This is a genomic window from Sneathiella chinensis (genome assembly GCF_012720115.1).
Lineage (GTDB): Bacteria > Pseudomonadota > Alphaproteobacteria > Sneathiellales > Sneathiellaceae > Sneathiella > Sneathiella chinensis.
Map to the genome: position 1 here is coordinate 402,969 of NZ_VNWN01000002.1, position 57,671 is coordinate 460,639.

The following is a 57,671-nucleotide window of genomic DNA, read 5'->3' on the forward strand; positions in this document are numbered from 1 at the left end:
GCGGGGCCAGCGGCTCTTTCGAGAAGATTTCAGGCAGAATGACATGTTCTGCCGGGTCCGGCATGGTGATGCGGAAGGCGGCAAGCTGGCTGGCATCTGTTGTCAGCGCGTCGCAGCGACCGGAACGATAGGCGTTTACGGCCTCTTTCTTGCCTTCAAAGACAACCGGTTCGAATTCCAGGCTGTTGGCCCGGGCAAAGTCTTCAAGGTTCAGCTCAGTGGTGGTGCCGGCTGTTACGCAGACGGTGGCCCCGTTCAGGTCCATGGCGCTGGCCGCCCCGTTTTGCTTGCGGGTCATGAAACCCTGACCGTCAAAGAACACGACCGAGGTAAAGTCAACGCCTTCCTTGGTGTCGCGCTTCATGGTCCAGGTTGTTGTCCGGGAGGTCAGGTCCACCTGACCGGTCACAACCGCCAGTACTTTCTGTTTTGAGGCAAGGGGCACAAACTTGATTTTTGTCGGATCGTTGAAGATTGCCGCAGACAAGGCGCGGCACATATCCACGTCAAAGCCCTTCCAGTCCCCTTCCGCATTCGGGTTGGAGAAGCCGGGTACGCCTTCACTGACACCGCAATTGATGAAACCGCGTGCCTTCACATCATCCAGTGTTGCCGCCATTGCCTGACCGGCGAACAGGGCAAAACCAGCGGCCAGCAGACCAGTTATCTTTTTCATTGAAACCTCCATTAACGTTTCGTTTTACGCCCCCGGAATGGATGGCGGCCTTTCACCACATGCTCCTTGTTAATGGGGGATGTGGCCCAGATGCGCGTGTGTTGACCCTGTGTTGTTTTTGTTGGCAACGATGCGCATGATTGCATGTTCCACGGTATTGGCCGGGATATCTATTACCCGGAAGTCGCCCTTCTCTATCAAAGGTCATATGCCGAGCTTCCTGTATTGGACCAAAGTCGTGTGCGGTATGGAAAATTTCCCAAGGCTGTTGCGATTGCGCTAATGTCATTGCGGGTTATTCTGGAAAAACGGACAACTGCGATGCGCTTTCTTCGTATGATGATCATGGGATATATGCTGGTCTGGGCCGCGTCCGGCCCGGCTCTGGCAGAGGGGGAGGGCACCCTTCAGAAAGTGCGGGAGCGCGGCTATCTCCTGTGCGGTGTCGGCGATCATGATTTCGGATTTGCAGAGCGGGATACCAACGGAAAATGGCACGGGTTTGATGTTGATTTATGCCGCGCCATCGCAACAGCTACCCTTGGCGAGCCGGACAAGGTCCGCTTTATCCCCGTCGACAGTCAAAGCCGGTTGCCCGCGCTTCTGGCCGGGGAAATTGATGTACTGTTTCGCACGACCACCTGGACAATGCAGCGGGACAGCACCATCGCGATCGATTTCACCCGTGTGATGCTGTTCGAGGTGCAGGGGGTTATCGCCCGCGGGGAACTGGGCATCACCAGCCTTAAGGAGGTCCGGCAGGGAACCATTTGTGTCAATGCCGGCACCACCAGTCACCTGAACCTGCGGGAATATCTGGAGGTGCATAACCCCGGTCTGGATATTCTGGTACTGGAAACGCAGGAGGGGCGGTGGCAGGCCTTCTTTAACGGGCGATGCGATCTCATGTCGTCAGACCTGATGGACCTACAGGCGGGCAAGGTGATGCTGGCCCCGAGCTCCGAGGATATGACGCTGTTGACGGATATTATCTCGAAGGAGCCGCTGGCCCCGGCTGTGCGCAATGAGGATGCCGCGTGGTTTGACATCATCAAGTGGGTTCTGAACGGGGTTATCGCCCTTGAGGAGAACCGTATCTCCTCCACCAATATTGATGAGCGCCTGACAGGGTTGAGCGGCGAGGCAAAGCGGATGTTGGGGCCGGATGTGACCCTTGGGAAAACACTGGGGCTGGATGCGGGATGGCTGGAGCGTATTGCCCGCGATGTGGGAAATTATGGCGAGATTTTCGAGCGCAACCTTGGTCAGGCCTCCCCGTTCAAGATAGAGCGCAAGCATAACCGATTATGGACAGAGGGCGGGTTGATTTACGCCATGCCCCTTCGCTAAGCCCATGGATCGCTCCATGAAATCATTCCGGCCGGGCGTTTTTTTCAGGGTTTTTGCCGGTCTTGGCATCATCGGTATCCTGATCATCAGCGCCGGTGTTGTGTCGGTCAAATCTTTCAATGAGTTCAGCAGCGGCTTGCGCTCTTTTTCCACCCGCGACCTGCCGGTGGTGATTGACGGCTCGAAACTGAACCAGCTCAGCGCCAATCTTGCCTCCTTTGCGCCGGCCCTGATTGCGGCCGACAGCCCCGGCACCCGCAAATCCATCTTTCTTCGGATCAAGGATCAGGTTGCGTGGCTGGATGAAATTCTTCTCAATCTGGAGGAAACCGAGAATTCAAGCCGGGACCTGAGTGAGTTCAGAACCCTTAAAACCAATCTGGTCGACAATCTTCACCATATTTCCGATCTGGTAAAGGAACGGAACGTGATTTTGGAGCAGTCCGATACCCTGTTGAAGACGGTCCCGGATCTCAACTCGAAATCCTTCGTCATCAGCAACCGGTTCCTGCAGAACAATAACAGTCCCGATCTAATCTATGTCCTTCAGGAATGGCACCGTTTGAATACGGATGCGCTTCTGCTTGTGCCGCTGGCGGCGACGGTGGATCAGTTCACCGAACTGAACGATATCTCGGTAAGGTTTTCCGGCATTCTGGCGCAGATCGACGCCATGACGGCCCGTTTGCCGGACGCGGTCCAGCTTGAACTGGGCACGTTCAGAAAGGAACTGATCGCCCTCGGGCAGGAGGAAAACGGCATCATTCGTCTTCATGAAAAGGCGCTGGAGCTGAACGGGAAGGTGCAGGGGACCCTCAGCCAGAACAAGCTGATCGCCAACCGGTTCATTGCCTCTTCCTCCAGCCTGACCCGGAACATTCGCGATGAAATCCTGCATAAAAGCGATCTTCTGGATCAATCCACGCAGGAACGCAGCCTCTACTTCATCATCATCACCTTCCTCTGTATTTCGGGGGCAGTGCTGGTTTTCGTCTATATCAACAAATCCGTGATCCAGCGGCTGAGCGGCCTGCAGAAAAACATGCTGAATTATGCCGCCGGGAAAAGCGAAACCATTGCCACCGTGGGAAATGACGAAATCACCGACATGGCCAAGGCCTTCAAATATTTCGTCCAGACCATTCAGGAGCGTGAGGCCGCCCTGCAGGTGGCCAACAGGCAGGTGGCCGAGGTGCAGGCCCGGCTTGTGGATGCTATTCAGAACATATCAGAAGGGTTCGTCCTGTTTGACAGCAAGCACCAACTTGTTCTTTGCAATGACAATTATCGTCAGTTGTATGGATATCAGCCGGACGATGTTCAGCCGGGAACACCTTATGAAACCCTGCTCCGGGCGGATCTGTCGCGGGGGATTGCCGCCGATAATTCATCCTATCGCCGGGCCCGGCTGGCCCCGCTGGAAACCGCGCGGGCTGCGGTTGAGATACAGCTTGCCGATGGCCGCTGGCTGTCCATTCAGGATCGGGCTACGGCGGCGGGGGGGATCGTCGGCATTCATGCGGATATCACCGGCAAGAAGGAGGCCGAGGCAGCTCTTCGCGTGGCAAAGGACAGGGCCGAGCGGGCCGATCAGGCAAAATCCCGCTTTCTGGCCGCCGCCAGTCATGACCTGCGCCAACCGTTACATGCGGTGGGGTTGTTCGCGGCGGCGCTTTTGAACCGGACGCAGGATCCGCATATGCGCGATATAACCGGGAATATTGAACGCTCGCTCTTGCATATGAACGATCTTTTTGAATCCATCCTTGATTTCTCCCAGTTGGAAATCGGGGACCTGCAGCCTGATCTGTCCTCTATCTCCCTGAAATCCATGGTGGATAATGTGGCGCGTGACTTTACCCTTCAGGCAGAGGAAAAATCTCTGGGTTTTCGGCTTGTCATGCCGGATGTCCATGTGTTCAGTGACGCCCTGATGCTGGATCGCATCCTGCGGAATTTGGTGTCGAACGCCATTCGCTATACGGATCAGGGGCGCATTCTGATCGGCGGTCGCCGCCAGGGGCAGCAGATCCGCATCGAGGTCTGGGATACCGGATGCGGGATTGCCCCGGAACAGCAGGAAAAGATTTTCTCCGACTTTTACCGGGGCGGAGAGACGCGGGCCGAGGATAGGGGTCTCGGGCTTGGGCTCTCCATTGCGGCGCAGATGGCCGGGCTCCTGAAAACGCGGATCGAGATGCACTCCCGCCCCGGGCAGGGCTCCTGTTTCAGTGTGACCGTGCCGCTCAGCGATGCCGGTGCCAGCCTGCCGGGTCACACCCCGGAACTGGAGCCGCCGAAACTGGAGACCGGCACCGTCCTGTCGGGAGAGCGGGTGTTGGTGATTGATGATGATCCGCAAATCCTGAAGGCGACGGAAAAGCTCCTGCAGCGCTGGGGTTGTCAGGTGAGGACGGCGCAAAATCTGGCCGCAGCGGAAACCTGCCTTGCAGAGGGCGCAGGGCCGTTTCTGGCTATTCTCGCGGACTACCAGATCAGCCGCCACGAAACCGGTCTTGATTTTCTGGAGCGTCTACCGGAATACGGGGACAGGGGGGTGATTATCAGCGGGAATACGGACCCGGACATTGCCGCCCAGGTCAAGGCGGCGGGCTATCCCTTTTTCCAGAAACCGCTCAAGCCGGCCAAGCTGGCGGCCCTGCTTCGGCATTTGAAAAGAACGCAAGCGGCGACCGGAGCGGGCTAGGTATCCCATTTCAGGGCGATGGCCTTGGCCCGGCTGGTGACCGACAGGGATTTCAGGATGGCCGTAACATGGGCCTTCACGGTGCCCTCCGTGCAGCCGGCCTCGCGAGCGATTTCCTTGTTTGACAGCCCGGTTTGCATCAGGGCAAAGATTTCCTGCTGGCGGGCGGTCAGGTTGAACGGATGCGGGGCGGGTTTGTCCGGCTCCTGCGGGGTTTCTTCCGCGGGATCGGCAGACAGCAGCAGGGACGGGATATAAATCTCCCCTGCCAGAACAAGGCGAATGGCATTCAGCATGACTTCCTTGCGGGATGCCTTGGGAATATAGCCATCGGCGCCGCTATCAAGGGCCTGCTGCACCAGATTACGGTGGTTGTAGGCGGAAAGAATGGCAACTGCCACATCCGGCGCAGCCTGTTTCAACGCCTGCAGGGTTTCAATTCCTTTCATGCCGGGCATTTTCAGGTCCAGCAGAATGAGGTCCAGATCAATCCCCTGATCCAGCAACCGGTAAATGCCGTCCAGATCCTCAGCCTCAAAAATATCAAGCGCATCCCCAAGATCGGCCAACGCCGACTTGACCCCCTCGCGCACCATCTGGTGATCGTCTGCTATCAATATCCTTATCATGATCCGACCAACTTACCCTTTTTTCGGCCCCATGTAAGAAAATTCATGATCCTTTGGTGATCTTAATAGGGAGCAAAGGCAAGATGTTTGGCTCAATAAATCAGAAAGCTGGACATTTTCCGATAAAATGGTGGAGAAGAGGCATAGCACCGTTGCACAACAAGAAGGGAATGCTGATCTGATCCCCTCCGAGTGAGCTGAAGGGGGGAGCCATTTCGCGGTTTTCAGAAAGCCAGGTGTCCCGCGATGATTGAAGGGCAAGAACTGGTGGTTTACCTGTAGATGGCGTGCAGCTTTTCGACCATTTCGACCAGTCTTGGACCAATATCTGTGCGTAACTGCTCTTCGGTCAGGTGGGATGCAGGACCTGCACAGTTAAATGCCAGCGGAGGTGTCCCATCTTTTGGTGTAAAGGGAACGCCGATTGAGTTGATATCCGGTTTCCATTCGCCAATTGACAGGCAGTACCCATGTTCTTGATAACATTCGAATGACTTTTCGAAATTTTGGTAGAGCATATCCCAATTTTCTGCGTCTTGTTCTTTGATACTTTCCAGCAATGTGGTTCGTTCCTCAGCCGTGCGACCAGCCAGGAAACCCCGACCGATACCGCTGGTGATCAGATCAACATGCGCCCCTATGGGAATGGAAAGGGTGACCGGATTGCTGCCGGTGCATCGATCAATATAGATGATGGTAAGACCATCTTGCCCTCCTGCTGCAACGGGCATTCCACAATGAGTGGCGATTTCCTGCATCATGGGTTTTGCCATTTCGATGGCAGAGAGCCCGTGCAGGCAGGAGTAGCCAAGGGCGAGAACCGGTGGAGCCAAACGATATCGCGCGGTATCGGGATCAAACTCCATATAGCCAAGCTTCCATAATGTGTATGTAAGGCGAGAGACTGTTGAGTTGCTCAAGCCTGTTCGCTGGGCAAAATCTTTGTTCCCAAGGCCCTTATCTTCACGCTTGAAGCAGCGCAATAACTGAAGGCCACGAGCCAGTGCAGTGACAAAATCTCTGTCTTTCGCATTGGGGTCCTTTTGTTGATTCCTTGGTCGCATGAATTGGCTCTCTACAGATAATCGTAATTTTATGTTGCCTTGTTTAGTACCATTCTATATGAATTAAATCAAGATGCGGAATAAAAAACCGCTATGCGGAAAATAATAGCCGGGGGCCACTCATGAACCAAATGAAACTGAGCAAAATCGTTGCAGCTTTTACCGTATTGTTGGGCGCAACAACAGCGCATGCTGAAGATGTAAAATGGCGATTTGCGAGTGTGACACCGATCGAGTCCCCTGAAGGGCAAGTTTTCCAAAAGTTCGCTGAGCAGGTTGAAAAGTATTCTGGCGGGTCCTTGAAAATTACAATCTATCCCAATGAACAGCTTGGAAAAGTGGATGCGGTGCTTGAGCAGTTGCAACGGGGAACAGTGCATATGTTCGCCGAGGGATCGAGCTTCATGCGAAAATGGTCTCCCGACATCAGTTTTGTAGGTTCCAGTTTCCTGTTTGACGATCGTGAGCATTGGGTGCGTTTCATGAATTCGGGGATGGTGGCCAACTGGTATAGGGAAATTGAAAAGCAGCAAGGTATATCCGTCCTTGGCGATCCCACTGAAGTCGTGAGGGGACCCTATAGGGTCATGGTTTCCAATAAACCGCTGAATAATTTTGATGATGTCCAAGGGGTGAAACTTCGAATGCATCCGTCCAAGCTTGCTTTGGCGATGTGGTCGCATATGGGGGCCGATGTGCGCACCCTGGCTTGGACCGATGTGTATCAATCAATTTCCAAAGGTATTGTGGAGGCTGTGAATAGCCCGATTGCCTTGGTGGAAACCATGCGGTTTTATGAGGTTGCGCCTTACCTTATGAGGCATGACGAATTCTACCAATCCATTGCGTTCATGGTGAATAAAAAGGCGCTGGATGCCTTGACGGACGAGCAGCGAGAGGCGCTCCTGAAAGCTCATAAGGATGCCGGGAAGGTCAGTCACGAGATTATGAATGCGGTTGCGGCTGAATCTGTGGAGCGGATGCAGTCCAAGCATGATGTAAAAATGGTGTCGGTTGATCGGGCGCCGTTTGTCGAGGCGATGAAGTCTTTTTATGCGGAGCGGGACAAGGCAGGTGAGTTGCCGGAAGGGTTCCTCGCCGAGGTTGAGGCCACCCGAAACCAATAATTCTCTTTTAATCTTCAGCATCCCAATCCGCTGCCGGTTGGGATGCGCCTGATCTATCAAACTTGCTGTCGAGGAAGGGTGAAATGCTAGCTGTTGTGGCTTACGGCGTTGTTTTCTTGCGCCTATTTTCAGGGATTTTTAAGAGATGCGCGAACATCTGTCTGGTGTTGATGTTGCTTGGGACAGCCGCGACGATCATTCTTCGCCCATTGGGGATTTCATTCTATTGGATTTGGCCCTGGACGATCGTGTGCTTCGTATGGATGGTCTTTTTCGGAATGACGCCTGTCTACCATGAGAAGAAGGATATCACGGTAGAGGTCGTGGTGGACTGGCTCGGCGGTTGGGCACAGAAAGTCACCCGCTTTATTGCACCAATGGTCACTGCCGCGGTGGTTGGAACCATTCTTTGGCAGGCGCCGGAGGCATTATCTTCCCAGGTTGGGCCGTTTGAGGGAGCGGTCTTTCCGTGGGGCGGTGAGGTGGAGCGATTTTACCTGTCGTTACCTCTATTTGCCTCCTGCGTGTTGATCATGCTTGAATCCGGCCTCGATATCCTGAAAGCCATTGCCGGGGTGCCGGAGCCGCAAAAATCCCACCTTCTGGATGCGGAGGGTTAGGGGATGGGCTTTGTGCTGTTTCTGACATTTATCGGGCTGATCCTTATCCGGATCCCTGTTGCGATGGCCATCGGGGCCGCCATTATCCTGACATTTCTGGTAAGCCCCTTCAGCGATAGTCTGTACATCATTCCGCAGCAAATCCTTGAGGGGGTTGTCAAGCCATCCCTGATTGCGGTTCCCTTGTTTATTCTGGCTGGGAATCTGATGAATGCGGCAGGCATTACGGATCGTATCTTTAATTTCGCCGATGCACTTGTGGGACATCTAAAGGCCGGTCTGGCGCAGGTGAACGTGTTGTCGTCGATGATTTTTGCAGGGATTTCCGGCGCCGCCGTCGCAGATTGTGCTGGACTGGGAGCCGTTGAAGTCAAGGCGATGAAAGAGCGGGGATATACGCCCGAATTTTCAGCAGCCGTAACGGTGGCCTCTTCGATAGTCGGGCCTTTGATCCCGCCCTCCATTGGTTTGGTGATCTATGCGTTCCTTGCCCAGCAGTCCATTGAACGAATGTTTCTGGCAGGGCTGGTCCCGGGGCTGTTGGTTGGTCTGTTTCTCATGCTTTATAATCGGATTGCGGCGGTAAAGTATGATTTCCCCGTGCAGGAGCGGGCGCCTGTCAAACGGGTGGTTTCCACAGGCTTCGACGGTATATTCGCACTGGGTGCCCCGGTCATCATTGTGACGGCAATTCTGACAGGCTGGGTTACGGCGACAGAAGCGGGTGCGCTCGCTTGCCTCTATACGATGGTAATCGGTGTTTTCATCTATAAAAGCCTGAACATTCAAAAGTTCTGGTCCGCTGTGTCCGATACCATGATCACAACAGCCGTGATTATGCTCGTCATCAGCTTTTCCATTGCCATGGGGTGGCTGCTTGCAATCGAGCAGGTTCCGCAAACCCTTGCGACAACACTCTTTGCGATAACAGAAGACAAGCATGTCTTTCTGGCGCTGCTGATTGTCTTCCTCTTGCTGATCGGAATGGTCGTTGAAGGGGTCCCGGCGAAATTGTTGCTTGTCCCCATTCTGCTGCCGGTTGTGGATTCTTATGGAATTGACCGTGTGCAGTTTGGTGTCATCGTCCAACTTGCCCTTTTGATCGGTATTGCAACGCCTCCCATGGGGATTGGATTGTATATCATGGTGGAGGTGGGAAAAGTTCCTTTTGAGAAAGTCGCAATCGCGGTCCTTCCCTTTCTCGTTCCCCTCATTGCTGCCCTCATCCTCATCGCGTTTGTGCCGCAGGTTGTCCTTTGGTTGCCGAACCTCGCGCTCGGCCCGTAAGGCTTGGCGCCCTCATCCCAAGCTGCAGAAACTGAAAATAATAAAGGTGACGTCATGACAGCATCAAACCCACACGCCAATGACTTGAGAGCAAGTATTCTGGCCTCGGTAATGAGACTAATTACCCGGAATGGTTACTACAATATCACGGATGAGAGCGTGGCCCGTGAAGCGGGGTTGAGCGTTCAGGAACTGGGTAAATTCTATCCCTCCTTTGCGCAGTTGTTGGCTGCCTCTTTCGGATATCAACTGGATTTATGGGAGCAGGAGCGCAACGCGGAAATTCAGAAGCGAGACGGCAAAATCTCAGCCGAGGATTATGTGGAACTGCTTTGGAACGGCATGTTTCGCCAACCTGAATATGTGGCGTCTCTGGAGCTTCTCATGGGGGCGCGTGGCGATCTTGAACTCCGTGAGGCGATGGAGCAGCAAAAGGATCGCCTTCTCAAGTTTCGAAACGGTGTGCGCGAGTTCATTGGTCATTCCGACCAAACGGAAGAAGAGCGGTCTGCTCTTGTGTCCAAGGTTGTCGCGCTTCTGCGCGGGTTAAGCATTCAGAATATGGTTACCCCCGAGAAGCGGAGGTTTCATGACGATCTTGTGCGGGGGTTGTCCAATTCAGGGGGGATCTCACCTTTTTGAGGTCGCAAAAAACTTAAATTTTCAGGGAAATCAGGGAGATAGGAATGATGGGAAAATTACGGGAGAAAAGACCTGAAGGCGTAGCCGGGAGACGCCGGCTTTTGGCGGCAGGCGCGGCTGGGTTGATGTTCATATCAAGTGGAATTGCCAACGCAGGCAAATCAGATGATACGTTGAATATCGCTGTTGATGGGGAGATCGCAACGCTTGACTATTATATGTCCTCGGGCCGTTCTGCGATCATCATGTCGCATCATATTTTTGATACGCTGATTTATAAAGATACGCAAAGCGGAGAATTCGTTCCTGCCTTGGCAGAAAGTTTCGAATTCGAGAATGAAACAACCCTGAAATTTGTTATGCGGGACGGCGTCAAATTCCATGATGGGTCTGACCTGACCGCAGAAGATGTGGTTTATACAATCAATAAAGTCACGGACCCTGCCTATGGGGCTGTTTATCAGACCGCTATTAAATGGATTGAAAAGGCGGAGCAACGGGACGATCGCACCGTTATCATCAAATTGAAAAAAGCCTATCCCGCCGCCCTCGAATGGGTCGCAGGGTTTCTGCCGATATATCCCAGTGATTATTATGAAAAGGCGGGCAAAGAAGGAATGGCTTTGGCACCCGTCGGAAGCGGTCCTTACAAGGTTGAGGCTGTGGAGGCAGGTAACCGCTGGAAGCTAAAGCGGTTTGAGGAACACTATCAAGGCAGTCCAAAGCAGGCTTCTATCGGCTCTCTTGATATGCGCGTCTATCCGGAAGTGAATACCCAGCTAACGGGTTTGATGACAGGCAATATTGATTTTATGTGGAAATTCTCCTCTGACGTGGCAGAGCGTCTAGAGGCAACCGGTAAAGTCCGTTTGGGGAATGAACCCATCATGCGGATTGTCTTTCTGGCGCTGGACGCCACGGAAGAAGGGCCTGTAAAGAATGTGAAAGTGCGTCAGGCCATCAACCATGCGATCAACAGAGACGCTATTCGTGCCAGTTTGTTCGGCGGGGCAACGCAATTGATCCCGACCGCTTGTAATCCCGTCCAGTTTGGATGTTCTACGAATGTCAAAACTTATGAATATGACGTTGAAAAGGCAAAGTCCTTATTGGCGGACGCTGGTTACAAAAACGGGTTTGAGCTGGATCTGCTTCAGGTGAAATCGGGATCTGTTCCTCGTGCCTTTGCGGAAGCCATTATTTCAGATCTCGCGAAAGTGGGGGTGAAGGTCAATATTGAGGTCCAGCCGTGGGCTGCATCTCGGGACAAGTGGAGTGGCGGTGATGGGGACGCCTTGCTGATGAGCTGGGGATCCTGGGGCATTGCGGATACAGCCATGATTACCAGTTATTGGTTCGGGGGCGGAAAGATCAACCGGGCAGGGGACAGCGACGTTACGGAGCATCTGCTGCTTGCCGACAATTCTATCGACCGCAAGGAACGTCAGGCCAGCTATGAAATTGCCCTGCAACGGATTGCCGATCAGGCCTATTGGGTTCCTCTTTGGACCTATTCGGTGAATTACGCGACCAATCCGGATTTGAACCTCAAGGTTGATAGCGACGAAATTGTCCGTTTCTTCAACGCCAGTTGGAAATAACACTCACCTGGCGGTCTTGACCGGGTTCACGTTGGGACCGCCAGAATTTCTGGAATATTAAAATGCTTTTTTACACGGTCAAACGACTGGGAATGGCGCTGCTTGTTGCCTTTACAGTATCGTTTCTGACGTTTGCATTGCTGTATGTGGCCGGAGATCCCGCAACTGCGATTTTGGGGCCGAATGCAACGGATGTGGATATCGCTTATATTCGAAAGCACTATGGTTTTGATCAGCCATTGCTTGTTCAGTTTATCCAATGGTTGGGGCGGATTGTTCAGGGTGATCTGGGGTATAGTTATTTCTTTCAGGTGCCTGTAAGCGATATATTGCTGCAGCGGTTGCCGATCACTATTCAACTGGGTTTGCTGGCCTTTTCCCTGGCTCTCCTGATTGCGCTTCCGCTCGGGATTGCTGCCGCAGCGCGGCCAAACAGTCTGGTGGACCGGTTGGCTCTATTTCTTTCTGTGGCCGGGCAGGCGATCCCTTCCTTCTGGATGGGGTTGATGATGATTGTCATTTTCAGTGTCAATCTGGGGCTTTTGCCTTCGTCTGGAAATGATAGTTGGCGGCATTTTATTTTGCCCACTGTTGTCCTTGGATATTACGCAACGCCGGCGATTATGCGGTTGACCAGATCCAGCATGTTGGAGGTGCTTTCATCTGACTATGTGCGAACTGCCAAATCGAAAGGCCTGAGCCGGACAACGGTGCTTTACAAGCATGCGCTCAGGAATGCAGTCATACCCGTGGTCAGTCTTGCGGCTGCACAACTTGGCTTCATGCTGGCGGGTTCCGTCGTTATTGAAAGTGTTTTCTCGCTACAAGGTGCGGGCATGTTGGCATGGCAATCCATTTCAAGAGGGGACTTGCCGACAGTACAGGCCATTGTCCTGCTTTTCTCCATTGCGTATGTGGCTCTCACGTTGCTTGCCGATCTTTTTAACGCTTGGCTGGACCCGCAGGTAAGGATGGCGCAATGACCGATACAACAGATTTCAGAACCATTCCGGAATTGCCGGCACCCTCGCCCTCAGAAGTATTGCGTCAGCGAATTTTCCAGCATCGGGGCTTGATGATTGGAGGGGGAATTCTGGCGGTTATTGTGCTTGGTGCACTGTTTGCGCCGGTGTTGGCCCCTTATGACCCCTATTTGCAAGATCTTGCAAATAGGACTGTCCCCCCTGTCTGGATGGACGGCGGGAGTTGGGCTCATGTGCTGGGAACAGATCAATTGGGCAGGGATTATTTGACACGCCTGCTCTACGGTGCCCGCATTTCCCTTTTGATTGGTTTGGCTACTGCCGCCATTTCCGGGGTGATCGGCATCTCGCTTGGCTTGATCGCCGGTTATTTCGGTGGCCGTGTGGATAATGTCATCATGTTCCTGATTACAACCCGATTGGCCATGCCGGTCATTCTGGTTGCCCTGGCAGTGGTCGCGCTCATTGGCAGTTCCCTAACCACAGTTATTCTGGTTCTCGGGTTTCTTCTGTGGGAACGGTTCGCTTTGGTGATCAGAGCCTCGACCATGCGTTTGAGAACGCTTGAATATGTGGATGCGGCGAAGGCTCAAGGGGCGGGTTCCGTCTGGATCCTGATCAGGGAACTGATCCCCAATCTTGCAAACAGCATAATCGTGGTCGCCACGCTAGAGATGGCACATGCCATCATTCTGGAGGCCGCTCTATCCTTTCTGGGGTTGGGAATTCAGCCGCCACTGCCCTCTTGGGGGTTGATGGTTTCTGAAGGGCGTGAACTGCTGTTGTTTGTTCCGTGGCTTATTACAATTCCCGGTGTCTTTCTTTTTCTACTGGTTCTCTCGATCAATCTGGTTGGGGATGGACTGAGAGATGTGACAGCGCCCGATGGAAAGAACTGAGAGGGTGGTTATGACTTCACTTCTTTCGATACAAGGACTTCAGGTCGATATCGCGACACCGGGAGGCACTTTGCAAGCAGTCAAAAATCTCAATCTGGATGTTCAGAGGGGAGAGACACATTGCATTGTGGGCGAGTCTGGTTGCGGCAAATCAATAACGGCTTTGGCAATGATTGGGTTGTTGCCGGAAAAAGCCAGAATAACAGCTGGCAGCATCCTTTTTGAGCAACAGAACCTGGCCTGCTTGAATGAAGCAGGGCTTTCGAACCTGCGCGGAAATCGCATGGCGATGATTTTTCAGGAGCCGATGACCTGCCTAAATCCAACGCTGACAATCGGAACTCAGTTGACCGAAGGCTTTCTGCGGCATGGAAAAGGCAACAGAAAGGCCGCCTATGAACGCGCCATAATGCTGCTGGAGAAAGTTGGGATCAGTGCTGCGGACAAAAGGTTCCATCAATACCCCTACAGTCTTTCTGGTGGGTTGCGCCAACGGGTCATGATTGCCATGGCGTTGATGTGCGAACCGGACCTGATCATCGCGGATGAACCCACAACGGCACTGGATGTTACCGTTCAGGCGCAGATACTGGCAACTTTGTCCGAGCTTAAATCTGAAATGGGCTTGTCGTTGATTGTGATTACGCATGATTTGGGGGTGGTTGCGCGGATCGCAGACAATGTCACGGTTATGTATGCGGGAGAGGCCGTCGAAACAGGGACGGTCAGCCAGGTCTTTGGAAATCCGGGGCATCCTTACACGGTCGGCCTTCAGAAAAGCGTTGTTGGCTCCGCAGACAGAGATAGTCAGCGACTATCCGTCATTCCGGGCCGGGTTCCCTCACTGGTGGGTGGATTAACCGGGTGCCGTTTTCGCAATCGCTGCCCGCATGCGATCCCCAAATGTGCCGAAGCGGATATAGATATGTCGGAGCTAGAGGCGGACCATACATATCGCTGTTTGCGGAATGTGAGCGCCGGGCGGCCTGAAATGACGGGAGGGGTACTGTGAAACTCGCTTCAAAAGGAATGTCGGTTCTGGAGCTTCAGGATATTCAGAAATGCTATGACGTCCGTCTTGGCATGTTTGGCGGACGGGCGAAATTACAGGCGGTTCGCGATGTCTCCCTAAATCTCTGTAAAGGGGAAACGCTGGGTGTTGTGGGTGAGTCCGGTTGCGGAAAAAGTACGCTCGCCAAAATTCTGATGGGGCTCCTGAAACCAAGTCAGGGAAAGGTTTTAATTGATGGGCAGCCGCTTGAAGGTTTCAGCCCCAAAGACCTGTCGAGAAAAGTTCAGCCTGTCTTTCAAAACCCGTATTCCTCTTTAAACCCGCGCAAGAAAATATTCGACATCATATCCATGCCGCTGGAGTTACATGAGCTTGGCACCAAGGCGGATCGCCGGAAAACCGTGATGGATATGATCGAGAAGGTGGGGTTGCCCCCGTCTATCGCGGAGAGATTCCCAAGCCAGTTATCCGGCGGGCAGCGCCAGCGGATTGCAATTGCCAGAGCCTTGGTTGTCCGGCCTGAGGTGGTCATTCTCGATGAACCAACTTCTGCGCTGGATGTCTCTGTGCAAGCGCAGATCCTCAATCTCTTGAAGGATCTGCAACAGGAATACGGGCTGACATATCTGATGATTAGCCATGATCTGTCTGTCATTGAGTATCTCGCTGACAGGGTGGCGGTCATGTATCTCGGGGCGATCGTCGAGGTTGCCTCGGTTGATAAGGTTTTTAAGGCTCCCCAGCATCCTTACACACAGGCGCTCCTCGACTCGGTCTTGACGCCGGAGCCGGGTCTGGGATTACCACATGTCAATTTGACCGCAGGGTTTCCCAATCCCTTAAATCCTCCCAGTGGCTGTGCCTTTCATCCCAGATGCGTTTCCGCTCTCCCGGAATGCGCCCAACATCGGCCGCAACTGACAAGCACCTCCCTGGGGGATGTTGCCTGCCTTTTGAAAACAGACTTTCAACAGAAAATATGAAGAGGGGTTTATACGATGTCGCTGTCGAGTAAAGAGTTACATGAAGAGTCGATAATAGTGGACGCATGCTGTCCATTGCTTGTTATGAAGGATTATGTGGATTGGTATCGTGAGGGCGGGGTAACCGTTGCCTGCCCAACCGTTGGCGGTTTTCACAGGGCAATGGATACCTTCAAATTCATTGGCTCTTGGCTTCAGTTTATAAAAGAGCGTGATGATCTTGTTCTGATCCGCACCGCCGGTGATATCAAGAAAGCGAAAGCCGAGGGCAAGCTGGGCGTTCTGATGCATTTTCAAGGGACCGACCCCATTGAGGACTGTCTGGATCTTGTGAATGTTTTCAAATCCTTGGGGGTGAGCATTATGCAGCTTACCTACAATGTTAAAAACAGAATTGGGGATGGTATTCAGGAGCGGACCGATGCGGGCTTGAGCACATTTGGTGCAAATTTCATTCACCGGTGCAATCAGCAGGGCGTAATCGTGGATTGCTCCCATACGGGGTATCAAACCTCAATGGAAGCCATTGAAGTGTCAGAGCAGCCGGTTATTCTGTCCCATGCAAATCCTCGCGGTGTTTTTGACCGATCTCGCAATGTTCCGGACGATTTGATCCGGGCGATCGCGAAGAATGGCGGTGTCATCGGTGTTGTTGGATATCCGGGTTTTGTCGCGGACAGCCCCCGGCCGACACTCAATCAATTCATGGATCATATCGACTATCTGGTAAATATTGCCGGTATTGATCATGTGGGACTTGGCATCGACTATTACGCTGGCATGCATGGGGTGGCTGATTTAAAAATGGCCATGCAGGCTTATCAGGAGGCCAAAGCCTCTGGCCGATGGAGTGGAGACGCGTATCCGCCGCCGCCTTATTACTATCCTGAAGGAATTGAAACGCCGCAAACGTTGTCAAATCTTACTGCAGGATTGATGGAACGGGGATACTCGGAACAAGATACCCGGAAAATTCTGGGGTCCAACTGGACCCGCGTTTATGAGACCGTACTGGGCGAGTAAGGCCCAGAAGGTTGTCGAGTGGGCTGCAGGGCTCTTCCAAAAGCGCTGCAGCCCTAATAAATCATCGGCCTGAATATCCGGCACGACCGGTTCAACATTGTGCCCCATTGGATCCCGCTTTGATTATCCGCCGTTATTTGAAAAGGCGGAATTGATCCGACATGAAGAGGTCCTGACCCTGAATTTTGTCTGTTTAGACCGCTGCAGGACCTAAGTCTAATGCTCTATCGGGGGGCTTTTGACTTGAAATTGAAAACGATCAGAAGTTTGTGCAAGCGCAAATAACGCGATTTTGATCCCGCCTATAGTCCTTTTCAACAGCATTTGATTTCGCAAGATACTCTCATAAATGGCTTAGAGGGAGTGGCATTTCAAATGCAATTCGTTGTCAGGGGGCTATGGGATGGCGTTGTCTTCATATTATATCCGTCAGCTTGTGTCTTGTATCCCAATAATGTTGGCTTGCCTTCTGGTGGTTGCAGTCCCGGCAAAAGCCTCGGAAACCATACAGGATGTTCTTCAGAATACGCCGGTCACGAGTTTCTTTCCAGATGCGGATCGCTGGGAAGCCGTTGGGGGCGGACAACCGATCCATGCAGCGAAAGAGCAGGAGAAAACGGTCGGCTATGCGTTTTTGAACACTGATTTTGTTGGCGCTGTTGGGTATTCCGGAAAGCCGATCGTTGTGCTCGTCGCCCTTGATGCAAACGGTCAGATTGTGAATGCAAAGCTGGTCCATCACGCTGAACCTATTGTTCTTTCCGGTATTCCTGAGCAGAAGATTGTTGATTTTATCGAGGGGTACCGAGGGACAGATATTCTGAAAATGGCGCGGGAAAAAGGAGGGGAACCTCCCCCCGTTGATATTGTCTCTGGCGCCACCGTGACTGTTATGGTCATAGACGACAGCATCAAGCGGGCGTCCGTACGGGTCGCCAAGATCCTGGGTTTGGCCGGAATGACTGCCGATGATCCGACTGAACGGATCAAGCGGACCCTTATCCTGAAAGACGATGAGATTTATGATTGGGACACGCTTGTCGGGAACGGATCTGTCCGTAGGTTGCATCTGAGCCTTGGGGATATCAACAAGGGGTTTCGGGCGCATGGCAACGCGAAAGCCATTGCAAGGCCGGAAAAAGGAAAGCCTGAAGGAACCTATATTGATTTGTATGTGGCGTCTTTGGCCGTTCCTGAAATTGCGCGCAGTCTTCTCGGGAAATTTGAGTATCGAAACTATGAGAAGCGAATTCAGGAAGGACAAAACGCCTTTCTGATCATGGGGCGTGGACAATATTCCTTCCGCGGGTCGGGGTATGTGCGGGGCGGAATATTCGATCGGATCCAGATCGTTCAGGATGGAGAAACCATTCGGTTTATTGATCGCTTCTATAAAAATCTGGGCCGTATCGAGGCTGAAAACGCCCCTCGTTTTGATGAAGTCGGTCTTTTCTATACACCGCCTGATACTGTCTTCAATCCAGCAGACCCCTGGCAGTTGCAACTGTTGGTCCAGAGGGCCGTGGGTGCCCTGGAGAAAGTCTTCATTGCCTATGACATTTCCTATCAGTTGCCTGACGCCTATGTGAAGGTGACCGCGCCACAGGTTGCTGCCCAGCCTGTTGTTTCCACACGAACCGCCGAAGAGATCGCGGCCTCAAATGCACTTTGGCAGCGGATCTGGATGCAAAAGCTGCCCGAAATCGGAATTCTGATCGGGGCGATCACTCTCTTAACCCTTGTCTTCTTTGTTCAAAACCAGATCGTGCGTAGAACCATTCTGACAGACCGACTGAGAATTGCGTTTCTGCTTTTCACGCTGTTCTGGATCGGGTTCTACGCGCAAGCGCAACTGTCTGTCGTGAATGTTTTGGTCTTTGCCAATGCCTTGCTGACAGATTTCCAATGGCAGTTTTTCCTGATGGAGCCATTGATCTTTATTCTGTGGTGTTCCGTCGCTGTTTCCTTGCTGTTCTGGGGGCGGGGAGCCTTTTGTGGATGGTTATGCCCGTTCGGGGCCCTGCAGGAGTTGCTGAACAAGCTGGCGCGCCGTGTCGGAATTAAACAGGTGACCGTGCCCTGGTGGCTTCATGAGCGGCTCTGGCCAATCAAGTATATTATCTTTTTGGCTCTTCTTGGTGTTTCTGTCTATTCCCTGCATCTTGCAGAAACACTGTCAGAAATTGAACCATTCCGGACATCAATTGTTCTGAGATTTATGCGCGGCTGGCCTTATCTGTTGTTTGTTTTTTCCCTGTTGGCCGCAGGATTGTTCATTGAAAGATTTTACTGTCGTTACCTGTGCCCGTTGGGTGCCGCGCTCGCCATTCCCGGCAAGCTTGCCATGTTTAACTGGCTGAAACGGTACAACAATTGTGGCGATCCCTGCCAGAAATGTGCGCAGGACTGCATGGTTCAGGCAATCGATCCGCAGGGTAATATCAATCCCAATGAATGTCTCTACTGTTTGAACTGCCAGCAGCTTTACTACGACAAGGATGTTTGTCCGGTCGTGATTCATGCCCTTGCAAAAGCGCGCAAATCGGATCCCAAAGCCAATGCGACAGTAGCCGACGGGGATTCCCAGTATCGCAGACCTCGGCGCCTCAATCAGCCGAGACCTTTTGAGTGAAAATTCTGTGTCTTATTTTTATTAGGAGAAACGAAATGAAAGACGACACTGAGAAAATGGCAGATGTATCCCGGCGCTCTCTATTGAGTGGTTCTGCTGCAGTGGCAGGTCTGGGCGCGTTTGGGGGAGCAGCTTTGATGACGTCTCCGAAGCTTGCGCGCGCAGCTACGGGGAGTGCAGAAGTGGCTCCGGGTGATCTGGACGAATATTACGGTTTCTGGAGTGGGGGGCAATCTGGCGAAGTCCGGATCCTGGGGGTGCCGTCCATGCGAGAACTGATGCGGATCCCCGTGTTCAATCGCTGTAGTGCAACCGGGTGGGGACAGACCGACGAAAGTGTCAAAATCCTGACTGAGCATATGCTCCCCAAGGAAAAGGAGTTCTGGAAGGATAAAGGGGGGTTCCCGCTGAATGGTGATACCCATCATCCGCATATGTCCTTTACAAACGGGACCTATGATGGTCGGTATATCTGGGTCAATGACAAAGCCAATACCCGGGTTGCCCGGATCCGCTGTGATATCATGAAGGTGGACAAGATCATTTCCATCCCGAATGCTGCGGATATCCACGGGATGCGGCCCCAGAAATATCCAAAAACAAAATATATCTTCGCAAATGGTGAGCACCGGGTGCCGCTTCCCAATGACGGGTCTGTTCTGGATGACCCTTCAAAATATCATGCCGTATTTTCTGCGGTTGATGGGGAGAAAATGGAGGTGGCCTGGCAGGTCATTGTCAGTGGTAACCTCGATAATGTGGAAGCTGACTATCAGGGTAAATATGCCATCTCCAGTTGCTACAATTCCGAAGAAGGCGTGACCCTTGCCGAAATGACAGCCAATGAGCAGGACTGGGCCATCGTTTTTGATATCGAAGCGATTGAAGCCGGTGTTGCCGCCGGGGATTTCAAAACCTATGAGGGAGATGTTCCTGTTCTTGATGGACGGAAGGGTTCCAAATACACGCGCTATATCCCCATTTCCAACAGTCCCCACGGCGTGAACGCGTCACCGGACGGAAAATACATGATGATCAATGGAAAGCTGTCCCCAACGGTTTCCGTGATCGAGATGGCGAAGCTTCCGGATGTTTTCAAGGACAAGATCAAGCCCCGGGATGCTGTTGTTGCTGAACCGGAACTGGGTTTGGGGCCGCTCCACACGGCCTTTGATGGACGGGGGAATGCCTATACAACGTTGTTCCTGGATAGTCAGATTTGTAAGTGGGATATTGAGAAGGCCATACAGAAATTTGCCGGTCAGGATGTTGATCCCATTTTGGAGAAACTGGATGTTCAGTATCAGCCGGGACACAATCACACCTCCATGGGGGAAACCAGTGACGCGGATGGCAAGTGGCTGATTTCCCTGAATAAGTTTTCCAAGGATCGGTACATTAACGTTGGGCCACTGAAACCTGAAAATGATCAGCTGATTGATATTTCCGGTGACAAGATGAAGGTGGTTCACGATGGGCCGACTTTTGCGGAACCGCATGATTGTATCATTGTGCATCGCTCTATCGTAAATCCACGGCAGGTTTATGACCGGGAAGATCCCATGTTCGACGAGATCAAGGCTCGTGCGAAAGCGGATGGGGTTGAAGACCTTGAGTATGCGGACCAGGTCATTCGGGACGGCAATAAAGTCCGCGTTTACATGTTCTCGGCTGCCCCGACCTTCTCTCTTGAAAAGTTTACGGTCAAACAGGGGGACGAGGTCACGATTACCGTCACAAATATTGACGATGTGGATGACTTGACCCACGGTTTAACGATTTCAAACTATGGCGTTGCCATGGAAATCGGTCCGCAACAAACCGCCTCCGTCACCTTCAAGGCTGACTATCCGGGGGTTCACTGGTTCTATTGTCAATGGTTCTGTCATGCACTGCATATGGAAATGCGGGGCAGAATGCTGGTGGAGCCCAAGTAAGATGAAAAATCGTCCCGGATATATCTCAGGACGGTTCTGGAGGGCGGCAGCCGTTGCGGTTGCCGCGCTTCTCCTCTCGTTATCCATGGCTCATGCTGAAGATGTCCATGTTGACGGATCGCTGCAGGATGCCCTTGCAAAAGCCAGGGATGGCGACGCCCTGCATCTTCAGGACGGTGTTTATCAGGGGCCATTGACGATTACCAAATCCGTTCAAATCATTGGGGCTGGAGAAACAGTCATTCAAGGAAATGGTCACGGGTCGGTGATTACGGTGCAGGCCCCGGATGTGAAACTGTTTAATTTGACCATAACCGGCTCCGGATTATCTCTGGAAGCACAGGATAGTGGAATATTTCTCGATAAAACCGCCGAGAATGCACTGGTTGAGGGAAACAAGGTGCTCGACAACCTGATTGGTGTCTATGTTTCCGGAGCCAAAAACAGCGTTGTTCGCAAAAACCATATTCTGGGCCGTCAGGATCTCAGAATGAACGAGCGCGGGAATGGTGTGCAAATCTGGAATGCACCCGGAACGGTGATCGAGAACAATGTCATTGAATATGGTCGCGACGGGATTTTTGTGACCACCAGCAAGAAGAATGTTTTTAGAGACAACAGGATGGAAAACCTCAGGTTTGCCATCCACTATATGTACACAAACCGCAGTACAGTCTCTGGCAACCTCTCAATCGGGAACCACATTGGATATGCGTTGATGTCGTCAACTGACCTGATCGTCGAGAATAATATCTCGCGGGAAGATCGGGATCATGGCTTTCTATTGAATTACGCCAACCGCATGACCATGACCCGGAATGTGGTGAGTGGTGGGACCGATAAATGTATTTTTATCTATAACTCTCACCGCAATCATATCCGGCAAAACCTGCTGTCCGATTGCTTGATCGGCATTCATTTCACGGCCGGTTCTCAAAAGAACATGATTTCAGAAAATGCGTTTGTCAGCAATCAAACCCAGGTCAAGTATGTGGGAACCAGATGGCTGGAATGGTCCGTTGATGGTGTCGGCAATTACTGGTCTGACCATGTGGCTTTTGATCTGGACAAAAACGGGATAGCGGATGCTGTCTACCGGCCAAATGACCTGACGGATCAAATCATATGGAAGTACCCCACTGCTCGGCTTTTGATGAATAGCCCGGCTGTGCAGGTCCTTAAATATGCCCAAACCCAGTTCCCGGCATTGCATCCGGGAGGCGTGATTGACAGCGCCCCGCTGATGCAGGTGCCTGCAAGTTTGGAGCGGAGGTGACAAGGATGAAAATGTCTATCAAACCAGTAGTCTCTGCCCTTGGCGTTTCGAAGAATTTTGGTCAGGTCAAGGCGTTGCAAGACGTGTCGTTGACCTTGGGCAAGGGAGAGTGTCTGGCCCTGGTCGGTCACAATGGCGCTGGGAAAAGCACATTGATCAAGATCCTGCTGGGCTTGATACCTCCCACCCGAGGCATGGTGCATGTCATGGGGGCGGATGTCCAAAAGCGTGGTTTTAAAAAGTGCCGGCAGCATATTGGCTTTTTGCCGGAACAAATCCTCTTCCAGAAGAATATGACGGGACGAGAATTGCTGCTTTTTTACGCCAAGCTGAAGGGGGCCCCCGGTTCACAGGTGAATGACCTGTTTCGGAAATTTGAACTTGAAGCCGCCGCTGACTACCGGATTTCCACCTATTCAAAGGGGATGCGTCAGAAACTTGGATTGGCTCAAGCCTTGCTGGGGGAGCCGGAATTTCTCATTCTGGATGAACCCACGTCCGGGCTGGACCCCATGGCGCGGCAAAAAATCTACCATATTCTTGGTGAGGAAAAACAAAAAGGCACATCCATTCTGATTTCCTCTCATGTTCTTACTGAAATTGATGATCGGGTTGATCGTGCGGTCATCCTGAATTCGGGGCGTGTCGTTGGGGATGGTACCCTGACAGGCCTAACCCAACAGCTTGCGATCCAGTCCCGAATTGTTATCGAGGCGACACCTGCCGCCTGTGAACGCATTAAAACAGTTTTCGCCCACGAACTTGATATTCAACAAACAACACAAAGGCATGTGGTTATACATTGTGAACAAGCGCGCAAGGTTCCAATTTTAAACAGCATTTATGCTTTGGGAATCCAGTTTAGTGACATTCGGATAATTGATCCGACACTGGAGGAAATTTTCGGAGCCTACATGCATATGGATAGGGGAGGGGCCAATGGCTAATCTCTTGACCCTGGTGGCAAAGGAAATAAGAGACAGCTATCGCAACCGCTGGGTTGCGACGGCTATCCTCATCATGACTGCCTTGGCACTGGTGCTGAGTTTTATTGGGAGTGCGCCTGTCGGCAGCACCAGCATCAGTCCCTTGACGGTCACTGTCGTCAGCCTGTCCTCACTGAGCGTATTCTTCATTCCGCTGATTGCGCTGCTCTTGTCATACAACTCGATTGTTGGTGAGGAAGAGCGCGGAACACTGATGTTATTGCTTACCTATCCGGTCTCACGAATTTGGATTGCGCTTGGAAAGTTTATCGGTCAGTTGGCGGTTCTGTCTCTGGCGATCCTGATTGGATACGGGGTGGCTGCCCTCACAGTTGTCTGGGCGGGGGATCTTGCGTTTGGTCAGTATGACTGGGGTGTGTTTGGAAAACTTATCCTGTCCTCTGTGATGCTGGGTGCCGTTTTCCTCGGTATTGGAATCTTCATGAGTTCGGTGTTGAAGGAAAGTGCGACAGCGGCGGCGTGGGCTATTGGAATATGGCTGGTTTTTGTCGTTCTTTTTGATTTGGGACTGCTCGGCTTGCTGTCCTCTCCCGCAGCGAACTACCTGCCTGATATGGTTGTGAAATGGGTAATGATCGCGAACCCGGCAGATGCCTATCGGATGTTTAATCTGGCAACTTCAGAAGACACGGCGTTGCTTTCCGGCATGGCCGGATTGAGGGCTGATCAAACTGTTACGGCGGAAGTGATGTTAAGTGTGTTGATGGCTTGGATTGCTTTACCCGTCCTTGCGTTCTGTTGGTCTTTCCAAAGGAGGAAGGTATGAACAGGTTTCGTCTCTTGATGCTCTCCCTGCTTTTGAGTTTCAGCATTGGCGCCTGTCAAGAGGATCAGGGCGTTCTGCCAGAGCCTCTGGCGCTAACCAATGAAGTGGTCGGGACATATTGTGGCATGCTGCTTGCGGAGCATTCTGGCCCGAAAGCACAAGTATTTGAGAAACATAAGTCAAATCCGCAGTGGTTCAGTTCGGTTAAGGATGCAATCACCTACCTTACCCTGCCGGGCGAAGCCCAGGATGCCGTCATCACCTATGTTCATGACATGGCCCGGGCAGAAAGCTGGGAAAAACCGCAAAATGAGGGGATCTGGATTGATATCCGGCACGCCTATTTTGTGGTTGGAAGCCGCAAGCTCGGGGGGATGGGGATGCCTGAATTTGTTCCTTTCGGTCAGCAGGAAAAAGCAGAGATATTTGCCGATCAGTATGGGGGGCGTGTTGTTCGGTTATCGGAGATTACCAATGATGATCTGGACTTGGCGCATATGCCTCCTGTCACCTTAACGCACCAATAAGAGGAGCCTGTGGTATGCAGCCAAAGTTGAATAAAAAGGCGTCTCGAAGATCATTCCTGATTATGGCATCGGCCTCATGCGCGGCGGCGGCATTGCCATTCTCGGGTGCTATGGCGAAAGAGCCGATCCGCTGGACCGGGGCAGCCCTTGGCGCGGAGGGGATGATTGAACTGCATCATCCAGATCCTGTAAAAGCGCGATCTGTCCTCGCGCTATGTGAGCAGGAGATAGAACGGCTGGAAAATCTGTTTAGCCTCTATCGACCACATTCGTCTGTTTCCAAACTGAATGGATCGGGCGCCCTCGACAATCCTGACTTCCAGTTGCTGGAACTGTTGTCGTCTGCACAATCCTTTGCGGCGCAAACGGACGGTGTGTTTGATGTAACAGTTCAGCCGCTCTGGCAGTTTTATGCAGATTATTTTGCGCAATCCGGGAACGGGAAGAAGGAACCTTCCTGGGAAGAGATCCAGCCTGTTTTGAAAATGGTAGGATACAAGGATCTTCTCCTGTCCCCCAGCCGGATTGAATTCAGGAAACCCGGAATGGCGATCACCCTCAACGGAATTGCCCAAGGGTATATTACCGATCATATCAAATCAGTCCTACAATCCGCCGGTTTCAAGCATGTGTTGCTGTCCTTGGGGGAGGTCGCCGCAATTGGCCCAAAATCGGATGGGCACCCATGGCGGGTTGGTCTTGAGGCCGGAGAAGGGGACGGTGGAATTGCCACGTCGATTATTCCGCTCATGGATCAGGCCGTTGCAACCTCTGGCACCTATGCCAGTCCTTTTGCGGGCCAGAACAGTGCCAATCATTTGCTTAATCCAAAGACGGGTGGGTGGTCCACTGCGGAAGGTTCAATATCGGTCGTCTCCAAAAGCGCGATGATAGCCGATATGTATTCCACAGCCCTGTCACTCATGACCGGGAAAGAAAGAGCGCGCCTTCTTGCCGGGTCCGAGCAGGTTGATGCTGTTTACTTCTCATCTCAAGCCGAAGGCCCGAACTGGTTTGCATAGGGGCCTTTGAATGGTGCCCCTGCTTACCGGTTGTAAAGGTTGGTCAATTTCACCTTGTCTGTAATGATGACTTTCTTGCGGCTGCTTTTGACCAGACCTGATTGTTCCCAACTGCTCAACAGGCGCGAAACTGTGTGAAGGGTTGTGCCTGACATGTCAGAAACATCCTGACGTGTCAAAGGTATGTCTATCAGGATGCCCTCCTCTGTTTCCTTGCCAGCCTGTTCCAGTAACTTCAGAAGTGCGGCGGCGACACGGTGTTCAACCTGTTCAGTTGCAAGCTCAATAACGCGGTCCTGAACATCCATCAGCCGGTTGCCCAATGTTGCGCTTGCAGAATTTGCGAAGGAGGGAAACCGCTTCACCGTATCCGGCCAGAGAGACATGGGCCATGCAAGGGCGACACAATCGACAGCCGCAACTGCATTCGCGGGATAGGTATCGCGCCCAATGGCGGCGGCAATTCCGAACAACTCATGGCTGGCGATATATCTGACGATAATCTGTTCCCCTGACGGGCTGATCCGTACAACCCGGATGTAGCCATCCAACAGCAGGTAAAATGAACTGGCCGTTTCGCCTTCCGAGAAGAAATGGGTATTTTTCTCAACCCGTCTGGCAGAAGCTTGGCGAATAAAATCTTCCAATTCCACGCGGGAGAAATCAGCAAAATTGGGCAGGTGAGAAATTAGTGCCACATCTAACACAGCCGGATTTCCACTTTTTGTTTGTTACACAGCAACGTTCAGCCTCGCGAGTGATGGTATCTGAAGTTTCAGTCAAAACAAACGGAATGTGGAGAATTTGAAATGAAGGCCGTCGCTTACATCATCACACTGCTTTTATTGGGAATGACAATATCCGTAGTGCAAGCAGCCGAATATGAAGTGAAAATGCTGAACCGCGGTGAAAAAGGCGTCATGGTTTTTGAGCCGGACTTCGTAAAAGCTGAAGTTGGAGATGTTATTCGGTTTGTTCCAACTGACAAGGGACATAATGTGGAGTCCATCAAGGGGATGCTGCCCAAAGGCGCGGAGACGTTCAGGAGTGCTTTTAATGAAGAATACGCCCTTGAGCTTACGGAAGAGGGGTTTTACGGGATTAAATGCAGCCCCCACTATCCGATGGGAATGGTTGCGTTAATTTCTGTCGGGACCCCAAACAATACGGAACAGGCAAAAAAGGCAAAAAACCCTCCCAAAGCCAGAAAGCTGTTTGAAGAGCTGTTCAAAGGCGCTGAAGGTCAGAATTAATTCCTTGGTGTTTTTGGTGACGGCATAAAAATCAGGAGTGATCGACCATGCTTGGAAACCCCCGTAAAAAATATACCGGGCCCGCATTTTTGTCCTTTGGGTTTCGACCGTTCTTCATGATCGCCTCGGTGTATGCGGGGGTTTCCGTTCTGCTATGGCTCCCCCTTTTTATGGGGCATCTTGAAATCTCTTCCGTATTTGCGCCCGTTGATTGGCATATCCATGAAATGCTGTTCGGATTTGCAGCGGCCGCCGTTTGCGGGTTTCTTCTGACGGCGGTACCCAATTGGACAGGGCGAATGCCGGTACAGGGCAGGCCTTTGTTGCTAATGACCATCTTGTGGTTGGTCGGCAGGCTGGCGGTAACCTATTCCGCGCATATCGGCTGGATCGCGGCGGCGGTTCTGGACAGCCTGTTTTTACTTGTCTTGTCGCTGGTTATTGCAAGGGAAATTGTAAGAGGGAAGAATTGGCGCAACTTGAAGGTCTTGATCCCCCTTGGTGTTTTGCTCGGCGCAAACCTTCTCTTTCATCTGGAAGCGAATATCAGTGGTATGGCTGATTACAGTAAACGAATGGCGCTTGCGGCGATTATCGCTTTTATCCTGATTATTGGTGGCCGGATAATACCGAGTTTTACACGCAACTGGCTGGTCAAGTTCAACCCGGGTCGGTTGCCGGCTGCTTTTGGCTCTTTTGAAAAGATCAATCTGCTGGTTTCGATGGTGACGATGGTGGGGTGGATTGCGCTGCCAGAGCAAATGTTGGTGGGGTTCGGGTTTCTGATCGCGTCTGTGTTGTTGTTTGTGCAACTCGGGCGCTGGGCCGGCACCAGAACATTGGGGGAGCCACTGGTTTTGATCCTGCATGTCAGCTATCTATTCATCCCAATCGGATTTCTCTTGATCGGGCTCTCTATCCTGTTTCCCGATACCCTATTGCCCGTCGTTGGAATTCATGCCCTCGGTACCGGGGCGATAGGCGGGATGATCCTTGCTGTGATGATGCGGGCCAGCAAGGGCCATACTGGGAAGCCTTTGATCATGAGGAAAAGCGATAGTCTAATCTATACCGCCCTTCTCTTGTCCGTCGTCTTGAGGGTGCTATCAGCATTCTATCCGGACAGCGTATCCTGGCTGATAACCCTGTCAGGTGCTTTTTGGATCACCGCATTCCTTGGGTTCTCTGCTGCGTATGGAAGGTCCCTTCTGAAATCTGCGGCGTAACCTTATTCAATCTGGGCCAGATGCGATTGGCGGCGAGGATGGCATGGTGGTTTCCGATACGGCGGACGCCTTTTTCCTACGGAAAAATCGATCGGCCAAAGTGCGACCCTAGTGAAGGCTATGGGTGACGCGGGACCCCAATTTCTTTCCTTTGCCGTTGGGCAGGCTGGGAACAGCTCCCCGATCCCAGATTTGCCGTCTCTGCCAATCAGTTCCACAGACTTTACCTCTCAGAAGCAGACTACCACCCCTCACTCCAGCCAAGAGGTCTTGCCGCTGAAATGACCGTGTTCCAAACAGTAAAATCTGGAAGTTTCAAATGCTATCTAATGTAGGGGAAATGGCGCACCCGACACGATTCGAACGTGTGACCTCTGCCTTCGGAGGGCAGCGCTCTATCCAGCTGAGCTACGGGTGCTGAAGAGAGGGTCACCTATAACGTAACCGGGGCGGGAGTGCAATGGCAAAAACCGGGCGGGCGGGATTCTGTGCCATTTTTTGGGGCTCTTGGCCCCTCCGCTACCCACTACTCACTACCGACTACCCGCGGGCCATCCAGTCGGCCTTGTGGCGGTTCTGGGCGATTTGCTTCTTCTGGCGGATCACGGTGTCGAGGTGCAGGCGATGTTCTGCGGCGGAGTGCGTGCGCATGATCTCCTCTTTCCGGGTCCGTTTCAGGGCGCGTTTCTTTTGCAGGGCCACACGGGCCATATCATGGCTCAATCCCATTTCTGCCTCCATCTGTTTGAATGGGCCTTTTCTGTTATGTAGGGCAGGGCAGAAAAAAATGAACCGGTGAGGGGAACCGCAATCGTTTTGCGGCCTCACCGGTTCATGGGCATTCCGGGATGGGAGGGCAGGGCCGGCGGATCGGCCCGGCACCATCAGGTCGGCAGGATTAGTCCAGATCGACCTTTTTGCCGTTCTTGTAGACGGCCCGGTGGTTTTCGGATCTGGCGGCCATCATGATGTCTTCTTCGGGGTTGCCGTTGACGATCAGCAGGTCGGCCTTGCAATCCGCGACGATCCGGCCCCGATCAGACAGGGTCATCAGGTCATGGGCAACCGAGGTGGCGCTTGTCAGGGAGTCGATGGCGCTCATGCCGCATTCGACCATGTAGGCCAGCTCAAGGGCGTTTTCACCATGCAGGTTGAACGGGGTTCCCGCATCGGTGCCCATGGCGATCTTGCCGCCGGCCTTGTAGAACATGGTGAAGCTTTCCTGATGGCGATCATAGACGCGAAGCGCCTTTTCCACCACATAGTCGGCAATGCCCTTGTCCTTGTTGTTGATGATGTTCTTCACCGCGGCGAGGGTGGGGACGAGGTAGGTGCCCCGCTCCAGCATGGCGTCAAGGCATTCCTGATCCATGAAGATGCCGTGTTCGATGGAGGTGATGCCGGCCAGAACCGCGTTCATGATCCCTTCGGCGCCTTGCGCGTGGGAGGCGGATGTCCGGCGGAAGCGACGGGCCTCGCCAACGCCAGCGGCCATTTCCTCGGCGCTGTAATGGGCGTCTTCCGGGTCCACACCCTTGGTCATCACACCACCGGTGGCCATGATCTTGATCAGGTCACTGCCAGCGTGAACCTGTTCGCGAACGGCGCGGACAACATCGTCACACCCATCGGCCACACGGCCGTTTTCGTTGCCGTGACCGCCGGTCATGCAGATCATTTTACCGGAGGCCATGATGTTCGGGCCCATGAAGCGGCCGCTGTTGCAGGCGTCGCGGACGGGGAATTCCAGATAGTCGCGGCCGCCGCAATCGCGAACGGCAGTGATGCCGGACTTGAGGGCGGTTTGGGCGTTTTCGAGAACGCGGAGGGTGATCTCGCCGGGGTTGGCGCCCTGAATGGCGCCGCGCGGGTTGGCTTCACCCTTATAGACCAGATGCACGTGGCAGTCGGCAATGCCGGGCATGAGGGTGCCGCCGGATGTGTCAACCGTGTCGCCCTGATAGTCCGCGTATTTCTCAGCGGGAGCGACATCCTTGATGGTATCCCCTTCAACGAGGACGGCGTGGTTTTTCAGGACCGAGCCGAGCCCGTCAAAGACATGGCCGCCGGTAAAGAGTTTGGTCGTCATGATTAGGTCCTTGCCTCATACTCTGTGTTTTTTGTTTGGTTTCCATCAATATGGCACGAGAAAAGGGGGCGATGCCAACAAAAAAAGCCGGCCTTTGAACGGGCCGGCGGCGAGGGGATGACCGGGTTGGGCCGGTCTTTCGAGGATGCAAGCAGGGGCGGGGACTGTCAGCCCTTCGCTTTGCTGGAGGTCATTTGCAGGAAGGCGTCTTCCAGATCAGGCTCTTCCGTGGAAAGGTCGGCAATACCCAGCCCGCTTTCGGCAACCGCGGCAAGAATTTTGCTGATTTCAACCTCGCTTGGCTTGTAGCAGATAGACAGCTTGCGCCCATGGGAAAGGGTGGCATTGAATTTTTCAAGTTCGGCCGGAACGGCGTCGATCTCGCGGTCCAGTATCAGCGAGATGGTTTTGCTGTCCAGCTTGCCAAGCAAGGTTTCCGTAGGTTCGCAGGCAACGACCTCGCCGTGGTTGATGATGGCGATCTGATCGCAGAGTTCCTCGGCTTCCTCGAGATAGTGGGTGGTGAGAATGATGGTGGTGCCGCGGGCATTCAGCTCGCGAATATATTCCCAAAGCTGCTGACGAAGCTCGATATCCACACCGGCGGTTGGCTCGTCAAGGATCAGCACGTCGGGTTGGTGTACCATGGCCTTGGCCACCAGAAGCCGCCGCCGCATGCCACCGGACAGGGTCCGGGCATAGGAATCCGCCTTGTCCGTCAGGCCCATGGCTTCCAGAATTTCCGCCGTCCGCCGTTTTGCCTTGGGCACACCATACAACCCGGCCTGAAACTCCATCACTTCGCGGGCGGAGAAAAACGCGTCGAGGTTCAATTCCTGCGGAACCACCCCAAGGGACAGCCGGGCCTGACGCATCTGGGCCTGAATGTCATAGCCGCAGACGCGGGCGGTGCCGGATGTCTTGTTGACCAGTCCGGCCAGAATGTTGATCAGGGTCGATTTACCGGCGCCGTTTGGTCCCAGCAGGCCAAAGAACGACCCGCGCGGCACGTCCAGACTGATGCCTTTCAGCGCTTCCTTGTCCGGCACGGAGCCCTTTCCCTTGTAGATTTTGCGAAGATCGCGGACTTCAAGGGCGTTGGCGGGGGATGCGCTGGCAAGGGCGGAGGCATTCATGACGGGTTTTCTCTTCGTTCAAACTGTTTCGCAACGTGATTTCAGGGTTGCGAAAGCACGGGCAATCGATATCATCCGGTCCATGTCTGGACACCGCTAGAAGACTTAATGACTGCGGCGTTCCGATGCAAGCATTCTGAGAGATATTAGGAATTGGAACCGGCCATGGAAGCCCCTGAAAAAACCGAAGTTGAAACCCTGAAAGTAGCCTGTGACGGTGGAAAGGGCGCCCTGGGTCACCCGCGTGTGTATCTGAATCTGGGCGACAAGGGACAGGTTGAATGCCCCTATTGTGGCCATCTTTTTGTTCTGAAAGAAGGCGCCAAGATCTCTGACGCCCACTGATCTCGTCCGGCCCGGCGATGCCGGGTCCCCCGACTGAACATACAGGAACAGAACAAGGCAGCCCCATGCAGGAAGCAGACGTTACAGGCGATCCGAACCAGAAACACCGTGTGTATCTGGTGGACGGGTCCGGCTATATTTTTCGCGCCTATTTTGCGATGATCCGCGGGCGCGGGCCGTTGACCCGGTCTGACGGAACGCCAACCGGGGCGGTGCTCGGCTTCTCGAACATGTTGTTCAAGCTGATTCAGGATACCCAGCGCGACGGGCGGGTCAGCCATCTGGCCGTGATCTTTGATTCCAGCCGCAAAACCTTCCGCAGCGAAATCTATCCTGACTACAAGGCCAACCGGGATGCCCCGCCGGAGGATCTGGTGCCGCAGTTCCCGCTGGTCCGGGATGCAACGCGGGCCTTTAATGTTCCGGCAATCGAGAAACCGGGTTTCGAGGCGGATGACATCATCGCCACCTATGCCCGGCAGGCCCGCGAGCGGGACATGGAATGCGTGATTGTCTCGTCCGACAAGGACCTGATGCAGCTTGTCGGCGGACCGGTGAGCATGCTGGACCCCATGAAGAACAAGTCGATCGGCACGGATGAGGTGTTCGAGAAATTCGGCGTTGGCCCGGAACGGGTGGTGGATATTCAGTCCCTTGCGGGGGATAGCGTGGATAACGTCCCCGGTGTGCCCGGCATTGGCATCAAGACAGCGGCCCTGCTGATCAATGAATATGGGGATCTGGATACCCTGCTGGAGCGGGCCGGTGAAATCAAGCAGAAGGGACGCCGCGAAAAGCTGCTGGAACATGCGGACATGGCGCGGATCAGTCGGGAGCTTGTCCGGCTGAAGGACGACGTGGATCTGGAGCAGGACGTGCTGGACCTGAACATCCAGTACCCGGACGCGGATGCCCTGATGGCGTTCCTGCATGAAAACGAGTTTTCCCAGTTGGTCGGGCGGGTCTCCTCCTTTTTCGGGGATGAATTCAAGGCGGCCGGTCAGGCCCTGCCCCAGACCCCGGCAAAACGGGAGGAGGGCGGAGCCGCCCCTGCCGTGGCGGTTGCCCCGGATGTGCTCTCGGCGGAAAAGGATTACAGCACGGTCACCACGCTGGAGGCCTTGCAGGAATGGGTCGACAGGGCACGGTATGTGGGGCATGTGGCTGTGGATACGGAAACCACCAGCCTGAACGCCATGCAGGCCGATCTTGTGGGTATTTCCCTGTGTATCGATCCGGGCAAGGCTTGCTATATTCCGCTCGGGCATATCAAGCCTGCGGTTCAGGGCGGGTTCGATTTCGGGGCCGATGATGCGGCAGGCCTTGAGGACAAGGCGCCGGACCAGCTTCCCAAGGACAAGGTTCTTGAGGTCCTGAAACCCCTGCTGGCCGATCCCGGTGTCCTGAAGATCGGGCAGAATATCAAGTATGACCAGATCATCCTGCAAAATGAAGGGGTCGAGGTAACCCCCATCGACGACACCATGCTGTTGTCCTATGTGCAGGCTGGCGGGTTGCATGGTCATGGCATGGATGAACTGGCGAAACTTCATCTGGATATGACCACCATCCCCTACAAGGAGGTGACCGGCACCGGCAGGTCCCAGATCACCTTCGCCGAGGTTCCCATCGACAAGGCGACCGAATATGCGGCCGAGGATGCGGATATCACCCTGCGTTTGCACAAGGTTCTGAAACCGGGGTTGTACACCAAAGGCGTGGCCACCTTGTACGAGACGATCGAGCGGCCGCTGGTGCCCGTCATTGCCCAGATGGAGCGGGAAGGGATCAAGGTTGATGCGGCCTTCCTGAAAGAGCTGTCCGATGATTTCGGCGCCCGCATGGAGCAATATGTGAGCGAAATCCACGCGCTGGCCGGGGAGGAGTTCAACGTCGCGTCCCCCAAGCAGCTTGGGGAAATCCTGTTTGACAAGATGGAACTGAAGGGCGGCAAGAAAGGCAAGACCGGAGCCTATACCACCGATGTGACGGTTCTGGAGACGCTGGCAGGCGAAGGGGTCGAATTGGCGGCGCGGGTGCTGGAGTGGCGCCAGCTTGCCAAGCTGAAAAGCACCTATACGGATGCCCTGCAGGCGCAGGTCAATCCGCAGACAAACCGGATCCATACCTCGTTCAGTCTGGCAGCGGCGGCCACCGGGCGTCTGGCTTCCAGCGAGCCCAACCTGCAGAATATCCCGATCCGCACCGAAGAGGGGCGCAAGCTGCGCCATGCCTTCATTGCAAAACCGGGTCACAAGCTGATCAGCGCCGACTATTCCCAGATCGAACTGCGCCTGCTGGCCCATATCGCCGATATCGACAGTCTGAAACAGGCCTTTGATGAAGGGCTGGACATTCACGCCAAAACCGCGTCACAGGTCTTTGGCATTCCGCTGGAAGGCATGGACCCCATGATGCGTCGCTCTGCGAAGGCGATCAACTTCGGGATCATCTATGGCATCAGCGCCTTCGGTCTGGCCCGTCAGTTGGATGTGTCTCGCGGTCAGGCAAAGGACTATATTGACGCCTATTTCGAGCAGTATCCGGGCATTCGCAAATATATGGAGGCAACCAAGGTCTTCTGTCATGAGCATGGCTATGTCCAGACCCTGTTCGGGCGCCGCGTTCATTTGCCGGGCATCAACGACAAGAACGGTGCCCGTCGCAGTTTCTCGGAGCGGGCAGCCATCAACGCCCCCATTCAGGGATCGGCGGCGGATATTATCAAGCGAGCCATGATCCGGGTGCCGGATGCCTTGCAGGATGCCGGTCTGAACGGGCGGATGCTGTTGCAGGTGCATGACGAACTGATCTTCGAGGTGCCCGAAAGCGAGGCGGAGAAAACCGCCGCCGTGATCAAGACGGTGATGGAGAAAGCCGCCCTTCCGGCTGTCGAGATTTCGGTGCCCCTGATTGTGGATGCCGGGATCGGGGATAACTGGGGCGAGGCACACTAGACAATACCGGCTTTGGCGTATCTGCCGGCAATCCGGCAGGGAAATGTAGCGTAATGATTTCAGTCCTGTCCGTTGTCGGACCCATCTTCGCCCTTGTTGCCCTTGGCTATGTCAGTGTGCGATTGCGACTGTTCCCGGCGGAAGGTGTGTCGGGACTGATTTCCTTTGTGAACAATTTCGCGACGCCGTGTCTTCTGTTTCAGGCCATGCTGACGGTGGATTTTTCCACCGCCTTCAATCCGCGCTATCTACTGTCCTTCTATATCGGGGCGTTTGCCTGCTTCTTTGTGGGTTTCTTGATCGCGCGGTATGTCTTCAGGCGCCGGGCCGGGGAATCCGTGGCCGTGGCCTTTTCCGCCTATTTCACCAATACGATCCTGCTGGGCCTGCCGATCATTCAGCGGGCCTATGGGGACGAGGCGTTGCCATACCTCTTTGCCATCGTCGGGTTCCATGCCCCGATTTTGATGAGCTTTGGCATGCTGGTTATGGAATTTGCACGGCGCGATGGGGCCCCCATGAAGGCGGCCCTGATACAATCCCTGTCAAAGGTGGTGCGAAACCCGTTGCTAATCGGGATTACCCTTGGGATTACGGCCAATCTTTCCGGCATTGACCTGCCCGAAGTGGTGGATGTGGCCACCCAGATGATGGCGACGGCGGTTCTGCCAGCGGCCCTGTTCGGGCTGGGCGGTGCCTTGAACCAGTATAAATTGCGGGAAAGCTGGCAACAGGCGCTGGTCTCGTCCCTGCTGAAGCTGTGCCTGCATCCGGCCATTGCCCTTGTCCTGTGCCATTATGTCTTTGGCCTGCCGTGGGAGATGACGCGGGTCGCGGTCCTGACGGCGGCCATGCCGTCGGGCCTCAACGTCTATATCTTCGCCACCTTCTATAACCGCTCAACGGATATTGCGGCGAATACCATCCTGCAAAGCACGGTGCTTGGGGTGGTGACCATTTCAACATGGTTGCTGCTGCTGGAATATCTGGCGGCGCGGCTGTAACAAGCGGAACAGGGCCCCCTAGTCGTAGGAGACCTTGCGGCGGGTTTTCTTGAGGTCGCCGCGTTGCTGCTTCTTGTCGAGCCGTTTCATTTTTGAGGAATAGGTGGGCTTGGTCGGGCGGCGGTGCTTGGGCACGATGGTGGCCTCCCGGATCAGGTCAACAAGGCGGTCCTGTGCGGCCTTGCGGTTGCGGTCCTGACTTCGAAATTCATTGGCGGTTAGCACAATGACCCCGTCCTTGGTCATTTTCTGCCCGGCGATCCGGCGCAGACGGCTGAAAACATCCGCCGGGATGCCGGGGCTGTTCCGGGCATCGAAGCGGATCTGGACGGCGGTCTCGACCTTGTTCACATTCTGTCCGCCCGGCCCGGACGCGCGGATAAAACTTTCCTTTATCTCGTCTTCATCAATCTGGATTTTGGGCGTGACAGTGATCATGGCTTTAATGGCAAAGGCCCGGATTGACCGGGCCTTTCGTTGTTTTCCTGTTGTCGGTTACAGCATGGCCTGAACAACACGGTCCGGCGGGGTATGCCCGTCGATGAAGGTCTTGATATTGATCAGGACCTTTTCTCCCATGTCAATCCGCCCTTCAATGGTTGCTGAACCCATATGGGGCAGCAGGATCACATTGTCCAGTTCCAGAAGTTTCGGGTTTACGGCGGGTTCATGTTCGAACACGTCAAGGCCGGCCCCGGCCAGATCGCCGTTGCGCAGCATCCGGGTCAGGGCATTTTCGTCCACGACCTCGCCGCGGGAGGTGTTGACCACATAGGCGTGTTTCGGCATCAGTTTCAGGCGCCGGGAATTGAGCAGGTGGAACGTGCCGGGGGTATGCGGGCAGTTGATGGAGATGATATCCATCCGCGCCAGCATCTGGTCCAGGCTTTCCCAATAGGTGGCTTCCAGCTCGTCCTCAATGTAGTTCGGCAGCTTGTTGCGGTTGTGGTAGTGGATGGACAGACCAAAGGCCTTGGCACGGCGCGCCACGGCCTGACCGATCCGGCCCATGCCGATGATGCCAAGGCGCTTGCCCCAGATACGGTGGCCCAGCATGCCGGTCGGTGACCAGCCCTGCCAGTTTCCGGCCCGCATGACCCGTTCGCCTTCGGTCAGGCGGCGCGGGACAGCCATGATCAGCGCCATGGTCATATCGGCGGTATCCTCGGTCAGGACGCCGGGGGTGTTGGTGACGGTAATGCCCCGCCCGCGAGCGGTGGCAAGGTCGATATGATCCACACCGGTGCCGAAGCTGGCGATCAGTTTCAGGTTCGGGTTGGCCTGGCTGAGAACCCCAAGGTCAATCTTGTCGGTAACGGTCGGGACCAGTACATCGGCGGTTTGAACAGCCTCAATCAGCTCAATCTGCGACATGGGTTTGTCGTCATGATTAAGGCGGGTATCAAACAGCTCCATCATCCGGGTTTCGATGATATCGGGAAGTTTACGGGTAACAACGACAACCGGTTTTTTTTGTGACATTTGGCTCTCTCTTCCAACGGCCTTTTTTTATGGTGACCTCTTGCCGTTTTTTCTAGCAGATACAGACCGATCAGACAAATTCTGCCTTGCCGGTCGACCCTGTTTTTTTGATTTCTTGACCCTGCAGCGGCTAACACGGCATAAAGGTCCCGGTATCATATCACCATAAAGAAGGCCGTTTCGTGAAAAGTTTTTTGACCCGGAATCTGTTTTTAGTCCTGTGCGTGCTGCTTGTGTCTGTTCCTGCCTTCCGGGCCATTGCGGAAACCGGCCTGCCGGTGCCGCGCTTTGTCTCTCTCGGCTCCAGCGAGGTGAACGTGCGGGTCGGTCCCGGCAAGCGCTATCCCATTTCCTGGGTTTTTGTGCGGAGCGGCTGGCCGGTCGAGATTATTGCCGAATATGAACACTGGCGGCAAATCCGGGATATCGAGGGCGAGACAGGCTGGGTGCACCGGAACCTGTTGTCCGGCCGCCGGACCATTCTGGTGACGGAAGACCCGCGCCCTCTTTATGAAGACCCGAAAGAGGATAGCGAGGTTCTGCTATTGGCTGAACCGGGGGTTCAGGGCAAGCTGCTGCAGTGTGACGGGGAATGGTGTCAGGTGGAGATCGCCGGAAACGAGGGATGGCTCCGGGCAAACCAGTTCTATGGTGTGTATGCCAACGAGAAAATCCGCTGAGCCTGACCCGGCAAGGGGCGCGGGCGGTTCGTCGATCAACCGAAAGCCTTTAATCGAAATCTTCCGCCAAAGCCTCCCGTGTTGCGGCGCCCAGCATGGCCATATGCCCATAATTTGCATGTTCAATCCCCAGAATAATGGGGGAACTGCTGATTTTGAAATCCCGCTTCTGGGCCTCGCTCAAGGGAAAATGCAGAAAATGGATGGACGAGGTCTTGCCGTCCGGGGTGGTGCGTTCCACTTCCTGTTCTGCGGTGGCGTAAATCTTTTCGTCATTGATCTGAAGATAGACGGCTTCCTCGATATGCCCCAACTGGCGGAGGGTATAGTCCCGCCGGACCGGGTCATCAATTTCCAGCATCAGGGTGGCCACCAGTTCCGATCCGTTGGGGATCAGCGGGTTATAGGCGGTCAGTTCATCGGTAATCTGTTCCTCGCCGCCGCCCTCGATATAGAGCATTTCGTGAATTTGCGCCCACATGGTGGCGTAATTCTCGAAATAGAAGGTGGCAAAGGGCCCGACGGACACCCGGCGGGGCTTTTTCAGGGCGACCAGTTGTGTCTTGTGTTCTTTGCGGATACGGGCGTAATCCTCGACAGGCATGATGTCGTCCCGGGTGATCTCTTTTTTGAGGGCAGTCATCATCACTTCCTTTTAATCGGTCAGGCCATAGGCGGCGGCGACAAGTTCAATGGGATGAAGGGCCTTGCGACTTTCGGCCCCGTCACTGTCCAGTTTTTCCATCCCCTGCAGCAGATGTTCGGCGGCCAGCGGGCATTCCGATGCGAAATAGGCAGCGCCGGATTTCAGGCTGGTGCGGGCGGCCGGGGTGCCCACCTTGATGGCCGTCTCGAAATTATCCTTCATGATCCCCCATGACCCGCCATGGCCGGAACAGCGCTCGACGACTGCGACGCGGGTTTCCGGGATCAGGCGGAGAAGTTCCGCCCCCTTGGCCCCCATATTCTGGGCGCGGGCGTGGCAGGCCAGATGCATGGAAACCGCCCCGTCCAAAGGCTGCATACCACCGGCCAGGCCTTCTTTCTTGGCGATATCCACCAGATATTCGGCAACGTCATAGGTGGCCTTGGACAGTTTTTCGACCGCCGGATTGCCGGGGACAATCAGCGGCCATTCAAATTTCAGCATCAGCGCGCAGGACGAGACAAGCGCGATAATGTCATATCCCTTGTCGATCCACCCGGCCAGTTCCGCCGAGACCTTGTCCGCGTTGTCGGCAACCGCCTTCAGGTCGCCCTGTTCCAGCAGGGGCATACCGCAACAGCCGGGATAGACAACCTCGGTCTCGACCCCGTTTCGGGCTAGAACCTTGCGGGTGGCCTCGCCAATGCCCGGATTGTTGTAATTGCCAAAACAGGTGGCATAGATCACCGCCTTGCGGCCATGGGCCGGGGCATCGGGGTTCACGGTCAGGACATTGTCCCGGGCCCGATCCAGAAGGGTTTTCGAGTGATAGGGCGGCAGCGCCGCGTCCTTGTGAATGCCAAGGGTGCTTTCCATGATACCGCGGGTCAGGCCGTTCTTGCGATTGCTTGCCCAGTTGGCGATTGGCGCCACATGCTTGGCCATGTTGCCATTGCGGTCGGTTTTTGCCAGTTGCCGGGGCACAAACTTGTCTTCGCCCTTCTTCTTTTCCACGGCCCGATAGCGCAGCATCAGATGCGGGAAATCCAGATTGAATTCATGGGGCGGCACATAGGGGCATTTGGTCATGAAACACATGTCACACAGGGTGCAGGCATCGACCACCGGCTTGAAGTCGGCTGACGATACGGTATCCAGTTCCCCGCTTTCCGACTCGTCGATCAGGTCGAACAGGCGCGGGAAGGAATCACACAGGTTGAAGCAGCGACGACAGCCATGACAGATATCGAAGACCCGCCGCAGTTCCTCATCCAGCAGGGCTTCGTCGTAAAATTCGGGATCGTTCCAGTTGATGGGATGCCGCACGGGCGCATCAAGGCTTCCTTCACGCATGGGGACTCCTGTGGGTCAAGGCAACGCTGTGGTCAAATAAAGGCTGGCAGGGGCGGGTGGTGCGCGCACCTCTCCCGGCCCCTGACAGCCATATTCCGGGGAAGCCGGATCAGGCCATGTTGTCGAGGGCTTTCTGGAAGCGCCCGGCGTGGCTTTTTTCGGCCTTGGCAAGGGTTTCGAACCAGTCGGCGATTTCGTCGTGGCCTTCGTCGCGCGCGGTTTTCGCCATGCCCGGATACATATCCGTATATTCATGGGTTTCACCGGCAATGGCGGCCTTCAGGTTGTCACTGGTCCCCCCGATGGGCAGGCCGGTGGCCGGATCACCCACTTCTTCCAGAAATTCCAGATGACCGTGGGCGTGCCCGGTTTCACCTTCCGCGGTGGAGCGGAAAACGGCGGATACGTCGTTATATCCTTCAATATCGGCTTTCTGTGCGAAGTAGAGATAGCGGCGATTGGCCTGGGATTCGCCGGCAAAGGCATCTTTCAGATTTTGTTCTGTCTTGCTTCCCTTCAATGACATAAGGGTCCTCCTGTGCTCAGATCGGGTGGGTGATGATTTTGTAATTTACTTAATCCAAATATAGAAAGGCTGGGAAGGCCTGTCAATATATTAGAATAATTCTAAAAAGGCTCAGGAGCGGGGCCGGGAGGACAGATAGCGGGGGTAAAGCCCGCCCCGAATGGGGTCTGGGCGCGGCCAGCGTCCCGCCAGTATGCGGCTAAAGCGGGAGCTTTCGTGTCCCGGAAAGCCGAATGACCACATCAATACTGGAAATTTCCGACCCTTCCGGCAAGGGGGGCAGGTTTTTCAGTTCCAATTCTGACGACGGGATGTCTTCCAGCAGGCCCGTATCCTCGTGAAAGAAGTGGTGGTGCCGCTCCATGTTGGTGTCGAAATAGGAACGGTCCGTATCCACGACAACTTCCCGGAGCAGGCCGGCAGCGGTAAATTGATGGAGGGTGTTATAGATGGTCGCAAGCGAGACCCGGATGCCCCTTTTCATGGCCTCGCCATGCAGCTTTTCAGCGGTCACATGGCGATGTCCGGCCTGAAACAGCAAACCGGCCAGAGCCAGTCTCTGGCGGGTCGGGCGGAGTCCCACCGCCCTGATCCTGCTTTCAAGATAATCTGTTGTTTCCCGGTTGGGGACAGAAGGGGTCATGACGATACTTCTTGCTGAAAGGCACACCACATTAATCTTATATAGTGTGCTTTTTTGAATAATTCAAATCAGCAAGAGACCGTCATGCCGGTTCCGATTATTTTCCTGTCATGATCCGGTCGACCAGTTCCTTGACCGTCGGGATGAAGCCGTCCTTGTAGAACGGGTCCGTCGCGAAGCGGTAGGCGCCATGACCGGCAAACATCAGGTTGTTTTCCACACTGTCGTCCATATGGATGACATCCTGCAGGGTCTTCTGGATGCAGAAGCTGCGCGGGTCCGCCTTACGGCCGGTATTGCCTTTCTCGTTTTCTGCCCAGTTCGAGAAGTTGCAATGGGACAGGCAACCCATACAGTCGATCTGGTCCTGACGGATTTCCTGCATTTTTTCCGGTGTGACGAAAATCATGGTGGAATCCGGGGTCTTGATCCCTTCTGTATAACCCTGATTGAGCCAGCTTTGGGCGCTTTCCTTGTCCTTGGGTGTCAGGAAGATTTCCCGATTGCGAACACCATAGGTGAAGGAGGCGCTGTGCTCGCCCACAGGCTGCGTAGAAAAGGCTACCTGACGGTCTGAACGGGCTTTCAGTTCATCAATGAAGTCATTGCGAACCGCAGAGGACCAGAAACCGGTCGGGCTGAACTGGTTCAGGAACACATCGCCCTTCTTCAGGGTCAGCAGCTTTTGCTTCCACGCGTCAGAAATCGGGCTTTCCTGCGTCAGCAGGGGACGGGTCCCGAACTGGAAGGCAACAGGGCCGATTTCCGGATTGTCGAGCCAGTGCTCCCAATCCTCGATATGCCAGACACCGCCCGCCATGATGATGGGGGTGTTGTGCAGGCCGATTTCGTTCATCAGGGCCCGCAGCGCAGCCACCCGTGGGTACGGGTCTTCCGGCAGCAGCGGGTCTTCGGAATTGCTGAGACCGTTATGACCGCCGGCAAGCCACGGATCTTCATAGACCACGCCGCCCAGCCAGTCGGAGAATTTGTGATAAGCCCGTTTCCAAAGCGCGCGGAAGGCGCGGGCAGAGGAGATGATCGGGTAATAGTGAACCTTGTAGTCCGCAGCGATCTGGGCCACGCGATAGGGCATGCCCGCGCCGCAGGTGATACCGTGGATCAGGCCACGGGCGCCTTCAAGAACGCCGTGCAGAATGCGTTCCGCACCGCCCATTTCCCAAAGCACGTTCATGTGAACACAACCGGCGCCGCCCGCCAGATCGTGGGCAATACGGGCCTGTGCGATACCGCCCTGAATGCCGTAGGCAACCAGTTCTTCGTGGCGATCGCGCCGGGTCCGGCCATGATAGATTTGCGGGATCCGGTTGCCGTTTTCATCGTAACTGTCCGCGTTTACGCCTGAAAACGTTGCAACACCGCCTGCAGCAGCCCACGCCCCTGAACTTTGGCCGGAGGATACAGCAATGCCCTTGCCGCCTTCAATAAGGGGAAGAACTTCTTTCCCGGACATAACGATGGAATTCAGTGATTTCACGACACTATCCCTACTGTAATGTAACTCTGTACATACCAATTAGAGCAAGACGCAGTATGCATCAAGCGGTGCAAATGACGCAAGGCGGGCCGCTGAGCGGCCCGCCTATTCTCAAAGTCGAGCCTTATTCAGCGTCGCTTTCTTCGTCCTGACTGGCTTCGTCAGCCTGGACCGCCTTGATGGACAGGCGAACCTTGCCCTTCGGGTCGATTTCCAGAACCTTGACGCGAACCTCATCGCCTTCGTTGACGATATCCGTCACCTTGGCGACGCGCTTCGGAGCCAGTTCGGAAATGTGAACCAGACCGTCGCGGTTCCCGAAGAAGTTTACGAATGCGCCAAAGTCGACAACCTTGACGACCTTACCTGTATAGGTAACACCGACTTCAGGATCGTCAACGATGGATTTGATCCAGTTGACCGCAGCTTCTGCACTTTCAGTGGTGGTGGCCGCAACTTTCACGGTGCCGTCATCCTCGATATCGATCTTGGCGCCGGTTGTTTCGCAGATTTCGCGAATAACCTTACCGCCTGTACCGATGATGTCGCGGATCTTGTCTTTCTTGACAGTCAGCTGCGTGATGCGCGGGGCACCGTCACGGACACCTTCGCGGGCGGCGTCAATGGCCTTGGCCATTTCACCGAGAATGTGGAACCGGCCTTCCTTGGCCTGATCCAGAGCGGTCCGCATGATTTCCTCGGTAATCCCGGAAATCTTGATGTCCATCTGCAGGGAGGTCACGCCTTTTTCCGTACCGGCAACCTTGAAGTCCATGTCGCCGAGGTGATCTTCATCACCCAGGATGTCGGACAGAACGGCATACTGGCCGTCTTCTTCAAGGATCAGGCCCATGGCGATCCCGGCGACCGGGCGTTTCAGCGGAACACCGGCGTCCATCAGGGACAGGGAGGTGCCGCAAACAGTTGCCATGGAAGAGGAACCGTTGGATTCGGTCACTTCGGAAACAACCCGCAGGGTGTACGGGAATTCGTCCTTGCCGGGCAGCAGCGGATGAACCGCCCGCCATGCCAGCTTGCCGTGACCGACTTCGCGGCGACCGGTAAAGCCAACACGACCTGCTTCACCGACAGAGTAAGGCGGGAAGTTGTAGTGCAGCATGAAGTTTTCGCGGTATTCGCCTTCAAGGGCGTCCACGATCTGCTCGTCCTGACCGGTACCCAGTGTGGTGACGACCAGTGCCTGTGTTTCGCCGCGTGTGAACAGGGCGGAACCGTGACTGCGGGGCAGCGGACCAACTTCGGCAACGATCTGACGAACCGTCTTGGTGTCGCGGCCGTCGATACGGGTGCCGGTGGACAGGATGTTGCCACGCACGATTTTCTTCTCGATCTTCTTGAGAATACCGGCAGCGGCTTCAACTTCGTCTTCTTCCAGAGTTGCAAGGGCGGCATCTTTGGCAGCCTGTACCTTTTCAACCCGGTTCTGCTTGATCTGTTCTTTATAGGCTTCCATCAGCGGGGCTTCAGCCGCACCGCGGACCTTGGCTTCCAGATCGGCATCCACTTCCTTGGGCGCGAAGTTCCAAGGCTCCTTGGCGCAGTCTTCAGCCAGTTCAATGATGGCTTCGATGACCGGCTGGAATTCGCGGTGGCCAAACATGACGGCGCCGAGCATCTGCTCTTCGGTCAGTTCGTTGGCTTCGGATTCGATCATCAGAACGGCGTCTTCGGTACCGGCGATCACCAGATCAAGGTCGCTGTCGTTGAGCTGCTCGGAGGTCGGGTTGAGGACGTATTCGCCGTCAACAAAACCAACGCGGGCGGCGCCAACCGGGCCGAGGAACGGAATGCCGGACAGGGTCAGGGCCGCAGAGGCACCGACGAGGGCAACCACATCCGGGTCATTTTCCAGATCGTGGGCCAGAACCGTACAGATGATTTGTGTTTCGTTTTTAAAGCCGCTGACGAAAGACGGACGCAGCGGGCGGTCGATCAGACGGGAAACAAGGGTTTCCTTTTCTGACGGACGGCCTTCACGCTTGAAAAATCCGCCGGGGATTTTGCCGGCAGCGTAGGCTTTTTCCTGATAGTTGACGGTCAGCGGGAAGAAATCCACACCGGGTTTTTCGGATTTTGCCGCAACAGCAGTACACAGAACCTGTGTTCCGCCATAGGTAATCATGACAGCGCCGTCAGCCTGACGGGCAACCTTACCTGTTTCCAATACGAGCGGACGACCGCCCCACATCACTTCCTTGCGATGTACTTCAAACATTTCTTTTCCTTCCAATGCAGAACCGGCCCTGTGCCAGACTGCCCTTCAACGGAACCCTATGTCCCGTTCTGTATGTCTTCTTACATAGTACCCGGAGTTATTCCAAAAACGCCGAACGCCGGCATGCACCGGGGCACGCGCCCCAGAGCATCACCGGCGTTGGACTGTAACGCGACCTTTGTAAAAGGTCCAGATACGGTATTCTTATTTACGAATGCCAAGGCGCTTGATCGTATCCTGATAACGCTCTTCGCTGTTCTTTCTGAGATAGTCCAGCAAACGGCGACGCTTGCTAACCAGGCTCAGCAGGCCACGGCGTGAGTGAACGTCTTTCTTGTGGTCCTTGAAGTGGCCGGTCAGGTTGGTGATCCGTTCAGACAGGATTGCAATCTGGACTTCCGGTGAACCTGTGTCGCCTGCTTTGGTGGCGAATTCCTTGATCAGTTCTGCTTTTCTTTCTGCAGTGATCGACATCGTATAACTCCGTAGATTATAAATTAAAAACCCTGGACGGGAAGAACACGCCCGCTTCCACCGTTCCGATGGCAAGAGGGGTCTGACCGTCCGTGACGCAGACGATACCGTCTGCACAGTTTGGAACCGCCACGTCATTGCCGTGCCTCACGCGGATTGCCTGAGTTTCCGCAACGGCCACTGCCGGGATGTCGTCCAGCGGGGTCGTGATCGGAAGCAAGTCCTCAAAACTGGCGGGACACTGCCATAGCTTTTCCAACTTATCCAGCGAAATCGCATTTTCTTCTAAAAAAGGGCCGACCCGTGTTCGCCGCAGTTGTACAAGATGGGCACAGGTGCCAAGCGCCTTGGCCAGATCCCGCGCCAACGCACGGATATAGGTGCCCTTGCCGCAGGTTACATCCAGAACCGCATGGTCCGCATCCGGCAGTTGGGACAGGGTCAGGTCGTAAATCATGACCTCGCGTGCGGGGATGTCCACGTCATCGCCTTTGCGGGCCAGTTTATAGGCGCGCTCGCCATTGATTTTAATGGCGGAATAGGCGGGGGGGATCTGGGTGATCTGGCCGATGAAGCCGGGCAGGGCGGCTAGAATGTCGGCTTCGGTCGGGCGGTGGTCACTGGTCTCGGTGATTTCGCCCTCAATGTCATCCGTATTGGTGGCCTGTCCCCAGCGGGCGGTAAAGCGGTATCCCTTGGTGTCGGCCATCATATAGCTGACGGTCTTGGTTGCCTCACCAAGGGCGATGGGCAGGACGCCGGTGGCGAAGGGGTCAAGGGTACCGGCATGGCCCACTTTCTGGGCATTGGTGATTCGCTTGACCGCACCGACAACGGCGGCGGAACTCATGCCCGCCGGCTTGTCGATATTCATCCACCCGTGTACGGGAATGCCGCGTCTTTTTCGGCCCATGAAGGATCGTTGCCTCAGACTTGGTCTTCGGGCTTGTGGTGCCCCCGGATAAGCTGGTCGATATGGTCGCCATATTCGAACGAGTCATCGATCTTGAAACTCAGGCGCGGCGTGAATTTCATGCTGAGCTGCCGTCCCATCTGTTCCTGGATAAAGCCGGAAGACCGGTTCAGGGCCTTCACAATCTTGTCCTCGTTCAGGCCACCCAGCGGGATGACATAAACGGTGGCGTTCCGCATGTCCGGGCTGGGCTGGACCTCGGTCACGGTGACGGTGGTATCCACCAGATCCGGATCATGGATATTTCCCTCGATCAGGACAGCGGAGATAATGTGGCGCAGTTGCTCACCAACCCGCAACTGGCGTTTGCTGGCGGCTCTGGCGGACCGTTTTTGCTGTGTCATGGAACCTCAAACCCATAAGGGCGGGGTCCGAAGACACCCGCCTGTCAGGAGATAGCAAGGAGAACCGTCGGCGCGACTTAAAGTTCGCGGGCGATTTCCTTGATTTCGAAACATTCAATAAAGTCACCGACCTGAATGTCGTGGTAGTTTTCAAAGGCCATACCACATTCCATGCCGGACTTGACTTCCTTGACCTCGTCCTTGAAGCGTTTCAGGGTGGACAGGGTTCCTTCGTGGATCACCACGTTGTCGCGCAGCAGGCGAACCTTGGCGCCGCGCTTCACAAGACCTTCCGTTACCATACAGCCACCGATCTTGCCCACCTTGGTAATGTTGAACACTTCGCGAATTTCGGCATAGCCGAGGAAGTCTTCCTGCAAGGTCGGGGCAAGCATGCCGGACAGCATGGCCCTGATGTCATCGATGACGTTATAGATGACAGAGTAGTAGCGGATATCCACACCGGCGGCCTGAGCCTCTTCCCGGGCTTGCTTGTTGGCGCGGGTGTTGAACGCGATGATCATCGCGTTGGAGGCGGCAGCGAGCGTAATGTCGGACTCGGTAATACCGCCCACACCGGACAGCAGGACCTTGACCGCCACTTCGTCCGTGGACAGTTTTTCCAGAGAGTTGACAATGGCTTCGGAAGAGCCCTGAACGTCGGCCTTGATGACCACGGGCAGTTCGTCGGCTGTGCCTTCCTTGATGGCGCTGAACATCTGTTCGATGGTGCCGCGGGCCGTTGCCGTAACCTTCTTCTCTTTTTCAAGACGCAGACGGTATTCAGCAATTTCCTTGGCCTTGCCTTCATTTTCGGTCACTGCGAAATCGTCACCGGCAACAGGGGCACCCTGAATACCGAGGATTTCAACCGGAACAGAAGGACCAGCTTCTTCAACCTGGTTGCCACGGTGATCCAGCAGGGCACGAACCTTACCGTAAGCGGAGCCGGCAACGAAGTTGTCCCCGATCCGCAGGGTGCCGCGCTTGACCAGAACGGTGGCGACCATGCCGCGACCGGTTTCGATCTTGGATTCGACCACGGTTCCTTGTGCCGCACGCTCCGGGTTGGCCCGCAGTTCAAGCATTTCGGATTGCAGCAGGATCGCGTCCTGCAGCTTGTCGAGGCCGGTTCCGTTCAGCGCAGAGACTTCCACGCTGAGAACGTCACCGCCCATGTCCTCAACGAACACTTCATGCTGCAGCAGTTCCTGACGGACCTTGTCCGGGTTGGCGGCAGGCTTGTCGCACTTGTTGATGGCAATGATGATCGGAACACCGGCCGCCTTGGCGTGCTTGATGGCCTCGATCGTCTGCGGCATGACACTGTCGTCAGCCGCGACCACCAGAATAACGATATCCGTGACGCTGGCACCGCGCATCCGCATGGCCGTAAAGGCCTCGTGACCCGGTGTGTCAAGGAAGGTGATCACATTGCCAGAGGCCAGTTTCACCTGATAGGCACCGATATGCTGCGTAATGCCGCCAGCTTCGCCGGACACAACGTCCGTCTTGCGCAGGGCGTCCAGAAGCGAGGTCTTACCATGGTCAACGTGACCCATGACGGCAACCACAGGGGCGCGGGGCAGAAGGGTTTCTTCCGCATCCTGATCGTCCATGCCGAGGCCGATTTCCACGTCGGATTCTGCAACCCGCTTGGCGGTGTGACCCAGTTCCTCGACCACCAGTTCCGCCGTATCGGCGTCAATGGTCTGGTTGGCAGTTGCCATGATGCCCAGTTTCATCAGGCACTTGATCACATCCACGGACCGTTCGGACATCCGGTTGGCCAGTTCCTGTACGGAAATGACTTCCGGAATGATAACTTCCCGGTAAACCTTCTGCGGGGCTTCCGCAGTTTGCATCATCTGCTGTTTCTTGCGGGCGCGCTTGACGGACGCCAGAGACCGCTGTTTCGGTCCCCGGTCATCAAGGGCTTCACCGATGGTCAGGCGACCGGAACGGCGACGCTGATCCCCCATGCGCTTGGCAGACGGATTTCCGCGATCGTCGGTTGTGCGGGTCGGGGTCTTGCCTTTCTTGCGTGCGGCGCCAGCGGTGCGATCCGCAGGGCCGGCATCCACATCGGCGCCACCGGCTGCCGGGCGCGCAGACGGACGGGACGGAGCAGCCGGTTTGGCGGCCCGCTTCGGTTCCTCAATCGCGGCGGCTTTTTTCTTTTCGCGGTGAACGGCAGCTTCTGCAACCTTGGTAGCCTCGGCCGCTTCCATCAGGCGGCGGGCTTCTTCTTCCTCGGCACGGCGACGTTCTTCCGGGGACTTGCGCTTGGCAAGACGCTCGGTTTCTTTTTTCTGCTTGTCCGCTTCGGCTTTCTCGGCTGCCTTGCGGGCGGCTTCCTCAGCTTCGCGGGCTTCGCGTTCACGGTCGATTTCCTGCTGACGCTGCGCTTGTTCGCGCGCACCGGCAAGCGCCGCGAGACGGGCTGCCTTCTCGTTGGAGGTCAGGGCCGCTTCATCACGGTTGTCCTTACCACGGCCGGATTGACCAGCAGGCTTTTTCGCGCCGGATTTACCAACACTCAGGGTCTTTTTCGGACCACTTGCTGCGGGGGCGGAAAGGGTGGGCTTGGCCGCAGTGGGAGTATGGGCGCCGCGCTTCTTGCGAACCTCCACCTGCACGGTCTTTGACCGACCATGGCTAAAGCTCTGTCGAACCTGTCCGGCGTCTCCGGTACTTTTCTTCACTTCCAATGGCTTGTTCAAGCTCAGTGACTTGCGTCCGCCTTTGTCGTTTGTTTCAGTCATTCCTACTCCGACTTCGGTTCTTCAACCTGCATGCCCGGGTTCCGAAAACCTGCCAATTTCGAAACTTCGGCCATGAACTTTTCCGCGAGCCTGCTCTGTATCATGCAAACATGAACAGCATTATCCCGGCCCAATGCCTTGCTCAATTCGTCGATGTTGAACAGTTCAATCAGTGGCAGTTCTTTCGCTAACCGCCGCAATTTGCTTCGTCCATCATCGGCGCCGTCGTAAGCCGCTAACAATGCAACGGCCTTACCAGCCTTCAGGGATTGTTCCACCTTGGCAAAACCCGTGGTGACAAATCCGCTCTTGCGCCCCAGACCCAACAGGTCGAGGCACCGTTTGGCCAAGCTGCGTTCAACATTTTCCGGCAAGTCTGGATCATGTTTGACCACGCGTTTGGCCGATCTTGAAAACAACCCCTTCTTCAGGGCCATTTCCAGCATCTCTCTCTGGCTCGTTACCCACATGCCCCGTCCGGGCAATTTCATGTGGATATCATGAACCAGCATTCCATCAGGCGAGACGACAAAGCGAAGCATCTTCGCTTTGTCCTGAACCTGCCCAGAGGCTATACACCGCCGGACCGGTTCACTCAAGCCTCGTTGTTTGTTTAGAGAAGAAGCTCTAGGCTTCTTCTTCTGTACTTTCGTCTTCACCAGCGGGTTCCTCGTCATCGAACCAGTGTGCCCGGGCGGCCATGATAATGTTGTTCGCGCTTTCCATATCAAGGCCGAACTCGCGAAGAATTCCGTCTTCCTGATTGATCAGTTCGTCGCCGGACAGGTCCGCGAGATCATCCAGTTCCTTGATGCCGGCTTCCCCAAGGGCAACCACCATGGCAGGGGACAGGATTTCCAGGGCGACCAGTTCGTCACTGACGCCAAGTTCCTGCCGCTTTTCTTCCATTTCGGCGTGGAAGGACTGGATATATTCCTGTGCGCGGCGGATCAGTTCTTCGGCGATTTCCTCGTCAAAGCCCTCGATATCGGCAATCTCACCGACTTCCGCGAACATCACATCCTCGATAGAGGTGAACCCCTCCGTGGACAGAAGCTGCGCAATGGTTTCATCCACATCCAGACAATCCATGAAGGTCTGGGTGCGTTCGGTAAACTCGGCCTGACGGCGGGAGGATTCTTCTTCCTCGGTCAGGATGTCGATGTCCCAGCCGGACAGCTGTGTGGCCAGACGGACATTCTGGCCGCGGCGACCGATCGCCAGGGACAGTTGCTCATCCGGGACCACAACCTCGATGCGGTTGGCTTCTTCATCCAGAACCACCTTGGCAACCTCGGCCGGGGCCAGCGCGTTCACAATGAAGCTGGCCTGATCCGGGGACCACTGGATGATGTCGATTTTCTCACCCTGCAGTTCGTTGACCACGGCCTGCACGCGGGAGCCCCGCATACCGACACAGGCACCAACCGGGTCGATGCTGGGATCGTTGGACAGTACGGCAATCTTGGCGCGGCTTCCCGGATCGCGGGCAACGGCCTTGATTTCAATGATGCCGTCATAGATTTCCGGCACTTCCTGACCGAACAGTTTGGCCATGAATTGCGGATGGCTGCGGCTCAGGAAAATTTGCGGACCGCGCTGTTCGCGGCGCACGTCATAGATATAGGCGCGGATGCGGTCTCCCTGACGGAAACTTTCGCGCGGCAGCATCTCGTCGCGGCGGATGATGGCGTCGGCCCGGCCCAGATCGACCGTCACATTGCCATACTCGACCCGCTTGACGATACCGTTGATGATATCGCCGACGCGATCCTTGTATTCGTTGAACTGGCGTTCCCGTTCGGCTTCCCGCACCTTCTGGACAATCACCTGCTTGGCGGTCTGGGCGGAAATGCGTCCGAAATCAATCGGCGGCAGGGGATCGGTCAGAAGATCACCAATTTCCAGACCTTCCTTGGCGATAACAGGATCGCTTGCCGGAATCTGGGTGGCTTCATTCTCGACTTCCTCGACCACTTCGCGGACGCGGGCCAACTTGATTTCGCCCGTGCGCCGGTCGATAGAGGCCCGGATGTCGTTTTCATGACCATATTTGGCACGCGCGGCTTTCTGGATTGCCTCTTCCATGGCTTCCAGAACAATGTCCCGTTCGATGCCTTTTTCACGTGCAGCAGCGTCTGCAACTTGCAACAATTCAAGGCGATTTAAACTTGCAGCCGATTCCATGACTTATATTCCGTCCAATTATCAGATCAGGAGCTGGTGCCGCCCTGGGTCGCGGCAATCAATTCGTCTGTTAAAACCAGTTTTGCCTTTCTCAAATCGGAAAAAGGCAAGGTGTATGTTTCTCCTGTGTCCGTATTGAGGAGGATCATCTCCCCATCCGTTCCCAGAAGTTTTCCGCGATAGCGGCGCTGACCATCCACGGCCGCATCCAGTTCAACCTTGGCCTCGAAACCGGACCAGCGGTCGAAATCTTTCAGGCGTGTCAGTGGCCGGTCAATACCGGGGGACGATACTTCCAGATCGTATGCCCCGGAAATCGGGTCTTCCACATCAAGCAGTGCAGACACCATGCGGCTGACTTCCTCGCAGCCCTCAATGGTCATGGTGCCGTCTTCCTTTTCGGCCATGATCTGCAGAATTGGCCGGTCACCTCCTGTGAAGGTCGCGCGGACCAGTTCGTATCCCATATCCTCAAGCGAAGGTTTGATAAGCTCAGCTATTTTGGCGGTCGGATCCAATGAACTTCCTCACATGTTGTCGTCAGTGCCGAAAAAAAAGGGCCAGAAAATAAAAAACAGCGGACCTTCGGCCCACTGTCCCGGAGCCCATCCTTTCGGTGAGCGAACAGTATTTAATTAGCTATATAATAGCTGAGTCAGCGCCAAAGCCAAGTTTTTTCTTGTATCAGGCTTTCATATCAGGCGCGTGGGACCCGGCGGAACCGGTAGTAGACCGACCGCCTGCCTTCCCGCTCCGCTTTCGCCTCATAGCGGGTTTTGGGCCAATCCGGGCCACGCACAAGCCAGTCTGACGGGGATTCCGCTGTCCAGACGAAGTCTTTTGACTGCAGCATGAACCACAGAATCCATGCACCGTAATCCGTATGGTCGGTTGCAATTCTCAGTTCCGCATTATCCTTGAGAATGCGGGCGAGGGCATTGACATTCTTGTGGGACACGAATCGCCGCTTCTTGTGGGACGATTTTGGCCACGGATCGGCGAACAGAAGAAACCCCTTGTCAAGGGAGGCATCCGGCAGTTTTTCCATCAGAAGCTCTGCCGCTTCATTGTGAACGCGAACGTTGGAAGAGCCGTTTTCTTCCAGCTTGCCAATCAGCGTGGCAACGCCGTTCAGGAACGGCTCGCAGCCGATAATCCCGGCTTCTGGATGGTGGTCCGCCTGCCACGCCAGATGTTCACCGGCACCAAAGCCGATTTCCAGCCAGTATTCGCGGGTTGCCGGGCCAAAAAGCCCGGCAAGGTCGATGCTGTCCCGATCCAGCGGGACACGGATTTGCGGCAGGATGTCGTCCACGGCATGGCGTTGGCCCTTGCGCAGCGGTTTGCCGCGCCGGCGACCATAAAGGATACGCTTCCGTCCTTCAGGAATTTCCGTCATGTCAGACCTTATCCCAGAGCACTCTTCAGGCTGTCGACCAGATCCAGTTTCTCCCAGGAGAAACCGCCATCCTCGTCCGGTGTGCGACCGAAATGGCCGTAGGCAGCGGTCCGCTCGTAAATCGGGCGGTTGAGGTTCAGGTGCTCGCGAATGCCGCGCGGGCTGAGGTCCATGCACTGCATCAGCACATCAGACAGGCGGCTTTCATCCACGCGGCCGGTGCCATACAGATCCACATACAGGGACAGGGGCTTGGAAACGCCAATGGCATAGGAAACCTGAATGCAGCATTTGTCGGCAAGGCCGGCGGCAACCACGTTCTTGGCCAGATAGCGGGAGGCGTAGGCCGCGGAACGGTCCACCTTGGTCGGGTCCTTGCCGGAGAAGGCGCCGCCGCCATGGGGCGCTGCGCCGCCATAGGTATCGACGATGATCTTGCGGCCGGTCAGTCCGGCATCCCCGTCAGGGCCGCCAATGACGAACTTGCCTGTCGGGTTGACGTAGAATTCGTCTTCCGGGCACATCCAGCCTTCCGGCAGGACGGAGGTTACATATTTCCGGACAATCTCGCGGACTTCCTCGGTCTCCACGCCTTCCTGATGCTGGGTTGAAACCACCACGGAGGCCGCCCGCACCGGCTTGCCATTTTCATAGACAAGGGTAACCTGGCTTTTGGAATCCGGGCCAAGGGCGGGCTCGGCGCCGGAATGGCGGGCCTCTGCCAGGGCTTTCAGGATGTTATGGGAGTAGTAGATCGGGGCGGGCATCAGGACGTCGGTCTCGTTGACCGCATATCCGAACATGATCCCCTGGTCACCGGCGCCTTCGTCCTTGTTGCCGGAGGCGTCAACGCCCTGGGCAATGTCTGCGGACTGTTCGTGCAGATAGACGTCAACGGCGGCATTCTGCCAGTGAAAGCCGTCCTGTTCATAGCCGATATTGCGCACGGCATTGCGGGCCACGTCTTCGATCATGGCCTTGTTGATGGAGGCGGGGCCACGGACCTCACCGGCGAGAACGATTCTGTTGGTCGTTGTCAGGGTTTCGCAGGCAACTCTGGCATAGGGATCCTGAGACAGGTAGAGATCAACGATCGCGTCAGAGATTCGATCGCAAACCTTGTCAGGGTGACCTTCAGATACAGATTCGCTGGTGAAAAGATAGTTTTGAGTAGGCACTGATTTACCTCGGCTTTCCGTTATCAGGGATTGCTGCAAACTTCATGGGAAGTTCCGCAAATTGATTCGTGCAGTCCCGAACATTACTGTCTTACCTTGTTTGGTCAAGACAAGATTGCCGAACAGGGTGCTGGAGGAGCCCGGAATGCCTCAGTTGCCGTCGAATTCCTGTCCGCCAACCGCCTTGATCAGTTCAAACATCCTTTTCCGGATGTCCTCGTCGGGAATTCGGTAATAGGCCCGGACCAGTTCCAGTGTTTCCCGTTTTGACAGGCTTTGCTGTTCAAATTCGCTCTGGGAGGATTGCAGGCCCGGTGTGGCATAACCGGATTCGCCCGCCATGTCGTCAAAGAAGAATGAGGGGGGAACGTCAAGAATCTGGCTGAGCTGAAAAAGCCTGCTGGCGCCGATCCGGTTGGTCCCTTTTTCATATTTCTGGATCTGCTGGAAGGTCAGGCCCAGTTCATGCCCGAGCTTTTCCTGACTGATTCCGAGTAATCGGCGGCGCAGCTTGACCCTGCTGCCCACATGAACATCCACCGGATGTTGCGGCATTATGTTGTCCCCCTTTTGAGTGCGGATTCATATTATAGTTGATTTTGGACAATGTTAACATACTAATCGCATTCCGTTCATATGTCCGGCTTTTTTATAGGGGTCCCGCGATTGGTCTGGATACCTGCCGGTGGAGGGGGATGCCAGAGCGGACCAATAAACAATAAAGGGTTGATTACCCCCTGTGTCATGCTCTGGAAAGTCGGCGTTTTTTAGGGCCGCTGCCGGAAATGTCCGATCCCGCCAATCAGCAGACATAACAGCACAAGGGTGAGGGGGAGGATTTCCCCATACCGCGCATAAAGGGTTCGTCCCGGAAGGGGCGCGGGGATCTGCCCGTCAAGAACCCCTTCACTGTTGAGGGGCAGCGAGGCCAGTACCCGGCCATAGGGATCGACAATGGCGGAGATGCCAGTATTGGCGGCCCGGATCAGGGCGACGCCCTGCTCAATGGCGCGAACCCGGCTGGTGACCAGATGCTGATAGGGGCCCGTGGTATCGCCAAACCATCCGTCATTGGTGACGTTTAGCAACCATTCGAACGGCTGTCCCTGATTGATTTCCCACGGGAAGGTCACCTCATAACAGATCAGGACGCGGGCCGCAGGCAACAGCGCGGATTGCAGCACCGATCCCGCCCCCGGCTCCGAGGCGGAGAAATCAGACATGGCATCAAGGGCCGGGATCAGGTCCACAAGGCCGATCGTTTCCAGAAAGCCGCGAAGGGGAAGATATTCCCCATACGGGACCAGATGCTGTTTGTCATAGGTGGCGTCAATCTTGCCGTGGCTGTCCAGAACGGCGACACTGTTCCAGTATTCCCGGCGGTCCGGGGATTGGCGGGGGGCGCCTGTGACGATGGCCCCGCCTTCCGGGACAATGCGCTGAAGATACTGTTTCAGATTGTCGTCGGTTGTCAGGAAGAACGGCACGGCGGTTTCGGGCCACAGATAGAGGCGCGTGCCCGGTGCGGGGGCAGCCGCGCTCATTTCCGCCAGCTTCCTGACATGGCCAAACCGGAGGGGGCGTTTCCACTTGTCGGCTTGGGGAACGTTGGGCTGCACGATCCTGAAATCACTATTTTCAAGGGGTGCCGTCGTGGCCCCGGAAAGGCGCCAATATCCGGCGCCAGCCATGACAGCCATCAGCAGAACCGTCAGGATCATGGCCCGGTTCCGAACCCGGACGCTGAGCCCCGTTTCCGCCAGCAGGGCGGGCAGGGTGCTGATCAGGACGGTCAGCAGGCTGAGGCCGTAAATGCCGATATAGGCGGTCCATTGCAGCATGGCGGGGACATCTCCCCACGCATAACCGGCAAGGTTCCACGGAAATCCGGTAAAAATGACGCCCCGGACATATTCCATGACGGTCCAGAGGCCGGCAAAGGCAATGACCCGGAGGAGCGGGTGCCCCTTGATAAGGGCGGTCAGCAGGGTCGCAAGCCCCGGAAAAATGGCGAGAAAAGCGGGCAGCGCCAGAACGGGCAGGGGGATCAGGGCCGCATGGGCGTTGGCATCAATGGTGAAGGCAACACCGATCCAGTACAGACCAGCGATAAACTGACCCCAGCCGAACCACCAGCCGATAAAGAAGGTTTGCCAGCGGGTTCGGGCGGTTGAGAGCAGTAAAAAAAGACCGCTATAGGCGATCGGAAGCAGAAAAATCAGGTGGAACGGCGCCAGTGTCAGCGCCACGCTGCCCCCCAAAAGAAAGGAGAGCAGGGCGGTTTGGAAAAAGCCAGCCCTGCTGAGACGTTCCGTCAGGACCCTCATTCAGGGTCCATCAGCATTTCAGGGCGACGGCGAATGCGGACCCGTTTGACCTTGCGGGGGTCGGCATCAATGATCTCGAAATCAAGACCACTTTCATGGCTGATGATTTCGCCGCGTGTGGGGATGTGGCCTGCCAGTTGGAAGACCAGACCGCCGACCGTATCGACCTCTTCATCCTCTTCTTCCGGCAGAAGGTCGATATCCAGCAGGGCTTCCAGATCGGGGATCGGGGCGCGGGCGTCGGCCTCGATCGCGCCGGAGCCGCCAACTGCAATCAACGGGCCTTCCTGCTCGTCATGCTCATCCTCGATATCGCCGACGATTTCCTCGACCAGATCCTCGATGGTGACCAGACCGTCAATGCCGCCATATTCATCGACCACATTGGCCATGTGGGTATGGGTGGCCCGCATCTTGAGAAGCAGGTCCTGAACGGACATGGACGGGGGCACAAACAGGATTTCCCGCTTGAAAGACAGCCAGTTCGTCTTGTCTGTTTTTCCCCAGAAATGGATCAGGTCCTTGATGTGGAACATGCCGATCACATTATCCAGCGTTTCCTCGTATACGGGCATGCGGGAATGGCTGGTTTCGGCAAACCGCTCGACAACCTGCTCAAGGGACAGGCTGGAATCGATGGCTTCAATATCGGCGCGGGGGATCATCACATCGCGAATGCACAGGTTGCTGATGCCCAATATGTTGGTCAGCATGGCCCGCTCTGACGGGTGAATGGTCTGTTCGCTGTCGTCGTGGGCTTCGATCAGCTCCTCAAGGGCGGTTCGGACACTGCTGTCCGTTTGCGGGGAAAAGCCCAGATGTTTCAGAATGTTGGATAAAAATCCGTTTTCCGAGTCAGAGGGGCTTTCTTCCTCCGAGGAGGCATTCAGTTTTTCAGCAGAAAGATGATCGTTCATGTTTTTTCAGGTAACTCCGTCCTGAAGATTACGCCCTACGAGATAAGGGTTGTCAATGTTCATTTTAGCCAGAATTTCCACTTCCAGCCCTTCCATTTCCTCGGCCTCGTCATCTTCGATATGGTCGAAGCCCAGCAGGTGCAACATGCCGTGGACCAGAAGATGGCAGAAATGGTCGTCAAGGCTCTTGCCCTGTTCCTTCGCCTCGGCCTCGACGGTGGACCGGGCAATGGCGATATCCCCCAGGAAAAGGGGCTCGTCAA

At 55.1% G+C, this 57,671-nt stretch carries 53 protein-coding genes, 1 tRNA gene and 1 pseudogene (2 of these 55 cut by a window edge); 26 read left to right on the top strand and 29 right to left on the bottom strand.

What is annotated here, in order from left to right; genetic code table 11:
* Positions 1-676: the 5' portion of an amino acid ABC transporter substrate-binding protein gene (locus FQB27_RS01900; protein ID WP_206374181.1), read on the bottom strand. The gene continues 338 nt to the left of window position 1, outside the view; only the first 676 of its 1,014 coding nucleotides appear in the window; its start codon is at positions 674-676; its stop codon lies beyond the left edge, outside the window.
* 321 nt (positions 677-997) lie between these two features.
* Between FQB27_RS01900 and FQB27_RS01905 the strand changes: the two genes are divergently transcribed.
* Together FQB27_RS01905 and FQB27_RS01910 are read left to right on the top strand one after the other, a co-directional pair.
* Positions 998-2,026 (top strand): amino acid ABC transporter substrate-binding protein, encoded by a 1,029-nt coding sequence (locus tag FQB27_RS01905; RefSeq protein WP_169559177.1) that lies wholly within the window; start codon positions 998-1,000, stop codon positions 2,024-2,026.
* Positions 2,027-2,042: 16 nt separating this feature from the next.
* Complete coding sequence (locus tag FQB27_RS01910) at positions 2,043-4,733, top strand: ATP-binding protein (protein WP_169559178.1); 2,691 nt, start codon at positions 2,043-2,045, stop codon at positions 4,731-4,733.
* Here the strand turns inward: FQB27_RS01910 and FQB27_RS01915 are convergent.
* A complete protein-coding gene (locus tag FQB27_RS01915) occupies positions 4,730-5,362 on the bottom strand; it encodes a response regulator (RefSeq protein ID WP_169559179.1) in 633 nt (210 codons plus the stop codon). The two genes, FQB27_RS01910 and FQB27_RS01915, sit on opposite strands and share 4 nt — an antisense overlap.
* Before the next feature lie 272 nt (positions 5,363-5,634).
* Positions 5,635-6,426: an IclR family transcriptional regulator gene (locus FQB27_RS01920; RefSeq protein WP_169559180.1), complete on the bottom strand. Its 792-nt coding sequence runs from the start codon at positions 6,424-6,426 to the stop codon at positions 5,635-5,637.
* A gap of 122 nt (positions 6,427-6,548) precedes the next feature.
* On the opposite strand from FQB27_RS01920, the gene FQB27_RS01925 reads away from it, so the two are divergent.
* The 18 genes and pseudogenes from FQB27_RS01925 to FQB27_RS02005 all read left to right on the top strand — a co-directional run bounded on the left by FQB27_RS01925 (position 6,549) and on the right by FQB27_RS02005 (position 25,770).
* The gene (locus FQB27_RS01925; RefSeq protein WP_169559181.1) at positions 6,549-7,553 is read left to right on the top strand and encodes a TRAP transporter substrate-binding protein; all 1,005 of its coding nucleotides are present in this window, start codon (positions 6,549-6,551) and stop codon (positions 7,551-7,553) included.
* 83 nt (positions 7,554-7,636) lie between these two features.
* The gene (locus FQB27_RS01930) at positions 7,637-8,173 is read left to right on the top strand and encodes a TRAP transporter small permease (protein ID WP_169559182.1); all 537 of its coding nucleotides are present in this window, start codon (positions 7,637-7,639) and stop codon (positions 8,171-8,173) included.
* A gap of 3 nt (positions 8,174-8,176) precedes the next feature.
* Positions 8,177-9,460 carry a TRAP transporter large permease gene (locus FQB27_RS01935; RefSeq protein WP_169559183.1) on the top strand — a complete coding sequence of 428 codons (1,284 nt, stop codon included), beginning with the start codon at positions 8,177-8,179 and terminating at the stop codon, positions 9,458-9,460.
* Between the two features lie 54 nt (positions 9,461-9,514).
* Complete coding sequence (locus FQB27_RS01940) at positions 9,515-10,102, top strand: TetR/AcrR family transcriptional regulator (RefSeq protein ID WP_169559184.1); 588 nt, start codon at positions 9,515-9,517, stop codon at positions 10,100-10,102.
* Positions 10,103-10,146: 44 nt separating this feature from the next.
* A complete protein-coding gene (locus FQB27_RS01945; RefSeq protein ID WP_169559185.1) occupies positions 10,147-11,703 on the top strand; it encodes an ABC transporter substrate-binding protein in 1,557 nt (518 codons plus the stop codon).
* 62 nt (positions 11,704-11,765) lie between these two features.
* On the top strand, positions 11,766-12,686 hold the full coding sequence (locus tag FQB27_RS01950) for an ABC transporter permease (RefSeq protein WP_169559186.1): 921 nt from the start codon (positions 11,766-11,768) through the stop codon (positions 12,684-12,686).
* Positions 12,683-13,585 carry an ABC transporter permease gene (locus FQB27_RS01955; RefSeq protein WP_169559187.1) on the top strand — a complete coding sequence of 301 codons (903 nt, stop codon included), beginning with the start codon at positions 12,683-12,685 and terminating at the stop codon, positions 13,583-13,585. The genes FQB27_RS01950 and FQB27_RS01955 overlap by 4 nt, the downstream gene beginning before the upstream one ends.
* A 10-nt stretch (positions 13,586-13,595) precedes the next feature.
* Positions 13,596-14,597, top strand: a complete 1,002-nt coding sequence (locus tag FQB27_RS01960) for an ABC transporter ATP-binding protein (RefSeq protein ID WP_169559188.1) — start codon at positions 13,596-13,598, stop codon at positions 14,595-14,597.
* A 17-nt stretch (positions 14,598-14,614) separates the two neighbouring features.
* Positions 14,615-15,580: an oligopeptide/dipeptide ABC transporter ATP-binding protein gene (locus FQB27_RS01965; RefSeq protein WP_169560034.1), complete on the top strand. Its 966-nt coding sequence runs from the start codon at positions 14,615-14,617 to the stop codon at positions 15,578-15,580.
* Positions 15,581-15,595: 15 nt separating this feature from the next.
* Entirely contained in the window at positions 15,596-16,603 is a 1,008-nt protein-coding gene (locus FQB27_RS01970) for a dipeptidase (RefSeq protein ID WP_169559189.1), read from the top strand.
* A 454-nt stretch (positions 16,604-17,057) separates the two neighbouring features.
* A pseudogene (locus FQB27_RS16925) lies at positions 17,058-17,465 on the top strand (hypothetical protein); the annotation flags it as partial.
* Between the two features lie 312 nt (positions 17,466-17,777).
* A complete protein-coding gene (locus FQB27_RS01975; protein ID WP_284347803.1) occupies positions 17,778-19,235 on the top strand; it encodes a NosR/NirI family protein in 1,458 nt (485 codons plus the stop codon).
* 35 nt (positions 19,236-19,270) lie between these two features.
* On the top strand, positions 19,271-21,172 hold the full coding sequence (gene nosZ / locus FQB27_RS01980; RefSeq protein ID WP_169559190.1) for a TAT-dependent nitrous-oxide reductase: 1,902 nt from the start codon (positions 19,271-19,273) through the stop codon (positions 21,170-21,172).
* A gap of 85 nt (positions 21,173-21,257) precedes the next feature.
* Entirely contained in the window at positions 21,258-22,448 is a 1,191-nt protein-coding gene (locus tag FQB27_RS01985) for a nitrous oxide reductase family maturation protein NosD (protein ID WP_240953365.1), read from the top strand.
* A gap of 5 nt (positions 22,449-22,453) precedes the next feature.
* Entirely contained in the window at positions 22,454-23,395 is a 942-nt protein-coding gene (locus tag FQB27_RS01990; RefSeq protein WP_169559192.1) for an ABC transporter ATP-binding protein, read from the top strand.
* Positions 23,388-24,221, top strand: coding sequence for an ABC transporter permease (locus FQB27_RS01995; protein ID WP_169559193.1), 834 nt, complete (start codon positions 23,388-23,390; stop codon positions 24,219-24,221). Before FQB27_RS01990 ends, FQB27_RS01995 begins: the two co-directional genes overlap by 8 nt.
* Positions 24,218-24,748: a nitrous oxide reductase accessory protein NosL gene (locus tag FQB27_RS02000; RefSeq protein ID WP_169559194.1), complete on the top strand. Its 531-nt coding sequence runs from the start codon at positions 24,218-24,220 to the stop codon at positions 24,746-24,748. The genes FQB27_RS01995 and FQB27_RS02000 overlap by 4 nt, the downstream gene beginning before the upstream one ends.
* Positions 24,749-24,762: 14 nt before the next feature.
* Positions 24,763-25,770 (top strand): FAD:protein FMN transferase, encoded by a 1,008-nt coding sequence (locus FQB27_RS02005; RefSeq protein WP_169559195.1) that lies wholly within the window; start codon positions 24,763-24,765, stop codon positions 25,768-25,770.
* Between the two features lie 23 nt (positions 25,771-25,793).
* On the opposite strand, the gene FQB27_RS02010 is transcribed toward FQB27_RS02005, so the two are convergent.
* The gene (locus tag FQB27_RS02010; RefSeq protein ID WP_206374198.1) at positions 25,794-26,468 is read right to left on the bottom strand and encodes a cyclic nucleotide-binding domain-containing protein; all 675 of its coding nucleotides are present in this window, start codon (positions 26,466-26,468) and stop codon (positions 25,794-25,796) included.
* Between the two features lie 111 nt (positions 26,469-26,579).
* On the opposite strand from FQB27_RS02010, the gene FQB27_RS02015 reads away from it, so the two are divergent.
* Positions 26,580-27,023 (top strand): pseudoazurin, encoded by a 444-nt coding sequence (locus FQB27_RS02015; RefSeq protein ID WP_206374200.1) that lies wholly within the window; start codon positions 26,580-26,582, stop codon positions 27,021-27,023.
* A 47-nt stretch (positions 27,024-27,070) separates the two neighbouring features.
* Positions 27,071-28,249: an NnrS family protein gene (locus FQB27_RS02020; protein ID WP_169559197.1), complete on the top strand. Its 1,179-nt coding sequence runs from the start codon at positions 27,071-27,073 to the stop codon at positions 28,247-28,249.
* Positions 28,250-28,590: 341 nt separating this feature from the next.
* On the opposite strand, the gene FQB27_RS02025 is transcribed toward FQB27_RS02020, so the two are convergent.
* From FQB27_RS02025 to FQB27_RS02040, 4 genes are all read right to left on the bottom strand, one after another.
* Positions 28,591-28,667, bottom strand: a tRNA-Arg gene (locus FQB27_RS02025).
* 122 nt (positions 28,668-28,789) lie between these two features.
* Entirely contained in the window at positions 28,790-28,978 is a 189-nt protein-coding gene (locus FQB27_RS02030; RefSeq protein ID WP_169559198.1) for a hypothetical protein, read from the bottom strand.
* Between the two features lie 169 nt (positions 28,979-29,147).
* Entirely contained in the window at positions 29,148-30,338 is a 1,191-nt protein-coding gene (locus tag FQB27_RS02035) for a metal-dependent hydrolase family protein (protein ID WP_169559199.1), read from the bottom strand.
* Positions 30,339-30,505: 167 nt separating this feature from the next.
* Positions 30,506-31,474 (bottom strand): ABC transporter ATP-binding protein, encoded by a 969-nt coding sequence (locus FQB27_RS02040; RefSeq protein ID WP_169559200.1) that lies wholly within the window; start codon positions 31,472-31,474, stop codon positions 30,506-30,508.
* Positions 31,475-31,639: 165 nt separating this feature from the next.
* Here FQB27_RS02040 and FQB27_RS02045 point away from each other — a divergent pair, with 165 nt between their 5' ends.
* The 3 genes from FQB27_RS02045 to FQB27_RS02055 all read left to right on the top strand — a co-directional run bounded on the left by FQB27_RS02045 (position 31,640) and on the right by FQB27_RS02055 (position 35,780).
* A complete protein-coding gene (locus FQB27_RS02045; protein ID WP_169559201.1) occupies positions 31,640-31,819 on the top strand; it encodes a zinc-finger domain-containing protein in 180 nt (59 codons plus the stop codon).
* A gap of 65 nt (positions 31,820-31,884) precedes the next feature.
* Positions 31,885-34,776 carry a DNA polymerase I gene (polA, locus tag FQB27_RS02050; RefSeq protein ID WP_169559202.1) on the top strand — a complete coding sequence of 964 codons (2,892 nt, stop codon included), beginning with the start codon at positions 31,885-31,887 and terminating at the stop codon, positions 34,774-34,776.
* A gap of 53 nt (positions 34,777-34,829) precedes the next feature.
* Positions 34,830-35,780: an AEC family transporter gene (locus tag FQB27_RS02055; RefSeq protein ID WP_169559203.1), complete on the top strand. Its 951-nt coding sequence runs from the start codon at positions 34,830-34,832 to the stop codon at positions 35,778-35,780.
* Positions 35,781-35,798: 18 nt separating this feature from the next.
* Here FQB27_RS02055 and arfB read toward each other — a convergent pair whose 3' ends face one another.
* On the bottom strand, positions 35,799-36,218 hold the full coding sequence (gene arfB / locus FQB27_RS02060; RefSeq protein WP_169559204.1) for an alternative ribosome rescue aminoacyl-tRNA hydrolase ArfB: 420 nt from the start codon (positions 36,216-36,218) through the stop codon (positions 35,799-35,801).
* A 57-nt stretch (positions 36,219-36,275) separates the two neighbouring features.
* Positions 36,276-37,262, bottom strand: coding sequence for a 2-hydroxyacid dehydrogenase (locus FQB27_RS02065; RefSeq protein WP_169559205.1), 987 nt, complete (start codon positions 37,260-37,262; stop codon positions 36,276-36,278).
* 224 nt (positions 37,263-37,486) lie between these two features.
* On the opposite strand from FQB27_RS02065, the gene FQB27_RS02070 reads away from it, so the two are divergent.
* Positions 37,487-37,942 (top strand): SH3 domain-containing protein, encoded by a 456-nt coding sequence (locus tag FQB27_RS02070; protein WP_206374202.1) that lies wholly within the window; start codon positions 37,487-37,489, stop codon positions 37,940-37,942.
* A gap of 49 nt (positions 37,943-37,991) precedes the next feature.
* Here the strand turns inward: FQB27_RS02070 and FQB27_RS02075 are convergent, their stop codons facing one another.
* The 19 genes from FQB27_RS02075 to ybeY form a co-directional block, all read right to left on the bottom strand.
* Positions 37,992-38,585: a DUF3501 family protein gene (locus FQB27_RS02075; RefSeq protein WP_169559206.1), complete on the bottom strand. Its 594-nt coding sequence runs from the start codon at positions 38,583-38,585 to the stop codon at positions 37,992-37,994.
* 12 nt (positions 38,586-38,597) lie between these two features.
* On the bottom strand, positions 38,598-39,941 hold the full coding sequence (locus FQB27_RS02080) for a heterodisulfide reductase-related iron-sulfur binding cluster (RefSeq protein WP_169559207.1): 1,344 nt from the start codon (positions 39,939-39,941) through the stop codon (positions 38,598-38,600).
* Positions 39,942-40,050: 109 nt separating this feature from the next.
* The gene (locus tag FQB27_RS02085; RefSeq protein ID WP_169559208.1) at positions 40,051-40,467 is read right to left on the bottom strand and encodes a rubrerythrin family protein; all 417 of its coding nucleotides are present in this window, start codon (positions 40,465-40,467) and stop codon (positions 40,051-40,053) included.
* Positions 40,468-40,666: 199 nt separating this feature from the next.
* Positions 40,667-41,110: an iron response transcriptional regulator IrrA gene (gene irrA, locus FQB27_RS02090; RefSeq protein ID WP_169559209.1), complete on the bottom strand. Its 444-nt coding sequence runs from the start codon at positions 41,108-41,110 to the stop codon at positions 40,667-40,669.
* A 97-nt stretch (positions 41,111-41,207) separates the two neighbouring features.
* Positions 41,208-42,608: an NAD(P)H-dependent flavin oxidoreductase gene (locus FQB27_RS02095; protein ID WP_169559210.1), complete on the bottom strand. Its 1,401-nt coding sequence runs from the start codon at positions 42,606-42,608 to the stop codon at positions 41,208-41,210.
* A gap of 124 nt (positions 42,609-42,732) precedes the next feature.
* Positions 42,733-44,844: a polyribonucleotide nucleotidyltransferase gene (pnp, locus tag FQB27_RS02100; RefSeq protein WP_169559211.1), complete on the bottom strand. Its 2,112-nt coding sequence runs from the start codon at positions 44,842-44,844 to the stop codon at positions 42,733-42,735.
* Between the two features lie 204 nt (positions 44,845-45,048).
* Positions 45,049-45,318: a 30S ribosomal protein S15 gene (gene rpsO, locus FQB27_RS02105; RefSeq protein WP_169559212.1), complete on the bottom strand. Its 270-nt coding sequence runs from the start codon at positions 45,316-45,318 to the stop codon at positions 45,049-45,051.
* 16 nt (positions 45,319-45,334) lie between these two features.
* Complete coding sequence (truB, locus tag FQB27_RS02110) at positions 45,335-46,231, bottom strand: tRNA pseudouridine(55) synthase TruB (RefSeq protein WP_169559213.1); 897 nt, start codon at positions 46,229-46,231, stop codon at positions 45,335-45,337.
* Positions 46,232-46,245: 14 nt separating this feature from the next.
* Positions 46,246-46,635: a 30S ribosome-binding factor RbfA gene (gene rbfA, locus FQB27_RS02115; protein ID WP_169559214.1), complete on the bottom strand. Its 390-nt coding sequence runs from the start codon at positions 46,633-46,635 to the stop codon at positions 46,246-46,248.
* A 77-nt stretch (positions 46,636-46,712) separates the two neighbouring features.
* Positions 46,713-49,400: a translation initiation factor IF-2 gene (infB, locus tag FQB27_RS02120; protein WP_169559215.1), complete on the bottom strand. Its 2,688-nt coding sequence runs from the start codon at positions 49,398-49,400 to the stop codon at positions 46,713-46,715.
* Between the two features lie 2 nt (positions 49,401-49,402).
* A complete protein-coding gene (locus FQB27_RS02125) occupies positions 49,403-50,059 on the bottom strand; it encodes an RNA-binding protein (protein ID WP_169559216.1) in 657 nt (218 codons plus the stop codon).
* Positions 50,028-51,587 (bottom strand): transcription termination factor NusA, encoded by a 1,560-nt coding sequence (gene nusA / locus FQB27_RS02130; RefSeq protein ID WP_169559217.1) that lies wholly within the window; start codon positions 51,585-51,587, stop codon positions 50,028-50,030. The genes FQB27_RS02125 and nusA overlap by 32 nt, the downstream gene beginning before the upstream one ends.
* Before the next feature lie 26 nt (positions 51,588-51,613).
* Complete coding sequence (rimP, locus tag FQB27_RS02135; RefSeq protein WP_169559218.1) at positions 51,614-52,105, bottom strand: ribosome maturation factor RimP; 492 nt, start codon at positions 52,103-52,105, stop codon at positions 51,614-51,616.
* Positions 52,106-52,284: 179 nt separating this feature from the next.
* Entirely contained in the window at positions 52,285-52,986 is a 702-nt protein-coding gene (gene trmB, locus FQB27_RS02140) for a tRNA (guanine(46)-N(7))-methyltransferase TrmB (protein WP_169559219.1), read from the bottom strand.
* 8 nt (positions 52,987-52,994) lie between these two features.
* A complete protein-coding gene (metK, locus tag FQB27_RS02145) occupies positions 52,995-54,164 on the bottom strand; it encodes a methionine adenosyltransferase (RefSeq protein ID WP_169559220.1) in 1,170 nt (389 codons plus the stop codon).
* A gap of 150 nt (positions 54,165-54,314) precedes the next feature.
* On the bottom strand, positions 54,315-54,719 hold the full coding sequence (locus FQB27_RS02150; RefSeq protein WP_169559221.1) for a helix-turn-helix domain-containing protein: 405 nt from the start codon (positions 54,717-54,719) through the stop codon (positions 54,315-54,317).
* Between the two features lie 212 nt (positions 54,720-54,931).
* Positions 54,932-56,491: an apolipoprotein N-acyltransferase gene (lnt, locus tag FQB27_RS02155; RefSeq protein ID WP_169559222.1), complete on the bottom strand. Its 1,560-nt coding sequence runs from the start codon at positions 56,489-56,491 to the stop codon at positions 54,932-54,934.
* Positions 56,488-57,408 (bottom strand): hemolysin family protein, encoded by a 921-nt coding sequence (locus tag FQB27_RS02160; protein ID WP_169559223.1) that lies wholly within the window; start codon positions 57,406-57,408, stop codon positions 56,488-56,490. The genes lnt and FQB27_RS02160 overlap by 4 nt, the downstream gene beginning before the upstream one ends.
* A gap of 6 nt (positions 57,409-57,414) precedes the next feature.
* A protein-coding gene (gene ybeY, locus FQB27_RS02165; RefSeq protein WP_206374204.1) for an rRNA maturation RNase YbeY crosses the window boundary here: on the bottom strand, positions 57,415-57,671 show its 3' end. It continues 337 nt past the right edge of the window; the window shows 257 of its 594 coding nt (coding positions 338-594); the start codon falls outside the window, past its right edge; its stop codon occupies positions 57,415-57,417.

Coding starts and splice junctions, on each gene's coding strand:
- FQB27_RS01905 (WP_169559177.1), top strand. CDS start 998: ATGCGCTTTCTTCGTATGATGATCATGGGATATATGCTGGTCTGGGCC.
- FQB27_RS01910 (WP_169559178.1), top strand. CDS start 2,043: ATGAAATCATTCCGGCCGGGCGTTTTTTTCAGGGTTTTTGCCGGTCTT.
- FQB27_RS01915 (WP_169559179.1), bottom strand. CDS start 5,362: ATGATAAGGATATTGATAGCAGACGATCACCAGATGGTGCGCGAGGGG.
- FQB27_RS01920 (WP_169559180.1), bottom strand. CDS start 6,426: ATGCGACCAAGGAATCAACAAAAGGACCCCAATGCGAAAGACAGAGAT.
- FQB27_RS01925 (WP_169559181.1), top strand. CDS start 6,549: ATGAACCAAATGAAACTGAGCAAAATCGTTGCAGCTTTTACCGTATTG.
- FQB27_RS01930 (WP_169559182.1), top strand. CDS start 7,637: ATGCTAGCTGTTGTGGCTTACGGCGTTGTTTTCTTGCGCCTATTTTCA.
- FQB27_RS01935 (WP_169559183.1), top strand. CDS start 8,177: ATGGGCTTTGTGCTGTTTCTGACATTTATCGGGCTGATCCTTATCCGG.
- FQB27_RS01940 (WP_169559184.1), top strand. CDS start 9,515: ATGACAGCATCAAACCCACACGCCAATGACTTGAGAGCAAGTATTCTG.
- FQB27_RS01945 (WP_169559185.1), top strand. CDS start 10,147: ATGATGGGAAAATTACGGGAGAAAAGACCTGAAGGCGTAGCCGGGAGA.
- FQB27_RS01950 (WP_169559186.1), top strand. CDS start 11,766: ATGCTTTTTTACACGGTCAAACGACTGGGAATGGCGCTGCTTGTTGCC.
- FQB27_RS01955 (WP_169559187.1), top strand. CDS start 12,683: ATGACCGATACAACAGATTTCAGAACCATTCCGGAATTGCCGGCACCC.
- FQB27_RS01960 (WP_169559188.1), top strand. CDS start 13,596: ATGACTTCACTTCTTTCGATACAAGGACTTCAGGTCGATATCGCGACA.
- FQB27_RS01965 (WP_169560034.1), top strand. CDS start 14,615: ATGTCGGTTCTGGAGCTTCAGGATATTCAGAAATGCTATGACGTCCGT.
- FQB27_RS01970 (WP_169559189.1), top strand. CDS start 15,596: ATGTCGCTGTCGAGTAAAGAGTTACATGAAGAGTCGATAATAGTGGAC.
- nosZ (WP_169559190.1), top strand. CDS start 19,271: ATGAAAGACGACACTGAGAAAATGGCAGATGTATCCCGGCGCTCTCTA.
- FQB27_RS01985 (WP_240953365.1), top strand. CDS start 21,258: ATGGCTCATGCTGAAGATGTCCATGTTGACGGATCGCTGCAGGATGCC.
- FQB27_RS01990 (WP_169559192.1), top strand. CDS start 22,454: ATGAAAATGTCTATCAAACCAGTAGTCTCTGCCCTTGGCGTTTCGAAG.
- FQB27_RS01995 (WP_169559193.1), top strand. CDS start 23,388: ATGGCTAATCTCTTGACCCTGGTGGCAAAGGAAATAAGAGACAGCTAT.
- FQB27_RS02000 (WP_169559194.1), top strand. CDS start 24,218: ATGAACAGGTTTCGTCTCTTGATGCTCTCCCTGCTTTTGAGTTTCAGC.
- FQB27_RS02005 (WP_169559195.1), top strand. CDS start 24,763: ATGCAGCCAAAGTTGAATAAAAAGGCGTCTCGAAGATCATTCCTGATT.
- FQB27_RS02015 (WP_206374200.1), top strand. CDS start 26,580: ATGAAGGCCGTCGCTTACATCATCACACTGCTTTTATTGGGAATGACA.
- FQB27_RS02020 (WP_169559197.1), top strand. CDS start 27,071: ATGCTTGGAAACCCCCGTAAAAAATATACCGGGCCCGCATTTTTGTCC.
- FQB27_RS02030 (WP_169559198.1), bottom strand. CDS start 28,978: ATGGGATTGAGCCATGATATGGCCCGTGTGGCCCTGCAAAAGAAACGC.
- FQB27_RS02035 (WP_169559199.1), bottom strand. CDS start 30,338: ATGACGACCAAACTCTTTACCGGCGGCCATGTCTTTGACGGGCTCGGC.
- FQB27_RS02040 (WP_169559200.1), bottom strand. CDS start 31,474: ATGAATGCCTCCGCCCTTGCCAGCGCATCCCCCGCCAACGCCCTTGAA.
- FQB27_RS02045 (WP_169559201.1), top strand. CDS start 31,640: ATGGAAGCCCCTGAAAAAACCGAAGTTGAAACCCTGAAAGTAGCCTGT.
- polA (WP_169559202.1), top strand. CDS start 31,885: ATGCAGGAAGCAGACGTTACAGGCGATCCGAACCAGAAACACCGTGTG.
- FQB27_RS02055 (WP_169559203.1), top strand. CDS start 34,830: ATGATTTCAGTCCTGTCCGTTGTCGGACCCATCTTCGCCCTTGTTGCC.
- arfB (WP_169559204.1), bottom strand. CDS start 36,218: ATGATCACTGTCACGCCCAAAATCCAGATTGATGAAGACGAGATAAAG.
- FQB27_RS02065 (WP_169559205.1), bottom strand. CDS start 37,262: ATGTCACAAAAAAAACCGGTTGTCGTTGTTACCCGTAAACTTCCCGAT.
- FQB27_RS02075 (WP_169559206.1), bottom strand. CDS start 38,585: ATGACTGCCCTCAAAAAAGAGATCACCCGGGACGACATCATGCCTGTC.
- FQB27_RS02080 (WP_169559207.1), bottom strand. CDS start 39,941: ATGCGTGAAGGAAGCCTTGATGCGCCCGTGCGGCATCCCATCAACTGG.
- FQB27_RS02085 (WP_169559208.1), bottom strand. CDS start 40,467: ATGTCATTGAAGGGAAGCAAGACAGAACAAAATCTGAAAGATGCCTTT.
- irrA (WP_169559209.1), bottom strand. CDS start 41,110: ATGACCCCTTCTGTCCCCAACCGGGAAACAACAGATTATCTTGAAAGC.
- pnp (WP_169559211.1), bottom strand. CDS start 44,844: ATGTTTGAAGTACATCGCAAGGAAGTGATGTGGGGCGGTCGTCCGCTC.
- rpsO (WP_169559212.1), bottom strand. CDS start 45,318: ATGTCGATCACTGCAGAAAGAAAAGCAGAACTGATCAAGGAATTCGCC.
- truB (WP_169559213.1), bottom strand. CDS start 46,231: ATGGGCCGAAAAAGACGCGGCATTCCCGTACACGGGTGGATGAATATC.
- rbfA (WP_169559214.1), bottom strand. CDS start 46,635: ATGACACAGCAAAAACGGTCCGCCAGAGCCGCCAGCAAACGCCAGTTG.
- infB (WP_169559215.1), bottom strand. CDS start 49,400: ATGACTGAAACAAACGACAAAGGCGGACGCAAGTCACTGAGCTTGAAC.
- nusA (WP_169559217.1), bottom strand. CDS start 51,587: ATGGAATCGGCTGCAAGTTTAAATCGCCTTGAATTGTTGCAAGTTGCA.
- trmB (WP_169559219.1), bottom strand. CDS start 52,986: ATGACGGAAATTCCTGAAGGACGGAAGCGTATCCTTTATGGTCGCCGG.
- FQB27_RS02150 (WP_169559221.1), bottom strand. CDS start 54,719: ATGCCGCAACATCCGGTGGATGTTCATGTGGGCAGCAGGGTCAAGCTG.
- lnt (WP_169559222.1), bottom strand. CDS start 56,491: ATGAGGGTCCTGACGGAACGTCTCAGCAGGGCTGGCTTTTTCCAAACC.
- FQB27_RS02160 (WP_169559223.1), bottom strand. CDS start 57,408: ATGAACGATCATCTTTCTGCTGAAAAACTGAATGCCTCCTCGGAGGAA.